Origin of the sequence: Leeuwenhoekiella polynyae (assembly GCF_004104075.1) — a bacterium.
Lineage (GTDB): Bacteria > Bacteroidota > Bacteroidia > Flavobacteriales > Flavobacteriaceae > Leeuwenhoekiella > Leeuwenhoekiella polynyae.
This window is the reverse complement of record NZ_QOVK01000018.1, coordinates 1-57,671: the sequence shown is the minus strand read 5'-3', so window position 1 is coordinate 57,671 and position 57,671 is coordinate 1. Positions and strand designations below refer to the sequence as shown.

The 57,671-nt window shown below is 39.0% G+C and carries 40 protein-coding genes (1 of these 40 running past the window's edge); 24 read left to right on the top strand and 16 right to left on the bottom strand.

What is annotated here, in order from left to right:
• Positions 1-637 carry the final stretch of a MutS-related protein gene (locus DSM02_RS15645; RefSeq protein ID WP_128766496.1) on the top strand. Its footprint begins 1,016 nt before the window's first position, so 637 of the gene's 1,653 nt are visible here — the last part of the coding sequence; its start codon lies off the left edge, out of view; its stop codon occupies positions 635-637.
• A 78-nt stretch (positions 638-715) separates the two neighbouring features.
• Here the strand turns inward: DSM02_RS15645 and DSM02_RS15640 are convergent, their stop codons facing one another.
• Positions 716-3,031 (bottom strand): TonB-dependent receptor, encoded by a 2,316-nt coding sequence (locus DSM02_RS15640; RefSeq protein ID WP_128766495.1) that lies wholly within the window; start codon positions 3,029-3,031, stop codon positions 716-718.
• 1,216 nt (positions 3,032-4,247) lie between these two features.
• Here DSM02_RS15640 and DSM02_RS15635 point away from each other — a divergent pair.
• Positions 4,248-5,714, top strand: a complete 1,467-nt coding sequence (locus tag DSM02_RS15635; RefSeq protein WP_128766494.1) for an alpha/beta hydrolase family protein — start codon at positions 4,248-4,250, stop codon at positions 5,712-5,714.
• Positions 5,715-5,923: 209 nt separating this feature from the next.
• A complete protein-coding gene (locus DSM02_RS15630) occupies positions 5,924-6,367 on the top strand; it encodes a VOC family protein (protein ID WP_128766493.1) in 444 nt (147 codons plus the stop codon).
• A 175-nt stretch (positions 6,368-6,542) separates the two neighbouring features.
• Here DSM02_RS15630 and DSM02_RS15625 read toward each other — a convergent pair whose 3' ends face one another.
• Together DSM02_RS15625 and DSM02_RS15620 are read right to left on the bottom strand one after the other, a co-directional pair.
• Positions 6,543-6,797 carry a hypothetical protein gene (locus tag DSM02_RS15625; RefSeq protein WP_128766492.1) on the bottom strand — a complete coding sequence of 85 codons (255 nt, stop codon included), beginning with the start codon at positions 6,795-6,797 and terminating at the stop codon, positions 6,543-6,545.
• A 310-nt stretch (positions 6,798-7,107) separates the two neighbouring features.
• Positions 7,108-7,392: a DUF3703 domain-containing protein gene (locus DSM02_RS15620; protein ID WP_128766526.1), complete on the bottom strand. Its 285-nt coding sequence runs from the start codon at positions 7,390-7,392 to the stop codon at positions 7,108-7,110.
• A 142-nt stretch (positions 7,393-7,534) separates the two neighbouring features.
• Here DSM02_RS15620 and DSM02_RS15615 point away from each other — a divergent pair, with 142 nt between their 5' ends.
• Both DSM02_RS15615 and DSM02_RS15610 read left to right on the top strand, forming a co-directional pair.
• Positions 7,535-8,161, top strand: coding sequence for a putative quinol monooxygenase (locus DSM02_RS15615; protein ID WP_128766491.1), 627 nt, complete (start codon positions 7,535-7,537; stop codon positions 8,159-8,161).
• A 70-nt stretch (positions 8,162-8,231) separates the two neighbouring features.
• Positions 8,232-9,095 (top strand): helix-turn-helix domain-containing protein, encoded by an 864-nt coding sequence (locus DSM02_RS15610; RefSeq protein ID WP_128766490.1) that lies wholly within the window; start codon positions 8,232-8,234, stop codon positions 9,093-9,095.
• 136 nt (positions 9,096-9,231) lie between these two features.
• Here the strand turns inward: DSM02_RS15610 and DSM02_RS15605 are convergent, their stop codons facing one another.
• Together DSM02_RS15605 and clpB are read right to left on the bottom strand one after the other, a co-directional pair.
• Positions 9,232-9,795 (bottom strand): REP-associated tyrosine transposase, encoded by a 564-nt coding sequence (locus tag DSM02_RS15605; RefSeq protein WP_128766489.1) that lies wholly within the window; start codon positions 9,793-9,795, stop codon positions 9,232-9,234.
• Between the two features lie 1,976 nt (positions 9,796-11,771).
• Positions 11,772-14,375, bottom strand: coding sequence for an ATP-dependent chaperone ClpB (clpB, locus tag DSM02_RS15600; protein WP_128766488.1), 2,604 nt, complete (start codon positions 14,373-14,375; stop codon positions 11,772-11,774).
• Positions 14,376-14,699: 324 nt separating this feature from the next.
• Here clpB and ytxJ point away from each other — a divergent pair, with 324 nt between their 5' ends.
• On the top strand, positions 14,700-15,092 hold the full coding sequence (gene ytxJ, locus DSM02_RS15595; RefSeq protein ID WP_128766487.1) for a bacillithiol system redox-active protein YtxJ: 393 nt from the start codon (positions 14,700-14,702) through the stop codon (positions 15,090-15,092).
• A 190-nt stretch (positions 15,093-15,282) separates the two neighbouring features.
• Here ytxJ and DSM02_RS15590 read toward each other — a convergent pair whose 3' ends face one another.
• Entirely contained in the window at positions 15,283-17,730 is a 2,448-nt protein-coding gene (locus DSM02_RS15590; RefSeq protein ID WP_128766486.1) for an outer membrane beta-barrel family protein, read from the bottom strand.
• 404 nt (positions 17,731-18,134) lie between these two features.
• On the opposite strand from DSM02_RS15590, the gene DSM02_RS15585 reads away from it, so the two are divergent.
• Positions 18,135-18,500 (top strand): CoA-binding protein, encoded by a 366-nt coding sequence (locus DSM02_RS15585; RefSeq protein ID WP_128766485.1) that lies wholly within the window; start codon positions 18,135-18,137, stop codon positions 18,498-18,500.
• Here DSM02_RS15585 and DSM02_RS15580 read toward each other — a convergent pair.
• Positions 18,471-19,916, bottom strand: coding sequence for a sodium:solute symporter (locus DSM02_RS15580; RefSeq protein WP_128766525.1), 1,446 nt, complete (start codon positions 19,914-19,916; stop codon positions 18,471-18,473). The genes DSM02_RS15585 and DSM02_RS15580 overlap by 30 nt on opposite strands.
• A 293-nt stretch (positions 19,917-20,209) precedes the next feature.
• Between DSM02_RS15580 and DSM02_RS15575 the strand changes: the two genes are divergently transcribed.
• The 4 genes from DSM02_RS15575 to DSM02_RS15560 are packed head-to-tail and all read left to right on the top strand — an operon-like array spanning position 20,210 to position 22,256.
• Positions 20,210-20,440 carry a hypothetical protein gene (locus DSM02_RS15575; protein WP_128760368.1) on the top strand — a complete coding sequence of 77 codons (231 nt, stop codon included), beginning with the start codon at positions 20,210-20,212 and terminating at the stop codon, positions 20,438-20,440.
• Positions 20,441-21,013 (top strand): phosphatase PAP2 family protein, encoded by a 573-nt coding sequence (locus tag DSM02_RS15570; RefSeq protein ID WP_128766484.1) that lies wholly within the window; start codon positions 20,441-20,443, stop codon positions 21,011-21,013. It begins immediately after the preceding gene.
• Position 21,014: 1 nt separating this feature from the next.
• The gene (locus DSM02_RS15565) at positions 21,015-21,959 is read left to right on the top strand and encodes an NAD-dependent epimerase/dehydratase family protein (RefSeq protein ID WP_128766483.1); all 945 of its coding nucleotides are present in this window, start codon (positions 21,015-21,017) and stop codon (positions 21,957-21,959) included.
• A 27-nt stretch (positions 21,960-21,986) separates the two neighbouring features.
• Entirely contained in the window at positions 21,987-22,256 is a 270-nt protein-coding gene (locus DSM02_RS15560) for a hypothetical protein (protein ID WP_128766482.1), read from the top strand.
• Positions 22,257-22,261: 5 nt separating this feature from the next.
• Here DSM02_RS15560 and meaB read toward each other — a convergent pair whose 3' ends face one another.
• A complete protein-coding gene (gene meaB, locus DSM02_RS15555; RefSeq protein WP_128766481.1) occupies positions 22,262-23,302 on the bottom strand; it encodes a methylmalonyl Co-A mutase-associated GTPase MeaB in 1,041 nt (346 codons plus the stop codon).
• A gap of 198 nt (positions 23,303-23,500) precedes the next feature.
• Here meaB and DSM02_RS15550 point away from each other — a divergent pair, with 198 nt between their 5' ends.
• From DSM02_RS15550 to DSM02_RS15530, 5 genes are all read left to right on the top strand, one after another.
• On the top strand, positions 23,501-23,926 hold the full coding sequence (locus DSM02_RS15550; protein WP_128766480.1) for an organic hydroperoxide resistance protein: 426 nt from the start codon (positions 23,501-23,503) through the stop codon (positions 23,924-23,926).
• An 896-nt stretch (positions 23,927-24,822) separates the two neighbouring features.
• Positions 24,823-25,314 carry an RNA polymerase sigma factor gene (locus DSM02_RS15545; protein WP_128760715.1) on the top strand — a complete coding sequence of 164 codons (492 nt, stop codon included), beginning with the start codon at positions 24,823-24,825 and terminating at the stop codon, positions 25,312-25,314.
• The gene (locus DSM02_RS15540; RefSeq protein WP_128766479.1) at positions 25,298-25,897 is read left to right on the top strand and encodes a hypothetical protein; all 600 of its coding nucleotides are present in this window, start codon (positions 25,298-25,300) and stop codon (positions 25,895-25,897) included. Before DSM02_RS15545 ends, DSM02_RS15540 begins: the two co-directional genes overlap by 17 nt.
• Before the next feature lie 2 nt (positions 25,898-25,899).
• Positions 25,900-27,621: a DUF4097 family beta strand repeat-containing protein gene (locus tag DSM02_RS15535; protein WP_128766478.1), complete on the top strand. Its 1,722-nt coding sequence runs from the start codon at positions 25,900-25,902 to the stop codon at positions 27,619-27,621.
• Between the two features lie 89 nt (positions 27,622-27,710).
• Complete coding sequence (locus tag DSM02_RS15530; RefSeq protein WP_128766477.1) at positions 27,711-28,403, top strand: peptidoglycan DD-metalloendopeptidase family protein; 693 nt, start codon at positions 27,711-27,713, stop codon at positions 28,401-28,403.
• On the opposite strand, the gene DSM02_RS15525 is transcribed toward DSM02_RS15530, so the two are convergent.
• Positions 28,400-29,245 (bottom strand): AraC family transcriptional regulator, encoded by an 846-nt coding sequence (locus tag DSM02_RS15525; protein ID WP_128766476.1) that lies wholly within the window; start codon positions 29,243-29,245, stop codon positions 28,400-28,402. The two genes, DSM02_RS15530 and DSM02_RS15525, sit on opposite strands and share 4 nt — an antisense overlap.
• A gap of 439 nt (positions 29,246-29,684) precedes the next feature.
• Here DSM02_RS15525 and DSM02_RS15520 point away from each other — a divergent pair, with 439 nt between their 5' ends.
• From DSM02_RS15520 to DSM02_RS15500, 5 genes are all read left to right on the top strand, one after another.
• Positions 29,685-32,024, top strand: coding sequence for an alpha-L-arabinofuranosidase C-terminal domain-containing protein (locus tag DSM02_RS15520; RefSeq protein WP_128766475.1), 2,340 nt, complete (start codon positions 29,685-29,687; stop codon positions 32,022-32,024).
• A 14-nt stretch (positions 32,025-32,038) separates the two neighbouring features.
• Positions 32,039-34,738 (top strand): DUF5695 domain-containing protein, encoded by a 2,700-nt coding sequence (locus DSM02_RS15515; protein ID WP_128766474.1) that lies wholly within the window; start codon positions 32,039-32,041, stop codon positions 34,736-34,738.
• A gap of 3 nt (positions 34,739-34,741) precedes the next feature.
• Complete coding sequence (locus tag DSM02_RS15510; RefSeq protein ID WP_240674076.1) at positions 34,742-36,415, top strand: M1 family metallopeptidase; 1,674 nt, start codon at positions 34,742-34,744, stop codon at positions 36,413-36,415.
• Positions 36,416-36,631: 216 nt separating this feature from the next.
• Positions 36,632-38,971 carry an ethanolamine ammonia-lyase subunit EutB gene (eutB, locus tag DSM02_RS15505; RefSeq protein WP_128766473.1) on the top strand — a complete coding sequence of 780 codons (2,340 nt, stop codon included), beginning with the start codon at positions 36,632-36,634 and terminating at the stop codon, positions 38,969-38,971.
• Positions 38,972-39,104: 133 nt separating this feature from the next.
• The gene (locus DSM02_RS15500) at positions 39,105-40,937 is read left to right on the top strand and encodes a DUF4859 domain-containing protein (protein WP_128766472.1); all 1,833 of its coding nucleotides are present in this window, start codon (positions 39,105-39,107) and stop codon (positions 40,935-40,937) included.
• Between the two features lie 232 nt (positions 40,938-41,169).
• Here DSM02_RS15500 and DSM02_RS15495 read toward each other — a convergent pair whose 3' ends face one another.
• The 7 genes from DSM02_RS15495 to DSM02_RS15465 all read right to left on the bottom strand — a co-directional run bounded on the left by DSM02_RS15495 (position 41,170) and on the right by DSM02_RS15465 (position 50,661).
• Positions 41,170-41,778: a DUF1684 domain-containing protein gene (locus DSM02_RS15495; RefSeq protein ID WP_128766471.1), complete on the bottom strand. Its 609-nt coding sequence runs from the start codon at positions 41,776-41,778 to the stop codon at positions 41,170-41,172.
• Between the two features lie 46 nt (positions 41,779-41,824).
• Positions 41,825-45,070 carry a S41 family peptidase gene (locus tag DSM02_RS15490; protein ID WP_128766470.1) on the bottom strand — a complete coding sequence of 1,082 codons (3,246 nt, stop codon included), beginning with the start codon at positions 45,068-45,070 and terminating at the stop codon, positions 41,825-41,827.
• A 260-nt stretch (positions 45,071-45,330) separates the two neighbouring features.
• Positions 45,331-45,813, bottom strand: coding sequence for a hypothetical protein (locus DSM02_RS15485; protein ID WP_128766469.1), 483 nt, complete (start codon positions 45,811-45,813; stop codon positions 45,331-45,333).
• Between the two features lie 145 nt (positions 45,814-45,958).
• The gene (locus tag DSM02_RS15480) at positions 45,959-47,263 is read right to left on the bottom strand and encodes a DEAD/DEAH box helicase (RefSeq protein WP_128766468.1); all 1,305 of its coding nucleotides are present in this window, start codon (positions 47,261-47,263) and stop codon (positions 45,959-45,961) included.
• 215 nt (positions 47,264-47,478) lie between these two features.
• Positions 47,479-48,339: a CPBP family intramembrane glutamic endopeptidase gene (locus DSM02_RS15475; protein WP_128766467.1), complete on the bottom strand. Its 861-nt coding sequence runs from the start codon at positions 48,337-48,339 to the stop codon at positions 47,479-47,481.
• 40 nt (positions 48,340-48,379) lie between these two features.
• Positions 48,380-49,576 (bottom strand): DUF418 domain-containing protein, encoded by a 1,197-nt coding sequence (locus tag DSM02_RS15470; protein WP_128766466.1) that lies wholly within the window; start codon positions 49,574-49,576, stop codon positions 48,380-48,382.
• A 41-nt stretch (positions 49,577-49,617) separates the two neighbouring features.
• Positions 49,618-50,661, bottom strand: coding sequence for a serine hydrolase domain-containing protein (locus tag DSM02_RS15465; protein WP_128766465.1), 1,044 nt, complete (start codon positions 50,659-50,661; stop codon positions 49,618-49,620).
• 735 nt (positions 50,662-51,396) lie between these two features.
• Between DSM02_RS15465 and DSM02_RS15460 the strand changes: the two genes are divergently transcribed.
• The 3 genes from DSM02_RS15460 to DSM02_RS15450 form a co-directional block, all read left to right on the top strand.
• Positions 51,397-51,963: a phage tail protein gene (locus DSM02_RS15460; protein ID WP_128766464.1), complete on the top strand. Its 567-nt coding sequence runs from the start codon at positions 51,397-51,399 to the stop codon at positions 51,961-51,963.
• Positions 51,964-52,012: 49 nt separating this feature from the next.
• Positions 52,013-53,107 (top strand): ABC transporter substrate-binding protein, encoded by a 1,095-nt coding sequence (locus DSM02_RS15455; RefSeq protein ID WP_128766463.1) that lies wholly within the window; start codon positions 52,013-52,015, stop codon positions 53,105-53,107.
• 47 nt (positions 53,108-53,154) lie between these two features.
• A partial coding sequence (locus DSM02_RS15450; RefSeq protein WP_128766462.1) for a beta strand repeat-containing protein occupies positions 53,155-57,671 on the top strand: 4,517 nt, incomplete at its 3' end.

Genomic DNA, 57,671 nt, shown 5'->3' with positions numbered 1-57,671 from the left:
TCATCCGCTTATTTCAGATTGTCAGGTAAATTCAATTGAAACCCGTGAGCGATCAGTCTTGTTGACCGGGTCTAATATGTCTGGTAAAACTACTTTTATTCGCACGATAGGCATCAATATTCTTTCTGGATTAACGCTTAATACTTGCTTTGCAAAACAGATGCAGTTTAGACCCATGCGTATTCTTTCAGCCATCCGTATTAGCGATGATTTGATGAATGATAAGAGTTATTATTTTGAAGAAGTACTTAGGATTAAAGCCCTTGTAGTGGCAGGAGAGGAAACTGTACCTAATCTTTTTTTACTTGATGAACTTTTTAAAGGAACCAATACAGCGGAGCGAATTGCGGCAGGAAAAGCGGTACTTTCTAATCTGGCTCAGCATGGAAATACGGTATTGGTGTCTACACACGATATAGAATTAACAGACTTACTTACTGAAACATATGAATTGTATCATTTTAGTGAATTTGTAGCGGAGGAGCGTATTATTTTTGATTACAAACTCAAAGCCGGAAAACTTAAGAACCGGAATGCAATTCGCATATTAGAGTTGAATAAATATCCTGTTACACTTATTGAAGAAGCTAAAAAGCTAGCTGCTGACTTTGATGATTTTAAGAATATTTCAGACTAAAGTCAAACTAGTTATACCATAAAATGCGACCACCCGCAGGTGATCGCATCTAAAGTCTAGAATAAAGAGCACTAAATTCTAAAACTTATAATTTAAACTGAGTCTGAAATTACGCCCCGGCTCACTTTGCCAGTATACATAAGAACCATAATCGGCTCCACTGTATAGGTATTCATTCAACACATTGTTGATGTTAAGCGCCACACGGAATTTGTTATTTTCCCAAGACAATGCGCTATCCATTCTAAAGTAGTCCGGAAGATCGGTTTCTCCATCAGCGCCCCAAGCCCAGGTTGAACGCTCTACGAGGTATTGATAACCCAACGAAACTCCAAATCCTTCTAAAGTACGTTCTTGAAACTTATAGTTGAACCACCCGTTTGTGATGTGTTTGGAGAAGCCTACCACTTTGTTTCCGTCTGCGTCTTCTACATTGGTATTCGCATAGTTCAGCACCACACCCAGACCGTTGATGATTTCTCCTCTCAGATCAAATTCGAAACCTTTTGAAGTCACATCGCTATCGATTTGAATGGAATAGTTAGGATCTGGTCCCGGTACTAAGATTTTATCTTTTTGAATGTTGAAATACCCTGCGGTAGCATTCCACTTTCCATCGCCAAACTCATATTTAAATCCTCCTTCAATATCTTGAGCAGTAACCGGATCAAAAGCATTTCCATCGGCATTTGCTCCCTGAGTAGGTAAAAACGACTGGTCATACATGGCATAAGCACTTAAATTATCCAGTATAGAATAAGAAGCAGCAACGCGCGGGGTAACTACTTTATCGGTTGAGGTAGAGCCATACGAGTTGGTTTTCATCTCTGTGTATCTTCCCGCCAGTGTTAGTCTTAAATCATCATTAAAAAACCCGAGCTCATCCTGAACATAATATGCCAAGTACTCGCTGCTTATAAAACCTGCGGTACGTTGTGTTAAGGGTACCGAGCGGTCAAAGACTGGTGCTATAGCAAGCGGCTGCGGATTGTAAATATTATATGGATTTTCTTCTGTATCAATATTGATCGCCTGTGACCAGTCTGCTATATATTCATTTTTACCGAAATCCAGTCCAGCTAGAACTTTGTGACTTACCGCACCGGTCTTAGCTTTACCGTTTATGAAAACCTGTCCCAATTTTTTTTCTTCTTTAGCGTCCCAGATACTTACGCTACGTATTAAATCACCATTTTCCTGAACGCCAAAAGTACTGTCAAGCCATAAACTGGAACCGCTGTGCTGGTAATTGAGATAGGCTAGTTGGGCATTTACAGTCCAGTTGAGATCTAATTGATGTTCAAAATTTATCAGTCCGTAATGTTCTTGCATAATAGCCGGACCTAACTTGGGATCAGATAGGGTGAAATCACGGTCAAGACTGGCATACTCACTGGGAGCAAAGACGTAAGCCGAACCGATTAAACGCGTTTTGTAATATTGATAGGTGTACTGAGCGGTAACCGAAGTTTTTTCATCAATTAGATATTTCACGGAAGGCGCAAGGGTGTAACGATTTTGTTCTTCAAAAGCACGATGTGCCTCCTGAGTGGTTCCTGCACCTACAAAACGGTATTGTAGTTTGTTGTTTTCAGAAAGTTTACCTTCTACATCAAGGGTGGCGCGTAAGGTGTTGTAACTTCCGGTCATCAGGCCAACTTCTCCGTGAGAAACCCCGGTTGGTTTTTTAGTCACCACATTGTAAAGTCCACCGGGTTCTCCGCTGGATAACATAAAAGCAGACGGACCTTTTACCACTTCAATACGCTCTACCAGCGCCATATCTTCGGCGAGTGGCCCCCAGGTAGAAAGTACATTTTGGCCATTTCTAAAGGGAGGAATTCTGAAACCACGCATATTGATACGGGCAAAATTCCCCCAGTGTTCGATCATCTGGGCGCCACTTACATTACGGGTAATATTTTCCATCATACTGATGGCTTGCTGATCTTCTATGACGTCAGCGCTAATAACCTGAATGTTTTGCGGCACTTTATTAAGCTCTTGCTGTAAACGCAGCGAAGATGAAGGATTGCGTTCTACATATTCGGTCTTACCGTGACCGGAAATAAGTATGTCATCTAATGCGCTCACATCTTCCTGAAGTTCTACATTAAAAGTAAGATCTCCATTTACGTTAATGTTTGCTTTTCGAAAGGTTTTAAAGCCCATTTCAGAAATGATAAGTGTATAGTTTCCCGGCTGCACATTGCTCAGTTTGTACAATCCAGAAGCATTTGTCGAAGTACCGTAATTGGTGTTTTCGAGATATACATTGGCGTTGGTGAGCGCATTGCCGTTAGCATCCAGCACCGTACCGGAGAGCGTGTGAGACTGCTGCGCAAAGAGAGCTGTTTGCAGGAGGATCAGCAGCATGAGTATGGATTTTTTCATCGTATATTGATTAGATTGATTATAAATAACGATGCGAATGTACTAAACGTTTTTATTTAGAATAAATAAAAATAAAAATATTTTATATAGGAGTTTATAACAGGCACGACCGTAGGAGGTTAATCCTAATTTTTTCGGAATGCTACAGCTGTAACACTACCGTGTATCTTTAAAATCTGACTTAATTTGAACCTTTTAAGCTTCAAATTATGGCTTCAATCCATCCACACACTTCTTTTGATGGTCATGAATAACAGGTGTTTGATTTTTAAAAATCGGTATTGGGTGAAGCATTTGCGGTGATGCGCTTTAAAGATGTGCCCGAAAATCCTGATTTACCACTTAGTTCGGAACATGCAAACCGCATGATGCCTATCACATTGCTTATTAACAGGATTATATCTTAATAGCACACGTTATTACCCTGTTAAGGTCATTAAAAATCCATTAAAACCGAAGTACAATCGCAATCAGTCTAAACCCAAAAAGAGACCGAAATTTTATTTAAAGCTCTTTTTAAAGGTGGAAGGGGATACGTGTTTGTTGATCAGGTGTTTGGGGTTCGTATTTTGAGGTGTTCCGTGATACATATGGGATGGAGGGGATGGTATTTTTTGATCCTAAATTTCAGGATAACTTATAAAAGATAGGCTTTCGGGCGATTGTTTCACACTTTAATATTAGACGTTGTTACCCAAAATCTTGGTACGACCTCTGGTCATGTGGCGGTTATCTATGAATGATCTATACGTTATCTATGCGCTATCTATGCTCTATCTATGCCTTATCCATAGGGTATGTATGGGTAAACCACGGGTGAACTACGGGTGAACTGCGGGTGAACCTCGGGTGAACGTATGTTTTTAAGGAAGTTTATAAGCACGTTGAAGGATGAAAACCTTAGTGGGCACTGAACCCGCCATACGCTGATGCGTAAGCATACGTAGTGGTTTGATTTTGAATCGTGTACGGCTAATATACTACAATTTGTGTCTTATGTCAAGAGGGAAGCATTTATCATACCGTGCTATTCATGTATTAGCAGGAGATGCAACTGTATGGCAACAAAGGAATATTTAAGTTGGCCAGAGCCTGTCTCTTTGATCATGTTGATTTTAAGCGGTAGACAACGTATTCTGACAGGGATTCTACCTCGTAATCAACTGAGGGATCATTTAATTTTATAAACTCTTTTTAATCAATTGTATACGAGTTTATGAGACTTTTTGAAATCATCCTGTTAATCACGCTTACCCTATTGCCTTTTGTCTGGAAAAGGCTTGCGCTGCGTTTTAGTCCAAAATATATACTCTTTGGTTTGCTTGCCGTGGTTGTACTTCAACTTGTGTTAGAAGGCTACCGTTGGCAACTCTTACCGGCTTATGTTTTAGCAGTACTATTAGTTATTCGTATATATACGGCAGATGCTTCTAAAGCCTTTAAAGTTTCTGTTTTAAGTGTATTACGATTTGTACTGTTTCCGGTTTTACTAATTCCTGCCTGGATCTTACCGGCTGCGCTTCCGGTTTTTGATTTGCCCGAGCCTCGGGGTGCTTATGCCGTGGGTACAGATACGGTTTATGTGAATACTAACCGTGACGAACCCATCACAGCCGATCCTAACGACACCAGAAAACTGGTTTTAAAAATTTGGTATCCCGCAGATTCGGTTGCTACAAACGCTAAACGGGATTCGTATGTGGATTCCGTAAGCCGGGTGGGTTTTGCGAACAAATACGGACTTCCTGCTTCAGCGCTCAACTATCTTGATTATGTCAAAACCTATGCGTATCCTAAAGTTGCGGTTGCCCAAGGTTCGTTTCCGGTCTTGTTATTTTCACACGGCTATGGTTCTAAAGCAACCGGTTATTATGCCTTGCTCAGTGAACTGGCCAGCCAGGGTTATGTTGTTATCAATATGAATCATACTTATGAGAGCCTGGGCACTGCCTTTCCCAATGGGGAAGCAGCCTATTTTGATTACGCCTACCAGCAGCAAATTGCAGCAGATCAGATGCAAACCATAACGCCTATTCAAGAGGCTTTTAAAGGGAAGCTTGACTTTGAGCAGCGGCATCCTATTGTGCGTGATGCGATACAAGATTATTTTGAAAACGATATTCAAAACCGCTGGGTTACAGATATGCAAAACATACTTGATTTGTTACCCGAGTGGAATACCGAAGGGTTTTTAAAAGGAAGCATGCGGCTTAATCAACTAGGCGTATTTGGACATTCGGTGGGTGGGGGTGCGGCGGGGAAGCTTGCTCTTACAGATGAGCGCATTAGGGCAGGAGTTAATTTAGACGGAATACAATGGGGCACTAAGATCGATACGGTGTTTCAAAAACCCTTTTTGTACCTATCGGCAGATTGGCCGACGGAGCACGAAGACATCAACAGTCACGTATACCGAAAAAAGAGTACCGATTATTTTTATGAGGCCAAAATATTGAATACCGGCCATCCTAATTTTATGGACATCCCGTTTATGATTCCCGTAGCATCTCTTACCGGATGCGGAAGCATTGATCCAGAACTGGGAATGGAAATCACCACTAAACTGGTCACCGCCTTTTTTGACCGGCATTTGCGACATAAAGAGGACGTTGATATTGAAGCGTTGAAAGCAGAATTTGAGTTGCTGGAATTGAAGGCTTTTAAAGGGGACAGCGTTCAGTAAGGTTTACATTAGTGTGATTCCATTACATCAGAATTTATCAGGTTAAGCGCCGTCAATTTTTTCTAGTAATTGAAAGAAGACAAATGCTTACTAACCGAAAGCGTTCTATTTATTGAGAAACTTCGATTAAACGTATCAAAATCTTAAGTATTTTAGAGTAGCAGTATTTGCTGATTTTAAGTTTAATATCAACCAATTTCTTAAACATTATGGCTTCAATCAATCCATACATTCATTTTGACGGTAATGCCGAGGAGGCATTCTATTTTTACAAATCGGTTTTTGGAGGGGAGTTTGTAATGGTGATGCGCTTTAAAGATATGCCTCCCAATCCTGATTTTCCGTTTAGCGCGGAAGATGGCGACCGCATTATGCACATCGCGCTACCCATAGGTCAAGACGATATTTTAATGGCCAGTGATATTCATCCTGCCATTGGACCTTTAAACATCAAAGAAAACCGAAGTAAAATCTCAATCAGTGCTGCCAGTAGGGAAGAAGCAGACCACCTGTATAACGGACTGTCTGAAGGCGGAGAGGTTGAAGTGCCACTTGCCGATAGTGTCTGGGATTCTTATTTTGGGATGTTTCGCGACAAATACGGTATTGAATGGATGATTGATTACGACCCGAAGTATCAGGGGAAGGGGTGATTCTTAATTAAAATACGATTAATGCCTGCGCAATTGTATCGCGCTTAGCTTATTCTATCTTTTTCGAGGTGATACCGGCGCAGCAAAAGGTGTGAAAAAATAAGCCTACACATTTCATGTAGGCTTAGCTTAAGTTCTGGTTGGCAGATAAAGAGTATCTGAGCGTTTCTTGCTACTAACTCTCTTCTTCACCAACTTCTTCGGCTTGAGTGGTTACAGATCCTGTACTGGCGTTTCCATATACCGGGGTTTCGTTTCTAAGGATATCGATAACCCGGGCGAAATTTTCTGCGGTCATATAAGGAGTTTCCTCTCTTTTTCCTTTAAATGTGGTAAAATAGAATTTACCCAAATCAATTTTAGGATCCCATAGGGCCTGATACCCTTTTAATTTTGTCCATCCTGAAGTTCCCTGTGCATAATGTGGCATAGCTTAAAAGTTTTAATGAATATTACTGTTAAGTAAACTTAATGAGGCTATGTGTTAGATAATCAGTGTAGTAAACCCTTTTTTAAAAAGGGAGTCGCTCTTATTTTTTACAGGAAATGCCCCTAAAGGTATTGGGTTTTTGGGGTAGGAGGTTGGATCTTCACACGCGATGCAATTCCCTAAATGCATTGGGACAGGTAGCGCGGCAACATGAGATTAGTTTTTTTCGTTGCTTCTGCACGATTGTAACGAGCTGAGATGATTCTAACTAGAGGTCACGCGATGCAATCGCGCACCAACGGGGGTGTTTTTAGTGTACGTTTATTCCTGCTTTTGCAAAGATGCTTTGAAGTTCGCTGTCTATGGGAAATGCTTTTAAAGGCGGGACATTAGCGCCTCCGGGATTTCCCACAGGTATTTTACCCACAAATGATTTTACACCACCAACTACTAATCGTGGGATTTGCCCAATAACTTCCTTTGTGCTTTTGATTTTAAACCCGAACTGCAGCATTTTCCAATGAACAAACGTATGTGCATATTGCAATAATAGTATTGCTTTTCTGAAAATCGTCCATGCCATAGTAATAAACATCCATTCCACAGTTCCTTATTTCCTCCCAAATTTGTATTATAACAAGAAAGAATGAAAACTATGGTTTCATTATAATTAACGCTCCTGGTTTTTTTACCGGGGTTTTCAAATCAAACATTTTAAAGCTAAAAACAAAAATATTATGAACAGTACAAAAAATGAAACAATCGGATTATTAGTAATTATGAAGGCAAAATCAGGAAAAGAGCAAGACGTCAAAAACTTTTTGCTTGATGGATTAGAACTTGTCAATCAAGAACCTCAAACAGTATCCTGGTTTGCCTTTCAGGTAGATAGTAAAACTTTTGGTATCTATGACACCTTTCAAGTTGAAGAAGGAAGGCAAGCACATTTACAAGGAGAAGTTGCCAAGGCATTATTAGCAAATGCAGGTGATTTATTGGAAGATTTTAATGCTGACACAGATATTCAAGCAATAGATGTATTGGCATCTAATCATAAGTCTGGATTACAAAACAAAGGCTTGCTTGTAATCATGAAATCTAAAGAAACAAAGACAGCAGATGTCGAAAACTTTCTTAATGCAGGAAAACAACTAGTTAGTGATGAGCCAAAAACAGTATCCTGGTATGCTCTAAAAATAGATGCAACAACTTATGCAATCTTTGATACTTTTGGAGATGATTCAGGTAGAGACGCCCACTTAACGGGTAAAGTTGCTGCAGCACTTATGGAAAATGCTCCCGTTCTTTTAGAAGGTTTTCAAGCATCGGCAATTCAGAAAATAGACATTATAGCTTCAAAGTAATTATCTTTAGAAAGGAGTGTAGTAAACACTCCTTTCTTTTTAAGGATACTAAAAAAGGAAATAGATTCTTATGGCTCAGATTATTATTGATAAGCAAAATGGTGAATTAGCCTTTAGACTAGAACGGTTTGAAAATCTTAATCAATTTGACCATTTACAGCGAAAAAATTATTATTCTATTATTTTGCTACACGGAAGCAACTATACGTTAAACGTAGATCTTTCTCATTATGAACTGCAAGGCAACCAAATGATTTTTTTGTCGCCATACCAACCCTTTATGATTTCTTCTAAAGAATCTTGTTCGGGCTGGTTATTAAATTTTCATCCTGATTTTTTTTGCACGTATCGTCATCAGAACGAAATCGAAACAGAAGGAATTTTGTTTAATAACTTTCACGGCTTACCTCATTTTAAGATTTCTGAAGAAGCCTTGTTTTTCAATCTCATAGACCAAATCTCAAAAGAGATGGATAGAGATTCTATTGCTCAACATGAAGTTCTAGTGGCTTTTTTAAAGGTGTTTTTAATAGAAGCAGTGAGACAAAAAAAGGAATTTGATAAAGATATTGTTCCCAAATTTTCTGATAGTCAATCCGAAATATTACAAAATTTGGTAGATTCTATTGAAAATAATTACTGCGAATTACATTCACCAAAAGAATACGCTGATGCTTTATGTGTTAGCACAAAAACATTAGCAAAGATTGTAAAAAAATATTTGCAGCAAACACCTAGCTTTTTGATTAGCAATAGAATAATAATAGAAGCCAAACGGGAACTTTATTTAACCTCAAAACCTTTAAAACAAATTGCAGCAAATCTAGGTTATGATGATGAATTTTATTTTAGTAGGTTTTTCAAAAAGAAAGTAGGTGTTTCTCCTGATAATTATAGAAAGACAGTTGGTTTTGCCAAATTAGAAAAACTATGATTGTATCTTATAATGAAATAGGTTGACCAGTTACCGGTTTGTTATTTTGTTTTTATTGCTGTTTTTTTAAACCATTTACTGAGCTAATTTCAGACTCACAATTGTTTTACCTAATCCAAATTCTTGTTTTAAAATTTTATCCAAAGTACTGAAATATCAGAACATCATCTAAAATCCCTTTTTCATCGTTATAATCTGCGGCACTACTGTATTTATAGTCTTCCGCGTTTTCAACAAAACCTGCTTTTACAGGATTGTTGTGAACATAATTTATTTTTTGCCAAATTACATGGTTGCTCCACAATTCAATAGGTTTGTTGTCGTGCCTCCAGAATTGATATCTGTTGACATTAGATGATTTTTCGGCTGCCTTTTTAAACTGTTGCAGTAAAAACGCTGTTCTGTTTTCTTCTGTATTTTTTTGAATGGCCTTTACCACCGCTTTGCTGGTAAAGCGTTTAAAATTTCCTAAAAGCTGTTCCGGCTTTTGTCCTGCAATACTCCTGAAAATTAAATGCACGTGATTGGTCATAATACACCAGGCAATGATTTCCATACCCTTATGGGTCTGACAATAACGAAGGCTGTCTACTAAAATATCTTTATAGTTGTCCGTGCTAAAAACATCAAGCCATTCCACCACGGCAAAGCTTACAAAGTATAAACCATCGGGATTATGAAACTTATAATTTCGGCTCATGTTACATAGGATTCTTTCAGTCAAAAAGCTGCTCTAGCATTATTGCTGTTGCTTCAGCGCGATTGTATCGCGCTGATTGATACAACTGTCTATCTAAAATACTGAAAATATAAGCGTTGCCTTAGAAATTTTCTGTCGCTTGGGTTAACGGTTTTATTTGCTTCTGTACAGTTTTATTAATTAGGAGTGAGGCTGACTGCTTACCACGCGATGCAATCGCGCGGTAACACGAGGTTAGTTTGTTTTTTAATTTGCTTTTGCGCGATTGTATCGCGCAGAGTTTATTCTAACTGTTTGCCAGGGTAATTCTAACTGCTTACCACGCGATACAATCGCGCGGCAACATGAGATTAGTTTTTTTTACGTTGCTTTTGCGCGATTGCATCGCGCATTGATTATTCAAGCTTCTTTCAAATGATATAATCGTGCGGCAGCTAAGGGCGATTGCATCGCGCGGCTTATTACATCAGTCTATCTAAAATACTGAAATTTAAGCATAGTCTTAGAAATTTTCTTGCGCTAAGATTGCCTTTTTTCTAGGCTATTGCGCGATTGCATCGCGCTTAGATGATTCTAACTGCTTACCACGCGATACAATCGCGCGGCAACCTGTGAGGCTATATAATAGAATCAGTGTAGTTAACCCTTTTTAAAAACGGAATCGCTCTTAATTTTTTACAGGAAATGCCCCTTAACGTATTGGGTTTTTAGGGTAGTTGGGTTAAGGTTAAGTTTTGGCTTGGTTAGTTTTTATCGTGCGATGCAAATGCGCGGAAACATCTTAAGGTTTCAGATTTTCTTATTAGCAGCCTTCTTGAAAAGATAAGCAATGAGAATACTAATAAAATGCATAAATAAAATAGAGCAACAAACACGTCATGTTGAAAGCATAAATCCGTTCCAGATACTTGTGAAATGCAACCCTCTGATTCGGTCTCATATTTCAGACTTACTGAAGTATTTATTCCCATCAAATAAAACAACGGAATTCCTATTAAAAACAGGATCAACAGTAAAAAGTAAATAGATTTTTTCAAGAAAATACTGTTTTGAGATTGTGCCTAATGTATGATAGCGTTGTTTCGGTTTAGATAATTGTAACTAATTACCACGCGATACAATCGCGCGGCAACTAGGGGAACTTTTTTTACTTAGTGCTCTAATTTTAATTATTTATCACAAGATACAATCGTGAGGTAATATAGGAAATCAAAGTGTCATTCTCTCCAAATTAATTTTCCATTAGAGTGTCGTTTGGGCCTGATTGTAACAAGGCAAACACAGCCTGTATTCCTTGAGCATGCTTCATAAGGAATCGTATTATTTAGTAAGGCCTATTCTTTCGTAATTAGTTTATTTGAGATTCGTTCACTTTGTTTACAATCATTTACGCCAACAATTATAAATTCAATTTCTAGTCTTGAATCTTTCATTGATTCTAAGTCAAGATTTAGTTGATTAAAGTTGTACGCTTTCTGAATCTCATTAGCTTTTTTATTTTCAACCTTTCTCCTAAATGAAAATCATTTGAGAATAAATTTTCGCATTTCGCTTGTAAAAATCTATAAGGTTGGTTGTCTGTTTGGCATTTTCATCTAGTAGAATATTGAATAAATACCATAAATAATTTTCTATACTTATGGAGCATTCTTTTTTCCAAACTTCATAATGATTGACAATGTTCTTCTCGGGCATACCAAATTCATTGAAGAAGGGCATATAATTTTTGATTAGCTAATCGAGATTTTTTTTCTTATTAGTCACGGTTTATTTATTTGAAGCCGATTTTTTTCCATTTTTAGAGTTGCTCTTAAATCGCAATACTTTACGAATCATTTAAAACTATCAATTTAACTACTCAACATTCAGGTTATCAGTGTTTTTTAATCCAAAGTTATCAACGCCACAACCCAATACTAAAAAAAGCGACCACCTATTCAGTGACCGCTTTTAAGTTATTAGACAACCAGAGCTCTTCAGTCGTTATTGACCAGATCGTTTTGATTGCGGAACACGAGTTCGTCATCAAAGGCATCCAGTAAAATGATACTGTCTGTAGTTACCTTACCACTCAGGATTTCTTTAGAAAGCTGGTTGAGCACTTCTTTCTGAATCGTACGTTTTACCGGGCGAGCCCCAAACTCCGGCTGAAAGCCTTTGTCTGCGAGATAGGTAATAGCTTCAGACGTAGCATCTAAGGTGATGCCTTGTTTGCTCAGCATTTTAGTCACGCCTTTGAGTTGTAAACCAACAACATTCTTGATGTCTTTTCGCGTAAGCGGTGTAAACATCACAATATCGTCAATACGGTTTATAAACTCTGGTCGTATGGTCTGTTTCAACATCCCCAGTACTTCTACTTTAGCACCTTCCATCGCAGTCTCGGGATCTTTGATGCTCTCAAATTTCTCCTGTATGATGTGGCTTCCCATATTAGAGGTCATAATGATGATGGTGTTTTTAAAGTCGGCTAAGCGGCCTTTGTTGTCTGTAAGTCGACCTTCATCAAGTACTTGCAATAAAATGTTAAACGTGTCGGGATGTGCTTTTTCAATTTCATCAAGTAAAATCACCGAATAAGGCTTGCGACGTACGGCTTCTGTTAATTGTCCGCCTTCATCATAACCCACATATCCCGGAGGCGCACCTACCAGACGGCTCACGCTGTGACGCTCCTGATATTCACTCATATCAATACGGGTCAGGTTGTTTTCGTCATCAAACAGGTATTCTGCCAGCGCTTTTGCAAGTTCGGTTTTACCCACACCGGTGGTCCCGAGGAATAAGAACGAACCAATAGGTCGTTTTTGATCCTGCAGGCCGGCACGGCTTCTGCGTACCGCATCACTCACTGCAACAATCGCTTCCTGTTGCCCAACCACACGTTTGTGGAGTTCGGTTTCAAGATGAAGGAGTTTCTCGCGCTCGCTTTGCAGCATTTTGGTCACCGGTATTCCGGTCCATTTTGCGACAACTTCTGCAATATCTTCACTGGTAACTTCTTCCTTGATCAAGGTATTCTCCCCCTGACCGGCCAAAGCTACCTGCAATTTCTCAAGTTCTTCCTGAGCTTGTTTGATCTTGCCGTAGCGTAATTCTGCTACCAGACCGTAGTTTCCTTCGCGCTCAGCACGCTCCGCTTCGAGCTTATAGTTTTCAATATCCTGTTTTGCATTCTGAATATTGTCAACCACATCTTTTTCACTTTTCCACTTGGCGTTGATCTCGTTGCGCTCTTCTTTTAAGTTCGCCAAATCTGCGTGAAGGGACTTGAGTTTGCTCTCGTCCTTTTCACGTTTAATCGCCTCGATCTCGATCTCTAGCTGCATAATCTTTCGGTCTAAAACATCGAGCTCTTCCGGCTTAGAGTTGATTTCCATACGCATTTTTGAAGCCGCCTCGTCCATTAGGTCAATCGCCTTATCGGGTAAAAACCGGTTGGTGATATAGCGCTGTGAAAGCTCCACAGCTGCAATGATCGCATTGTCTTTAATGCGAACTTTATGATGGGTCTCGTATTTCTCTTTAATTCCACGTAAAATGGAAATCGCAGATTCATTATCCGGTTCCATTACATTTACTTTCTGAAAACGTCTTTCTAAAGCTTTGTCTTTTTCAAAGTATTTTTGGTACTCATCAAGAGTGGTGGCACCTATCGCACGCAATTCGCCACGAGCGAGAGCAGGTTTTAAGATATTTGCCGCATCCATTGCACCCTGACCGCCACCGGCACCAACTAGCGTATGAATCTCGTCAATAAACAAGACGATATCTCCTGCACTTTCAGTCACTTCTTTGATCACGGCTTTTAAGCGCTCTTCAAATTCGCCTTTATACTTGGCTCCGGCAATCAACGCACCCATATCTAACGCCCAGATCTGTTTTTCCTGAAGGTTTTCGGGAACATCCCCGTCAACAATACGGTGGGCAAGACCTTCTGCAATTGCAGTTTTACCGGTACCGGGTTCTCCTACAAGAATCGGGTTGTTTTTGGTTCTACGCGAAAGGATCTGCAAAATTCTGCGAATCTCTTCATCGCGACCAATTACCGGATCCAGCTTTCCATCACGCGCTAACTGATTGAGGTTTTTAGCGTATTTGCTTAACGAATTATAGGTTTCTTCAGCGCTTTGCGAAGTCACGCGGTCGCCTTTACGCAATTCTTCAATCGCTGCTTTGAGGTGTTTTTCGGTAACGCCCTGATCTTTTAAGATCTGCCCTATTTTAGAACTCGATTTAAAAATCGCGAGAATAAGATGCTCCAGCGAAACATACTCATCATTCATTTTCTTGGCGATGTTACCCGCTTCGGTCACCGTTTTACCGGCTTCGCGAGACAGCATAATATCGCCACCGCTTACTTTAGGAAAGCTGGTAAGTGTGCTTTCTAATATCTGTTTGAGCAAATTGATATTCACGTCCAGTTTCTGCAATAGAAACGGAGTTACATTCTCATCAACTTCAAGAATAGCCTTAAAAATATGCTCATTCTCAATCTGCTGATGGCCATACCCCTGGGCAAGCGCCTGAGCCTGCTGTATGGCTTCTTGTGATTTGATTGTAAAATTATTAAAGTTCATCGTGTCTATATGTTTGTGCCTCTTGAGAGGATTACTGTATTGATTTCTGCTAAGCAATGGCAACTACTATACCATAGAAATTAACCGACTTTTCGTCAGTTTTTGCCTGATTTTAACCGACTTTTTGTCGGTTGGAGTGTTTGGATTTTCTTAGTAGAAAAGCCCGGTTTCTTTCTTTAAATTTGCCCGTTAATAGGGATTAAAATACTTGGAGTCTTTAATCGAAGTTACAGGCTTAACGCTTTGTTTTTTGAGATTGACCTTAAGTAAAGTTACCCACGCTTTATGATAATGAGCGTTAATGAAATTAAAAAGAATAGTGTTATGGGATTTTTTGACAAGTTTAAAAGTGCGAGAGATATCGCAAAAGAAGAACTAAAAGAAATGAACTGGATTCAGCTAGAACGTGAGCAACAGTTGGAAGAGATTGTTGAGGTTTCTAATGCTGTACCGGTTTTAATTTTTAAACACAGCACCACCTGCGGAATCAGTAAAATGGCGTTGCGTAGTTTTGAGCGTGCGTATGATTATGATAAGAAGGAAATAGAACCTTATTTCTTAGACTTAAAAGCACATCGTGATATCAGCAGTGCAATAGCAGAAAAATTTAATGTACAGCATGAGAGTCCGCAAATTTTACTTATCAAAAACGGAACAGCGGTGTATCATACTTCTCACGGAGCTATTGATGCAGAAAGCCTGCGTTCTAAACTCTAGAAATACACAGTGTATATACATGCAAAAACCCGAAGCAAGCGCTTCGGGTTTTTTATACCTATTAAATGGTTATTTATACGAAGACGGCTAAATCTAATAAACAATAACCGTAGTTTTTAACAGGTTGGTTGGTAATATTATCAAATATGGTAAAAAAAAATGATAATATAACAATTTATTTAAAATTTTGTTAAAACATTCCGTTGTCGTCTTTTACATTGTCTTCCCGGCTTTTACGTTTTTTAGCACGGAACTTACTATCGCCAAAACGGTAGTTAAACCCTACATAAACCGTATTGCTTTCCCAGTTAAATTGTCCCTGTAGTGCGTAAGGATTGGTAGCTGTAAAGCGTGCTTTCATCGTATTGAAGATGTCGTTGTAATTTAAACTTACTGTTCCTTTACCTTCAAAAATGGAGTAGCGAGCCCCTATGTTTGTCATAAACATCGACTTGTTAGAGAACTGAATACCTTTTTGTGGCCCTCTAAACATCGCAAAAGCAGTAAATGTCAATTGCTTGGTTGCGGTAAAATTGTTGATCATACGTACATTATAAACCGTATTTTCAATCTCTTTAGTGTTCTGTGTGATATCTGCAGTTGTTGGGTTTTCAATATTAGGATCTAAAGATTCTGTGATGCCCATTTGTGTTTGATTAAACAAATCAAAACTAGCATTAATACTCCACCATTCTAACGGCTTGTAATTGCTGCTTACCTCAAAACCATAGGCAGTCGTAGCATCAAAATTGTCATTGGTCAACACCATCCGATCCAGATTAAAACGGTCTACATATACTGCTTGATTGATCAGGTCGTCTATCATTCGGTAGAAAACGCCGGCTGTAATGCTACCTTTCTCTAAAGAACGGGTATAGTTTGCTTCAATGGAGTTGGTAAACTGCGGTCTTAGGTTTACGTTACCATATTCGGTAACCAAAGGCGAACTCCATTCTCTAATCGGGTTTACTTGTCCAACTCCAGGGCGGTCTATACGCCTGCTGTAACTTACCTGATATTGGTTTTTTTCCGAAGGATTAAAGGTCACATAAGCCGAAGGATACAACTCAAAATAATCATTAGTAAATGCTCTTACGCTATTGGTATCTGCGGCAACATTTACCTGCTCTGCACGCACGCCTGCCTGATAAGACCATTTTTCATAACTTTTACCATAGGTCACATAAGCCGAATAAATATCTCTGCTGTAATCAAACTGTGTATTAGGAGTAGGGATGAGGTTTCCGCTTGCGTTAAATGATTGACCCGTACTGCTGTAGCCAATATCTGTATTGAACAAGATCGCCTGAAGTCCCAATTCTAACTTTTCACTATCAGATAACGGATTTACATAATCCAGATTTAGAGTCGTTCGGTCTCTTTTAGTATCTACAAAATCTTCGTAGTCAGAAAGCTGAGTGGCTCCTGTAAAATCAAAATAAGTATCTTCATCAGCATCAAAAGTGTTGTAGTCTGCCTCAAACTCAATATTGTGACCTTCTTTTTCAAAATCCAATTTGTAGTCAAAGTTATACTGTTGAGAATAATTGTCCATATCCGCTCCAAAATCCTGAAGCAAATTACGCGTAGCATCATCAGCATACACAATGTTGATGGTTCCGCCCGGCTCGCCTTTAAAGCTGTTTTGAGAAGTAAATAACGAAATTGTGTTTTTGTCATTTAAATATACATCCAGTCCCACTTTTAATAGGTGTGAGTTTTGATCATTTAGCATATCAAAAAACTGAGTAGAATTATCACCTTCACGAAAAATAGTACCATAATTAGCGCGCTTTGCGATGGTATTACTGTAATTAGAATACAGGTTGAATTTACCGTTGCGGTAGTTTAGATTTAAACCGCTGTTGAATTGTGGATTTTTCTCGTAAGCTAATCCGGCACTCACGTCTCCGTTAAAACCTATGTTCACATTTTTGTGCAATACAATATTGATGATCCCGCTCATTCCATCAGGATTGTATTTGGCTGAAGGATTGGTGATCAATTCTATTTTTTTGATCGAATTAGAAGGCAATTGCTTCAATAATTGGTCTGGTGGAATGTTAGATAATTTACCGTCAACCATAACCTGTACATTACTGTTTCCGCGCAGCGTAAGTGCTCCGGATTGCTGATCAAGATTTACTGAGGGAATGTTATTCATAATATCTGCAGCAGAAGCTCCTGCAGTCGTGAGATCTTTTCCCACATTAATAACCTTGCGGTCAATTTTTTGCTCAATGGTAGTGCGTTCTGCAACAATATTTACCGCGTCTAGTTCTGCTGCAACCGGACTCAAATTGAGTTTGCCCATATCGTGCTCTCGGTGCTGACGGTCAATTTTTAAGTCACGTTCAAAAGCTTCATAGCCTATAAACTGAACTTTTAGCGTGTAGATCCCTTCCGGTATTTTTTTGATTTCAAATACGCCATCATCGTTGGTGATTCCACCAGTAAGCGTTTCGCCATTTGATTTACTAATGACGATAGTAGCATAAGGAATGGGCTGATTGAGGTCTGCGTCTATGACAACTCCCGTTACAGAACCGGTTACCACATCTGTGGGTTTGGGCTGTGCAAAAAGCAACGTTGTACATAAAATAAAAAGTAGGCTGAATAGCCCTTGGTTAGATTTCATAACTGTTCGATTTTGATAGATGATTTAACATAATACTTTGTAATGCATATTAGCAGAAACAAAGTATCCCGTGATTAGCGGTTTATTAAAAGACGAACATGTTCTAAATCTGTTACAGTAAAATTTAAATTTATTTGAGAATCTAAATTTTATATATGCTAATATCTTGAATTTAAAGAATTTGTGAAGGGTGTGGAATTTAAAGTTGCGTATAAAAGTACTTGGTTATAAAATAAAGAAAACCCGGGACCGCTAAATCCCGGGTTTTCAAGCCTGAACGTTAGAAATTAACACTAACCATCAAAACTAATTTTAAACGATTCAAACTTGGAAGTCGACTTCTATTACATAGACCATTTAAAAAAGATATTGTTACACCTGCTATAATCATTTAACTTTGATTTATGAAAGCAAAAAAAACGCTGGTTCTGGGTGCTTCCTTAAAACCCATTCGTTATTCTTATATGGCGATCAATCGTTTGGTACAAAAGGAACAGCCTGTAGTTGCAATAGGCTTGCGAGAAGGTACCGTTGCGGGGATAACCATTCAAACCGGAAAACCTGATCTGAAAGGTATAGATACGGTGATATTGTACCTCAATGCGCAGCGTCAAGAAGAATATTACGAGTATCTGTTAGAGCTTAAGCCCAAACGGGTGATTTTTAATCCCGGTACTGAAAACCCGGAATTTTATAAAATTTTGGAAACTGCAGGGATTGAAGCCGAGTCTGCCTGTACTTTAGTGCTTTTGAGTACGAATAGCTACTAGACCCAAAAAGGTTAGTAATCCGTTGAGGATTAAAATAAAGAAACCAAATTCAAAATTGAGATACTGCATACTCAGATCGCTGATTATGTAGCCTAGTATAGGACTGGCTATTGCGGCGAGTGGAACCCATTTGTCTTTGACATTCCATTTTGTAAAAAGACCGAAAGCGTACAACCCTAATAATGGTCCATACGTATAACCGGCAAAAACAAAGAGTTTTGCGATCACGCTTTCATCTGCAATTAAATATTTAAATCCAATAATTACCAGCACCAGAATTACTGAAGCAGCGATATGAATCTTTTTTCTGATGGCTACCTGTCTGGCCTGATCGTATTTCTTTTCGATACCTAAAATATCTATACTGAAAGATGTGGTAAGCGAGGTGAGCGCACTATCTGCACTAGAATATGCGGCAGCAATAAGCCCCAGAATGAAACAAATAGCAATCCCGAACCCAAGTCCGCTTTTTGTTGCTATAAAAGGGAAAAGATCATCTTTAGAAGCTTCAATGCCGTTTTTCTGTGCGTAAACGGTAAGCAGCACACCCAGAGCAAGAAATATAAAATTTACTACGGTGAGTACCAGTGTAAACCAGAACATGTTTTTCTGAGCATCTTTAAGGCTTCGGCAGGTGAGGTTTTTTTGCATCATATCCTGATCAAGACCGGTCATTACAATTGCAATAAAAGCTCCACTAATAAACTGTTTAAAAAAGAAATCCTGACTCTTCCAGTCGTCAAAAAAGAACATTTGACTCCTATTGCTTTCGGCAATAAAATCGAATATAGATCCGGCATTCAGCCCTAAATCAGCAGAGACAAAATAGATTGCAACTCCCAGTGCAGTAAGCATAAAAAGGGTTTGCAGCGTATCTGTCCATACAATGGTTTTAATTCCGCTTTTAAAGGTGTACAACCAGATGAGTAAAATCGTGATGGTAACCGTAACCCAAAACGGGACGCCCATACTGTCAAAAACCAACAATTGCAACACATTAGCCACGAGATATAGCCTAAAACTTGCACCAACTACCCGACTTAATAAAAAGAAGGAAGCGCCGGTTTTATAGGATGCAGTACCAAAGCGACCTTCTAAATACGTATAGATAGAGGTTAAGTTGAGTCTGTAATACAGCGGCAGCAATACTAAACTGATCACGGCATAACCCACTGTATATCCCAGGACCACCTGAAAATAGCTAAATTGTGAGGCTTCTACCCAACCCGGAACTGAAATAAACGTAACACCTGAAAGCGAAGCGCCAATCATTCCGAAAGCGACTAAATACCACGGCGATTGTTTACTTGCTTTAAAAAAGTCTTCGTTAGATCCGCCTTTACCGGTAAAATAAGAAACCAGCATTAAGGTGATAAAGTAGCCTGCAATGAGTAGTAAAATGGTTGTGGGCTGCATAAAACGTAAAAAAATAGGATTTGTAAAACTGTGGACGAAGATAAGATATAAAAACTTCATCTTATTTATTTCTGATCAAGTGAGGCAACGCTGTAAGATTTTCCTAGAATTCTAGCTTGAGATGTGGACTGATCAGTTCGTATTAAAATCTTGATTATTGGGTGAATTCTGTAAACTAAACTTACCTTTGCAGTCCCATTTCTGATTCGTGTTTTTTTATCAGGAATGGAAACGGCAACAGCAATTGAATACTTCGCTGGTCTGGCGGATTGTTTAAAAATAACAACTTAACTATGGAACTTCCTAAGTTTATACTGGGCGATAATACAGATTATCCCGAATCTATTTTTGTTTTGCACACCGATTTTCCACGATTTATAATCGATTTGAAAACCGATGATGTAGAGTGGTTTGAAGATTTTGATAAAAATGATGAGGACGAACTCGCAACAGAAGCAGAAGGATTAATTCAGGCAGCAACAGATTTTTACGACAGGGAGGTTGCACGCTACGAAGAAGAGTAGATGAACGCGTTGAAGCAACTGGACTACGAACTGTTTCTTTACCTCAATAATCTGGGGACAGAGACTTGGGATCCGTTTTGGCTTTTTCTTACCGATAAATGGTCGAGTATCCCGCTTTATGCAGTTTTATTGTTCTTGATTTTTAAACGCTTTGGCGTTAAAGGAACACTTCTTACTTTAGTAACAGTCGCTTTATTGATAACAGCTACAGATCAACTTGCTAATGTTTTTAAGCATGGTTTTGAGCGTTTGCGTCCCTGCGGTCAAGAAGGCATTATGGAGCAAGCGCGCTTTATAGCTGTTCGTTGTGGAAGTTTTGGGTATTTTTCGGCACACGCTGCAAGCTCAATGGCTTTAGCTGTTTTTGTAGGCTTGTTGCTTAAGGCAAAATACAAATGGATATTTCCCCTTTTGTTGTTTTGGGCAATTTTAGTAGGATACAGTCGTATATATGTGGGTGTGCATTATCCCGGAGATGTGTTGACGGGGATGTTGATCGGTGCGCTCATTGGCTGGTTAATGCAACTGTTGCATCGTTTTAGCTACGCTAAATTTTTAAAAGAAACGTATTAGTATGAAAGCATTAGTAACCGGTGCAGCCGGTTTTATAGGTTCGCATTGTGCCGAACGTTTAAAAAAAATGGATTTTGAAGTAGTTGGAATAGACAACTTCTCACCGTATTACAGTCCGGATTTAAAGGATCGAAATGCCAAAGATCTTAAGGAAGCAGGAATCCCAATTGTGATGGTAGATCTGCGAGAGCCTAAAGATTATAAAAAGCTGGATACTGATTTTGATTACATCTTTCACTTTGCAGCACAACCCGGTATAGCAGCGACTTCTAGTTTTGAAGATTATCTGATGAATAACCTGGTAGCGACCAAGAATTTGATAGATTTTGCATTAAAATGTGAGGGGTTAAAGCTGTTTACTAATATATCTACTTCTTCTATATACGGTTTACGTGCAACCTTAACTGAAGATGCAGCACCAGAGCCGGCTTCTTTTTATGGTGTTACCAAACTTGCTGCTGAGCAAATCGTATTGTCTAAAACGCGGGAGCAAAAGATGAAAGCCTGTTCGCTGCGTTTATTTTCAGTTTACGGTCCACGAGAACGGCCTGAGAAATTGTATACCAAGTTGATAGGCTGTGGTTTTTTTCATCAGGAATTTCCTCTATTTGAAGGAAGTGAAGCGCACGTACGTAGTTTTACTTTTGTAGATGATATTATAGACGGCGTGGTAAGTGTGATTGGTAAAGAAGATGCCATTGATGGCGAAGTGATCAATCTGGGGACAGAGCAGGAGCACACTACTGCAGAAGGTTTTACAATTGTTGAAGAATTATTAGATACCAAGATCCGTAAAGATATTGTACCTAAACGTGGTGGAGACCAGATGTTTACCAAAGCCAATATTGAGAAAGCCCGCCGTTTGCTGAATTACAATCCGTCTACCACATTGAAGGAAGGTTTAGAAAAGCAGATTGCCTGGTACCGTAAAGAATTTGTAGACTAGTTTTAAAACTAAAGAGGTTTAGTGCGTATGAGATTGAATGAAAAAGACCGAAAGTTCGTAAAAGATTGGCAAGTAAAACGCGCGTCTAAAGTATCCTTTTTCTTAGGTGTAATTCTCCAGATCGTACTGCTGACCGTGACTTATAAATTAGTTCTCACTTTTATCTTTAAGGAAATTTTTGATCTGTATATATTTTTAGAATATGCGATCTTTGGATTGGTTTTAGGACTGGTAATGGCATTTTTAAAATATCGTATGAATGAAAAACGGTATAAAAGATTGAAGTCCGGCAAATAATAATTTCATTTAGCTTTTTTCAACAATTCCTGCGCAGCCTGAAAAGCGGTAATTTTACCTGAATTCAAATCACCTAGAAGTTTTGGTAATTGATTTTGAACTTCAGCGTTTCCATAAAAATCATCTTTCAACGCATTCTCAATACTGGTTTGCAACCAGTATTTATTTTGGTTTTTTCGATTTTCAGCAAAGAACTCATTGCTTTTTACCAGGTTGAGGTATTCTTCAATAAGTTCCCAGATGCTTGTTATGCCTTGATTTTCGAGAGCGCTGCACAACGCAACGCGGGGTTGCCATTTGCTAGCTTTTGCCGGAAATAAATGCAAAGCTTTTGCAAATGCCGTTTTAGCCTTTTTAGCTGCAGCTAGGTTTTCTCCATCTGCTTTGTTAATGATAAGCGCATCTGCCATTTCTATAATACCTCGTTTGATGCCTTGCAATTCATCACCCGCTCCGGCTAATTTCAGCAGTAAAAAGAAATCGGTCATATTATGCACCGCTGTTTCACTCTGACCTACACCTACGGTTTCTATAAAAATCACCTCATAACCGGCCGCTTCACAAAGTATGATTGCTTCCCGGGTTTTGCGGGCTACACCGCCCAGAGAGTCTCCCGCAGCAGAAGGTCTGATAAAAGCTTTGGGGTTAGTAGCGAGTTGTTCCATACGGGTTTTATCGCCAAGGATACTTCCGTGCGAGATTGAGCTGCTGGGGTCTATAGCTAAGACTGCTAGTTTTTTTCCTTTATTAATACAATGTGTGCCGAGCGCTTCAATAAAGGTGCTTTTACCCACGCCGGGAACACCTGTAATTCCTATGCGTACTGAATTACCGGAATAAGGAAGACACCCTTTTAAAATGACTTGTCCTACTTGCTGATGCTTAACAGCAGTACTTTCAATAAGGGTGATTGCCTGGCTCAAAGCTGTGGTGTTTCCGTTGCTTATTTTTGAAATAAGATCTTCAGCCTGTAGTATTTTTTTACGTTTCGCTATTATCTTTTCTGCAGACGCGGAATGGATATGTTTAGTTTTTTTAGGTTTCAAGCTTGATCTGTTTTAAGCAGTATAAAGGTAGGAGAAATTTGAAAATACAAAGGTCAGAATACGATAGATAGAATGTGAATTAAAATAATCCCCTAAAAAAGAGTAAAACTTATTTTTGGGAAATCTTTAAGAATATCGCGTTGATTCCTCAAAGCAGTATTGGTATATTCAACTATTAATCCATGAAAAATTCTAAATATGAAAGCTTTATATAAAGCGAAGGCTACCGCAACCGGTGGTCGCGACAGCAGTGTTTCATCAGACGACGGAACTTTAGACTTTAATTTATCTGTGCCTAAGGGACTTGGTGGTGCAGGAGGAGAAGGAACCAATCCTGAGCAGCTTTTTGCAGCCGGCTATTCGGCTTGTTTTGGTAGTGCACTAGCACACGTAGCTCGTGAGAAAAAAGTAGATCTTGGTGATTATACTGTCACTGCAACTGTAAAAATTGGTAAAAACGAAGAAGAGATGTTTCAATTGGCCGTTGTGTTAGATTGTTACCTGCCTACCGTAAATGTAGAAGAAGGCGAAGAACTTGTAAATGAGGCTCACGAAGTTTGCCCGTATTCTCGTGCTACGATGGATAATATTGATGTGACATTAAACCTGCTTTTAGACGAGTAGTTTAAGCTTATTTTCAGAATTAAGAACCCGCTTAAAGAGCGGGTTTTTTTTATGGGTGATAATTTTTAGGAATTGGCGGTGGCGGGGGTATACTATTGGTTTTGTCAATTTCCAAGTAATAAGGAATTTGTAACCGATAGGCATCTTGATCCTCAGTCATTGTATTTGTGTAACGTGTTTTTAAAATTTTCTATTGAAGTGTTTTTGCCTGTCATTAGAATAGTGAATACTCACCAAAACACTTCTTAATTCTTCTTTACTGAAATATCTAGATTTAATTTGAGTATTTAATGTCTCTTGAACTTTTAAAATAAATAATTCAGGAGAAATATTGTTTTTGAAGGTTTCTCTTAAGGAGTCATTTTGAAAATCAAAGAAATCTACATGACTGTAGCACGCCATTATACTTCGCTATGAGCATGATTTATGAATAGCGATTTTTAACTGATAATTGTTGTCTGTAAAACTTAGAATGTTGGTTTTTCCGTTACAGGAATTTTTATCCATTACTGCGGCTAGATCTTTATAGGTTTTAAAATTATCCAGATCCAGAACTATTTTTTCTTGATATAATGAATTAAAAAGTTCTTCATTAGGGAAATATAAAATTTTAGGATCTTGAGCAGCTTCGGTAATCTCTAAGGGTTAGGAGCGCATGAATTCAGTCCTAAAAGCAGTATTAAAATCACAAAATAAAGTCCTTTCATTCTATTCTATTTTCGATTTCAGAATCAAATAACCAGCCACTCATAGTTTATCTAAATTATTTAATTACAATTTTGCAACGCAGACGAAATCAGTTCGTCCTTATAAAAGGAATTAGCAACTAACCAAATACCATTTTGCAAATTACCGAAATACTTGAACGATGTAAGCAAAACGACCGGCGGGCGCAGATGCAGCTGTATAACAAATACAGCGAAGGCATGTACTACGTGGCGTTTCGGTTTTTGAAGAACTCGTTTGAAGCTGAAGAAGCGATGCAAGAAGGCTTTGTAAAGGCTTTTACAAAGATGCATCAGTACAATGGTGAAGTAACCTTTGGAGCCTGGTTAAAACGTATCGTGATCAATAAAAGTATCGATATGCTGAAGGCCAAAAAGCTAGAGCTTGTTGCTATCAACGAACAAGTATTAGGTACTGTAGATGAGTATAATGACTGGTCTGTAGATGATGGGATTACGCTAGATCAGATCAAAGAAGCTATTGAAGAATTGCCAGAACGGTATCGCTATGCTGTGATGCTTTTCTTAATAGAAGGCTATGACCATCAGGAAATATCAGAAATATTAGAAATAACCGAGGTGGCTTCACGTACGCTGGTTCACCGCGGAAAGAAAAAATTGCAGGAAAAATTAAAAACAAAATATCATGGCACAGGATATTAGAGAACTGTTTAAAAATGATTTAAGCATCCCTTCTGAAGGGCTTAAGAGAGGTCATGAAGCGCGGTTTAATGCGCGGCTTGATGCTAACTTTGGCGCACAACAAAAAGCAAAGGCAGAAGGTTATCTCTGGATGAAAATCGCAGCAGTACTTGTTGTACTCATTGCAGTAACAGGCTTATTGCTTAACAACCCGTTGTCTGGTACTACCCAAGAACCAGAACAAGTAGAAGCCAATTCTGTAGCAACTACAGAAACCACTAAAGTTCAACTGAGTGATTTTTCACCAGAATACAAGCAGATTGAAGATCGCTATTTAGCGAGTATTCATATGGAACTGGCCCAACTCAACGTAACGGAAGACAACAAAGCAATTGTAGATGCCTTTATGGGGCAGCTAGAAGAATTGAACCAAGAATACGATCGTCTCAACGCAGATTTAGTAGAGACCGGAGTAAACGACCAGAACATACAGGCTTTAATAGATAACCTGCAGTTCCGCTTGGATCTTTTGACCAAATTGAAAGAAAAATTGAATGAATTACAAGAGTCTCAATCTAGTGAGATTCAAACCAACACCCTATAATAATGAGAATCATTGTTAATTTTTATGTAACCCTTTTAGCTGCTGTTTGTGTTATTCCGCAAGGGATTGCACAGACCAAGACCACGAAGCTTGATGAGCGTTTTTCTACGAGTTCTGATGCTGCTATTATTGCAGATACACAATATGCAGATGTGGTTTTTGATGACTGGAACAAAAATGAAGTAGCAGTAGAAGCGGTTATAGAATCTGAAGATCTTTCTAAAGAAGAAATCGAACAGCTTTTAGAAAGCTGGCAAATAAGCGTTCAGGGCAATAGCTCTGGAGTACGCATCATTAGCAGGGGAGCACCTGCAGCGGTTACTGTTGCCTTAGGCAATACGCAAATGCGTGGAGTAAACGATCTCATTTCCTCTTCTATGCAAATGATGAAACCGGTGATGCAAAATATGATCAGCCCGATGCTTGAGCAGTTTTCTTCAATGCAATTACCCGCTGAATACTATAAAGGAATGAATGCGATTTCTTTTGATTACCAGGCGTACAAACGTGATGGCACCAAATATCTGGAGCAATACAAGCGTAAAGTAGAACAGACTTTTGGTGAAGACTTTGACGTGGTAATGAAGAAGTGGGAGCAAAACAACAAGAAAAAAGTAGCTGCTGGTCAAGGTATTGCAGGCAGTAGCCTTTTAGGTATGCCAAGATCTCCTTTCGGAAAAGAGATGAGTTTTGACAGCGCGCAATATAACAAGAATAAAAAAGCCTATGTAGCCGCTATGAATAAGAAATACGGTACTAACGTAAATCTTAATCAGGTAGAAAAATGGCGTAAGGATATAGAGGACTGGGGAGATGATTTTGGTGATGATATGAAAGCCTGGGGAGAACGCTTTGGTAAGCAGTTTGGTGGTTCTGCGGAAGCATTAGGAGCTAATTTCGGCCGTGCATTAGAAAGTGATATGGCCGCTATGGGTCAAAATGTAGGTAAAGCAATGCAAGGATGGAGCAATGATTTTGCTCAAAAACTGCAACAAATGGCAGAAGAGCAAGGCGGGAGTTTAAAGAAAACGGTTACCCGTGATGCTAATGGGAATGTGAGCACTCAAATGACCTATAGTTTTAGTGGTGATTCTCCGGCTGTGACAGCATCAAAACCAAAAGGTTCATACAAGCGCAAGATAATTGTGCATATGCCTAAAGAAGCACGCTTAGATCTCAATGTGCGTCACGGTAATATTCAGATTGAGTCGGCTACTAATGCACGTGTGAATCTTGCTCACGGTGATTTTATCGCAGAGACTATTTCTGGAGATAAGACTTTGATCAATGTGGCATATAGCCCGGTGGATGTAGCATCTTGGGATTACGGCACTTTACGAGCCAGTTACCTTAAAAATTGTGTGATTGAAAAAGCAAAGAGTATCAATATAGATTCTCGTGCAAGCAGTATTGTTATTAAAGAATTAGAAGATACCGCTGTGATCACAGGAAGTTTTGGAGAGTTATCTATCCCTAAATTAGGCAAGAATTTTAAGACCTTAAATATTAGTGTAGAGAATAGCGATGTGGTACTTAATCTCCCGGAAACACCGTTCCATTTTAATTTTAACGGTGTCCGCAGCCGCTTAAACTACCCTAAAAGTTTAGATGCAAAAGTGATGGAAGGCTATAACAGCAGTATGGTTAACGGTTTTTATAAATCCCGTAATACAGACAGTATAATTGCAATATCATCTAAGTACAGTGATATTGCTCTTAATTGAGTTTTAGTTTTAATTGTTTCAAAGTCCGTTCCTGCCAGAACGGACTTTTTTATGCCTTATAGTTGTGTGATAATTGTATTTTTGGCGCGATGGAACACGCAGTTTTTTTAGAACGTTTAGCTAAGTTGACTACTACATTTACTCCTGTGGTGGATGCAGCTTATAAGGCACATACCTATCGTTTTTTAGATCTTTCAGTGACCAATACAGTTTTAGCAGAAGTTGATACCACTTCTGCGGAAGCGATACAGGTTTACATCAAAACTTTTTTAGCTAAGACCGGTGGTCAGGTAGCTTACGGCGGATATTTAGAAAAAAGAAACATCTACGACCGAAGCATTTATTTTAATAATGATAATCCAGATTTGAAACGCAACATTCATCTGGGGCTTGATGTATGGTGTGGTGCCGGTACAGCAATTTTAGCAGCTTTGGAAGGCATTATACATAGTTTTAAAGATAACCGTAACTATGGTGATTATGGCCCGTGTATTGTGCTAAAACACCAATTTGAAGATTTGGTCTTTTATACCCTTTACGGACATCTATCGCGAGAATCTATAAACAACTTATCCGTTGGTCAAAAAGTAAAAGCAGGAGCTTTAATCGCTCACCTTGGGGAACCAAGTGAAAACGGTGATTACAGTCCGCATTTGCATTTTCAGATCATAAAAGATATCGAGCATTATAGGGGAGATTATCCGGGAGTTACTACTCACAACAATCTGCCTTTCTACCGGGAGAATTGTCCTGATCCTCAACTATTATTAAAGATCAATTAAGCTACATTGATACGGTAACGCGTGGGCGTAGTGTGCTTCAGCTCTTTAAATTTTCGATTAAAATTAGCTATGTTCTGAAACCCACAAAGCTCAGAAACTGCAGAAACAGAAAGCTCCCGCTCTTTGTAAAGCAACTTACAGGCATGTTCAATTCGCAATTCGATTAAAAACTGTAAAAAGGTCTTATTGGTTCGCTTTTTAAAATAACGGCAAAACGCATTCTTTGTCATATTAGCGACTTCTGCAATCGTGTCTAATGTGATGTTTTCCTGAAAATGATTTAGGGTATACTCATAGACATCATTCATTCGTTTTCCTTCGATTTCTGTATATTTTTTGTGGTATACAAAAGAAGATAGAGGCACTTTATCAGACTGTTGAATGCGGTCAAGTATCTGTAAAAAAGTGGCCAGGCGCTCAATGCGGTTTTGATTCTTTAAACGGGAGAATTTTCTTATCAGTTCATCAGAATTAGAAGAGATTTTCATACCGTATTCTGCCTCGTTGAAAAAGTTATCAATTCCGGTAAGATCAGTTAGTTTAAAGAATTCTTTACCAAAAGAATTTTTAGTAAAAAAGAGGGTATACATAATAGATTTATCGGTGGCATTGTCATCACTTTTAAAAACGTGTGGAATGTGTTCACCAATAACAAGTATGTCATTTTCGTGATATTCATTGATGGTATCACCCAGGATCAAACTTCCAGATCCTTTTGCGATATAGCTTATTTGTATTTCTTCATGTTCATGAAGTTTGTCATAAAAACGGTCTTCGTGATCTTCTTGATAGACCAGAGCTTCTTTTCCGGGCTTAGGGATTTTAAATGGGAGAACTTTCATGATATGTAACAATTATGCTATAAAGTTTGCACTAAAAATAGATACAGGTCAAGTTTAGGGGTAATATCGTATCAATATTGGTTACTTATAGACCATTAAAAGGTCACTTTAACATTTGATAAAACTTCATTTTGATTAAAACATTTTATTATAACGCTTTTTGTTTGATTTGATACATTATTAACTACAACGGAATAGTTATCGGTATTTTTTAGGTAATATATAATAACCTACAGCTAATATCAGCAAATTTTATTGTTGTAAAAATCTGTTATTTTATCAATTAGATATAATTATGATTAGAAGCAGTCAATAGATTCTCAATAAGCAATACTTAAGAAATTAATTTTTATGCAGAGGTTATTTAGAAAGATTGTTTTAGAAACAACATGTTATAAGGAATATTTAAACCCAGTAGGTACTTATTAAACTCATATTTATGCGTAAGGCTTTATTTTTTTTGCTATTCTGTTTAACATTGAGTTGTTCTAAGACAGTTGTAACAGATACTGTACAAATTCTCTCCCCAGCCACTACTCAAAACTTTAAGGAAGCCAATTGGGAAACCGAATACTGGAGTAATCAGGAGAATTACAGTGATACGAGTTTAGCCGATTCAGAGACCCGTGTTTTGATAATTACACAGGATACGCTTCAGGCAGGACGTGTATTTAAGAAGATTAACATTAAACCGTATGCACATTATAAGGTTACTGGATTTATAAAAACCGAAAATGTATTCGCAGAAAAAACGGATGCAGGAGCAGGTTTTGATTTGGGGAATTTTGAAATTGAGAACGATACGGTTTTTACGGGTACAACAGATTGGACACCTGTAACAATAGAATTTGATTCTGAAGGTGATGATAGTTTTATTATTGCCTGTATATTGGGTAAGAATGGCCCGGCAAAAGGTAAAGCCTATTTTAAGGAAATTCAGGTTGAAGAAATCTCTGCTCAAGTTTTGCAACCGGCAATTTTGATAGATTTATCAAAAGAAAAAGAGCCCATGTCTCCCTATATCTACGGACAGTTTATAGAGCATATGGGTAAATCTATCTATGGTGGTTTATGGGCTGAAATGCTATCTGATCGAAAATTTTATCATAAGCCCGGAACCAGCGATTCTCCATGGGAAACAACAGTAGATACAACCAAGATTGCTTTAGATGCTAAAAACGGGTTTTCAGAAATGGCATTACCGGTTTTTGATATCAGAGATGATTCAGTTCTTATTTATCAGGACTCCATTTCCTTATACGCTGATAAATCTTATACTGGTCGCATTGTTTATAAAGCTGAAGGCGCCATTACAGGTGTCTCTATTGATTTAGAAGCTTCTAATTCATCAACCTCATTAGACTTGATTAACTCAGAAAGTAAAAATTTTATAACTAAAGAATTTGAACTGAAACCGACTACAAATTTTGGGGATCTTGCAAAGCTGAATATTTCTTTTCAAGGTGTTGGTAAAGTCACGATTGCTGCAGTTTCATTAATGCCTAATGATAATATAGACGGCTTCCGCTCTGATGTGATCGCTTTATTAAAAGAACTGGATGCGCCTATTTATCGCTGGCCGGGTGGGAATTTTGTTTCCGGGTATGATTGGAAAGACGGTTTAGGTAATCCTGATGCAAGACCCACACGTTATGAACGTGCCTGGGATGGTTTAGAATATAACGATGTTGGGATTCACGAGTTTATGAAGCTTTGTGAAATTCTGAATGCAGAAGCTAATATAGCGGTAAATACCGGTCTGGGAGATGCAGAATTGGCCGCTAATGAAGTCGCTTATTTTAATGGCGATGCCTCGACAAAAATGGGGAACTGGCGTGCAGAAAATGGTCATGCAGAACCTTACGATGTAAAGCTTTGGGCAGTAGGAAATGAGATGTTTGGCGATTGGCAACTGGGGCATATGCCTGTTGAAGACTATGTAAAAAAGCATAATAAGGTTGCCGAAGCAATGTGGGCTGTAGATCCCCATATAGACTTGATCGCTGTAGGTTTTCCGGGGGAATGGAATGATATGATGTACTCCAATACTTCAGAAAATATGACCTATATCAGTGAGCATTTTTATCGTCAGGATTGGCACGCCGGTGGTCTATTGACGCACGTAAAACAAATACCTGATGCGATTCGAGAAATTGCAGAAGAGCACAAACGTGCCAGAAGGGAAATCTCAGAGATAGCAGATCGTGATATTAAAATAGCATTAGACGAATGGAATTATTGGTACGGTCCTCATGAGTTTGGTTTGCTGGGAACTAGATATTTTCTAAAAGATGCTCTGGGTATCGCCGCAGGATTTAATGAATTTTCACGCCAGTCAGATATGTACTATATGGCAAATTATGCGCAGACCGTAAATGTGATCGGAGCGATAAAAACTACAGATACAGATAGCTGGTTAGAAGGAACCGGGTTGGTTTTAAAAACGTATCGAAAGGAATTCGGTACAAGACCGTTAGCTATTAGTGGAGCTCCGCAACCTTTAGAAATTGCCGCAACCCTAACGGAAGATGGAAATTATTTGACACTTTCGGTAGTTAACGCAACACATCAGGAATATAGATTGAAACTGGACTTTTTAGAACAACAGATTGATGATGAAGGACACGCATTTATCATTACCGGAGAAAATGATATGGTGTATAATGATGTGGATGGTAAGGAGCGTATTTATCTTTTAGAAGAAGCATTTAAAGTCAACAATAACAGTATTTTAATCAGAAAGGAATCAGCAGGGATTTATAAGTTCAAATTAAATTAGAAATCAACATACGCATGAATAATTATAAGAACACTATAAAGGGGTTTCTCTTTGTATTTTTATGTGCTGCAAGCACAGTCAATGCTCAGGGATATTGGGATAAAATTACGGCTAAAGATTCTACTCTAGGTCTGGAGCAGGGCTTTAACACCTATGAGACCAGTCAGTTTATTTTAAAATTAGTTAGAGCGTCTCAAACAGTCGCAGCTTTATCCCCAAAAGGAAATCCGGATTTTGATTTTACACCGGGAGATCGCCTGGCTATCAGATCACGAGATAGCTTATATCAGTTAGGAGATGTGAATTTTAGAATTCGTAATTCAGATTCAGAAGCGTGGAGTTCTTATTCTACCGCATACCAGCGCAAGCCGGTTAAAGCTATAACAAAGGCAGGAACACTTGCAGCTGCAGACTTAGCGGCAACTTTGCCAGAAGATCTTCCGTTAGAAATTATTAGATATTATAAAGTAGAAGATGGAGATCTGATCTTAGCTTTTGATTTTAAAAATACAACGGACCACAAAATTGAGTTGGGAGCGCTGGGAATCCCAATGATTTTTAATAACATTTTAGAAGGAAATTCTCTGGAGCAAGCTCACGCTAAAAATGTATTTTTCGATCCGTATATCGGAGAGGATGCAGGTTATCTTGAAGTTAAAAAGTTAGACGGAAAGGGTAAAGTGCTTTTAGTACTTCCTGAAGAGAATATGCCATTTGAAGCCTACCGCCCGTTGTTAGATGATCCTACACCACGTAGTATTGTTTTTGAAGGTTACCACGAGTGGATGTCTTTGAGTAAAGCTTATGCTACTAACGAATGGGAAGGCGTAAACCAGTGGAACATTCCTACAAGTATAGTTTTAAAACCTGGAGAGACCCGTACGTCCTCCATACGATTAACCTTATCTCCAGCTATTCAGGAGGTGTCTGAGACCTTGACAGAGCAAGAGATTCCGGTTGCTGTTAGTGCTCCTGGTTATGTACTTCCGCAGGATGTAAAAGCAAAGCTGTTTTTAAAATACAACGCAGCTGTCGCTTCGGTATCAATTGAACCTACAGGATCACTTTCGGTAGAACAATTAGAGGATACCAAAACAGGTTATACAGTTTACGAAGTTACCGGAAACCAATGGGGGAGAGCCCGTTTAAGGCTAACATATACAGATGGAAAAACGCAAACCATTAATTATAAAGTAATCAAAGCAGAAGAAGAACTCGTTGCTGATTTTGGTGAGTTCTTATATGAAAAGCAATGGTTTGATGACGATACCGATGTGTTTAACAGGGCACCATCAATAATCTCTTATGATTATGAAAACAAGAGACAAGTAACTCAGGATTCTCGTGCCTGGATTGCTGGTTTGAGTGACGAAGGTGGAGCCGGAAGTTGGTTAGGAGGAGCAATGAAAGAACTCATTCAACCTGATCAGGAACAAGTAGCAAAATTAGAAGATTTTGTAAATCAAACCGTTTGGGGAGTTTTGCAAAATAATGAGGGCGAGCATAAGTACGGTGTGCGTAAAAGTGTTTTCTATTACGAGCCAGAAGAGATGCCGGCAGGTACGTATAATGATACAATTAACTGGAAAACTTGGGCTGCCTGGAATAAAGAAGGTGCAGCAGACCCTGGTAGATCTTATAACTATCCACACGTTGTAGCTGCTTACTGGACGCTGTATCGCTTATCACGATATCATCAAAATCTGGTAACGCAAAAAGACTGGAAGTGGTATCTGGAGCAAGCTTATGAAACGACTTTAGCAATGGTTAATCATGCGCCGTATTATGCGCAGTTTGGGCAGATGGAAGGCTCCGTTTTTTTATATGTTTTAGAAGATCTAAAACGAGAAAATCTTGAAGAGGAAGCGACAGTTCTAGAAGCTGAAATGAAAAAGCGTACTGATCACTGGGAGAGTTTGGCGTATCCTTTTGGTAGTGAAATGCCATGGGATTCTACCGGTCAGGAAGAGGTTTATATGTGGTCAGATTATTTTGGTTATGATGCAAAAGCAGCAGTGACTTTAAATGCCATTTTAGCCTATATGCCAACAATGCCGCACTGGGCATATAACGGTAACGCCCGTCGTTACTGGGATTTCTTGTATGGAGGTAAACTTTCTCGCGTAGAGCGACAAATACATCATTACGGTTCTGGCTTGAATGCAATTCCTGTTTTAGATGCTTATCGCGAGAATCCAGAAGATCTACATTTATTAAAAGTAGGTTATGGTGGTTTACTGGGTTCGGTTGCTAATATTACTAAAGATGGTTTTGGAGCGGCAGCTTTCCACAGTTGGCCATCTACGTTAGATATTGATTACCTTTCAGGGGATTACGGTTCTAATTTTTATGGGTATGCCGTTAATTCTTCTGCCTATTTGGTTAAGGATGAAGATTTAGGTTATTTACCCTTCGGCGGAAATCTTTCTGAATCTAAAAATGAAGTGAGCATGCACTTAACAACGGCTGCTAAAAACGCAGTATTCATTCAGCCTTTAAAATTATGGATAACCCTTGATGCCGGAAAGGTTGAAACGGTGATTTATAACACCAAAACAAAAGAGGTTAAACTGAAGCTAGCTGCAAAAGATGCTTATACTTCAGATGCGTATTTAAACCTTCCGGAAGGCTATGAGCTCAAATACAAAAAAGTAAGAGGAGCTTTTAAAATTCCATTAAAAAACAAAACGATCAGTATTACTCTAAAACCCTAAATTTTGAGAATCAGGAAATTAATAGTCATTGCAAGTCTGGGGCTCTCTTCCTTTGCAGGTTTTGCTCAGCAATTTACAAAGGCAGATACTTTACGCGGCAGCATAACACCACAACGCGCTTGGTGGGATGTAATGCGTTATGATATCGCTGTGCAACCGGTTTATAAGACCAAATATACCAGCGGGTATAATGAGATAACGTATAAAGTGGTTCAGGAAGAGCATCCGGATGTGATGCAACTAGATTTGCAAGAACCGCTTGTTATAGATCGTATTCTTTTTGACGATTCAACAGAGCTTACATTTAGGCGAGAAGGAAATGTGTATTGGGTAATTACCGAGCCACAGCAATTGAATTCTGAGCATACAGTGAAAGTTTTTTTTAGTGGGAATCCGCATGTTGCGGTTCGTCCACCGTGGGATGGTGGTTGGTCTTTTTCCGAAGATAAAGAGGGGAGACCTTTAATGACCGTTACGTGTCAAGGGCTTGGTGCATCTATCTGGTATCCTAATAAAGATCATCAGAGTGATGAACCAGACCGTGGAGCATCATTAACCATGCGTGTTCCCGGTGAGCTTACCGCAATCGCAAATGGAAGATTATTGAATAAAACCGAGCATAAAGACGGTACAACCAGTTATAAATGGGGCGTAGAGAACCCAATTAGTAATTATACACTCATACCCTATATTGGCCATTATGAGAATTTTAAAGAGGTTTACCCGGGAGTTAAGGGTGATCTGGATCTCAATTATTGGGTACTGGATTACAATCTGGAAAAAGCTAAAGACTATATGCCCAATGAAGTGCACAATATGCTCAATGCTTTTGAGTATTGGTTTGGACCGTATCCGTTTTACGAAGACGGTTATAAGCTGATAGAAGTTAATAATACCGGGATGGAGCATCAATCTGCAGTTTCTTACGGAAATTATTACGCAGGTGGTTATCGTGGTCGTGATGGGTCTGGTACTGGTCTGGGCTTGACTTGGGATTTTATAATCATACACGAGAGTGGTCACGAATGGTTTGGTAACAACATTACGACAAACGATCTGGCCGATATGTATGTACACGAAAGTTTTACCAATTACAGCGAGACACTTTTTGTGGATTACAATTACGGCCCGGAGGCTGCAAATGATTACAACTACGGTATCCGTCAGGGAATAGGTAACAAAACACCAATTATTCCAGCATATGGTGTGAATGCGCAAGGTAGTGGAGATATGTATCCAAAAGGCGGGAATATGCTGCATAGCATTCGCCACAGCATTAATAATGATCAGTTATTCCGTAATATTCTGGCAGGTTTGAATCAGACGTTTCATAACCAAACGGTTGATGGCAAACAGATACAGGACTATATTTCTAGAAAAGCCGGGTTTGATTATTCACATGTTTTTCAGCAGTATTTGACTGAAATTGAGATACCCACTTTACAACTCTATGTTGATGCAAAGAATCACGAAATGAAATACAGGTATGTAAATTCTTTGCCCGAATTTAATCTTCCGTTGAGTTTGGTTGGTACTTCAGAAGAGCTTAAAATCTATCCGGTTGCAAACAAATGGAAAAGTATAGCGATCACCAATAAAAATCAATATTTGTTTACACCGGCACGTATTGAGTATAGGTACTATTTAAACGTTGAACTGGTAACTAAGCTTGATTAGGTTTAAAAACTAACTTTAATTTGGTGGTTTATAATTTAAAGAGTCCTAAAACTGTAATAGGTTTAGGGCTTTTTTTGTTTAAACGAGGTTTTAAATTTCGTTTGTGATAATAAAAACAATCTATTTTATAAAATCTACAAAATGAGCTTGATTTAACGCATTAGAAACAGAGTCCGATTACTTTTTAGCTAACTTTAAGTAGATGAACAATTTACTATGGAAGCAATTTCTAGAAAGAATTTTTTAATTCAAATGGGACTTATGAGCACGGCAACACTACTTTTTAATGGATGTAATTTTGCAGGAGAACAAGGTGAGTCTTTAAATTCTGTAAGGCTTGATACAGCAAAAAAGGGTGAAGATATTTTCAGTTACATTCAGCGAAATCAAGGTAAATTAGATTTTGATTGGTATCGAAAAATAATTGGTGCAGCAAACGAATTTAAAGAAGGCGATCTCACTTTAGGTCTTGCAGCGGCGGATGAGGCATCCAGAAAAACGGCTCGTGGACTTTTGGGTAATACTAAAGTTAAGGCCATAGATGCACACTTAATCTACGAGGATGACTTGTATAACCTAGTGCAACAAACTACACAGATTCCTTCTTCAGCACTTCAAGAGTTCACTTTAGGAGAATTAAAAACTTTTATTTTAGAACAACCGGAAGCTGAGATCAAACGTATTATGCCGGCACTTTCTAGCGACGTAATAGGTTGTGTGGTTAAATTGATGTCTAATGAAGAATTGATTCTGGTTGGTCAAAAAGTGTTCAATCCTCTGGCCGGGAGTAAGATTGGTAGTAAAGGTTATATGAGCGCGCGTGTACAACCTAATTCACCAACAGATCACCCGGATGACATTGCGTGGCAGGTTTTTGATGCCTGGTCTTATGCGGTGGGTGATTTGGTTCTGGGTACTAATCCGGTATCAAGTGATCCGGTTTCCGTAGCAAAAATTCAAGCTACTCTTTATGATATTTTGCAAACGTTCCGTTTAGAAGAAACGCTTTCTAACTGCGTACTTTCTCATATAGATGTGCAGGCCAAAGTAGAACAAAGTCAACCCGGGACCACAGGTATTTGGTTTCAAAGTCTTGCCGGTACAGTAGCAGCCAATAAAACTTTTGATGTGACTATAAAAAAGATGCAGGAGTATACGAAGCTGCGTAACGCGCAATATGGCTTGTATGCAGAAACCGGACAGGGAGCTGATTTTACAAACGGGCATGGAGCCGGTTTTGATATGGTTTTACACGAGTCCAGAAAATATGGCTTTGTTCGGGCTTTACAAGAACAACTCAAGCAACAAAACCCACAAGGACCACAGCCCTGGGTTCACGTAAATGATGTTGCAGGCTTTATAGGTCCTGAAGTTTTTAAGACTAAAGAACAATTAGTACGTTGCTGTCTTGAAGATACGGTAATGGGCAAACTGCACGGCCTCACTATAGGTCTTGATATTTGCTCAACCTTGCATATGGATGTTTCGCTAGATGATTTGAGTTGGTGTATTGAGCAGGTAATGCCCGCTAACCCTGCATATCTGATGGCATTGCCTACAAAGAATGACCCTATGTTGAGTTATTTGACGACCTCCTTTGCAGACCACGTGCGCATCCGCGAAAAATTTGGTTATAAAGTAAATGATGCGATGTGGGAATTCTTTAAAGATCTCGAAATTATAAATGCTGAAGGAAAGCCCACTGAACATTTTGGAGACCCAAAGTGGGTGTATTATAAGTTTAGACAAGCAAAAGGTGATTCCAGAAGCAAAGCTGAAATTGATCAGGAAGCGTCACTGCAACTCCAGAAAATACGAAATCGTGGTGTAGCAATTGCAGAAGGATATGGGGACCAAATTTGGGATTTAGATCCACAACTCGAAGCTGAGGTTAAAAAGCTTTATGAGGATGCTAAAGAAAGCTTATGGACGCCAATGGCTGAACAATTTGCAACTAGTATTGAAAATGCATTATTGATAAACACACGCTCTGAAGATCGCAAAGACTATGTATATCATCCTGAGAGTGGTGAAGAACTATCCTTTAATGCCACAAGCAAGCTTAAAAAATTACGCCAAAGTTGGGCTGCAGTCCCAGATGTACAAATCATCATTTCTGATGGCTTAAATGCTCGCGCCTTAATGGACGATGGTCATTTAGCCCCTTTTTTGATTGCACTAAAAGAAGAATTAAAAAATGCTGGTCTAAGCATCAGTTCTAAAAATCTAGTCGTAACCCATGGACGCGTACGTGCCGGTTATGCCTGTGGAGAGCATTTGTTTGGAACTACTAGAGGCCAACAGAATAAAGCCATTGTACACATCATAGGTGAGCGTCCTGGCAGTGGACATCATAATTTCTCAGCCTATCTCACAGGGGCACCTCCAAAAAGTTGGTCACAAAAGCGTTGGGTAGATCACGATATTACCCGTGTGGTATCTGGTATTTCTGATACAGCACTTGATCCTAAAATAGCAGCACAACAAACAGCATCTATTTTAAAAGATTTGCTGAAAAAGGATTTTAGAGAGCTGGAAGCGATGAAGAGTGCGTAGAACTATATCCCCAGAGTGGACCCTAGGTTTCGTTAAAAAGGTTAACTTATGTTTAATACCGGTTTAGATTCTATGAATTTTTGATGTGGAAGCCTGTTAATTTTGAGCTAATTCAATCAATAATAGCTGATATATGAAAAAAATTAACGGAATACTTACACTATTTCTTTTAGCCTTTAGTCTTTGGTCTTGCACAGTAGAATCTTTTGAAGAAGAGGAAAATCCACAGGAGCCACCTGTTGAATCAGATCTTGAGATATACAAACCTCAAGAGTTTGGTGATATGGATTATGAAGATGATTCCAGTACATGGAGTTTTGATCGCAGCCGCGAGTCTGAACATTTCATCATCTTTTGGGACGCAAAATATAATGATGTAGACCCTGGCTCAACTACAATCCCTGAGCAATATCGTGTTAATATTGATAATCTTCTGGAAAAGGCCGAAGCGTTTTATACCTTAAATGTAGAGCAGCTCAAATTTGCAGATTTGAATCTGGAAAACACCAAGCTCAACACCTACAAGATGATGATTTTCTTGTATTATCAGGATGAGTGGCTGGCAACAGGAGCTGGTTATGATGATGTTATTGGTGCATTATGGATCAGTCCCGGTACTACACAACCCGCAGGACATACATTGGCCCACGAGATAGGTCACTGTTTTCAATATCAAGTGTTTGCCGATTTAGGTAATGGTCACGGTTTTCGTTATGGTTTTGGAGGAAATGGTGGTAATGGCTTTTGGGAACAAACGGCCCAGTGGCAGGCATTTAAAGCTTTTCCGTCACAGGTTTTTACAGCCTATGATTTTAGCGTTTACATAGAAAATTACAATAAGCACCTTCATCATGAAAATTACCGGTATGCCAGTTATTTCATCCATTATTACTGGACCCAATTGCATGGGCAGGATTTTATAGGCCGTCTATGGCGTGAAGCCGAACAGCCCGAAGATCCGATTCAGGCTTATATGCGCTTAACCAGCATAGATACCGAAGCCTTAAATGATGAGATTTATGATGCGGCATCTAAAATGGTTACATGGGATCTTGATGAATTACGCGATTTAGGAGAAGATTATATAGGAGCTCAAAAATTTGGTTATACCACGCGTGAAGATGGTACGCATATGGTGGCTAAAACCTATGCTCCACAAACAACCGGATATAATGTGATACCACTTAAAGTACCGGAAGCGAATACAGAAGTGAAGGTAAATTTTAAAGGCTTGGCCAATGCAGCAGGATTCAATACGGTAGATGCTTCGATCGCAGGATGGCGTTATGGTTTTGTTGCACTTAAAAATGGAGGAGAACGCGTTTACGGAACTATGCAAAGTTCAGCCGAAGGTGAATACGGTTTTACAGTGCCCGAAAATTGTTCGAAATTATGGCTTGCGATTACCGGAGCGCCTACTGAATATAGTACACACGCATGGGATGATGATAACAGCAATGATGCAGAATGGCCGTATGCGGTTAAGTTTACCAATACCAATATATTAGGTTATGTTGATTCATCGGGAGAAGAAACGCCGGAGTCTAAAGATTTTAAGTATAATCTTACTTTTCCTGCAGATGCCGAGGCTTATTCCGGTAAGACAGTAAGTGTAGATGCAGATCAATTAGCTACTGCTTTTCAGCTTTCTTCCAATGAAATCACGGCCAATATTGGAGGTGCTATTGAATTTTATGCTATAAACAGTAATGGGGATTTGATTTCAGAAACAACAGCAAATGGTTATGGGCACTGGTTTAGTTCGGCTGGCGATGTAGTAAGTTGGGGTGATACCGCATATTTATTTTCAGAATTTGATGAGGCCGGATTAAAATTCAGTATTGGGCAGTTTCCCGGTCGCTTAACAACGGGAGACAGCTATACGATCAAGCAGGCTTTGATTTATGAATATGAAAGCGGAAAGTCAGTACAGGCTACGTTCACTTTCGAAATACAGATTGAATAATCGAATAGCAACCGGATTATAAAAGTTTCCGGAGAATTAGCTTTGCTATTTTTTAAACGCACCTTTAATACCTTAGGTGCGTTTTGATTTATAGAATTCTTGATAGTTAAAAAACTTCAAATTATTCTCAATTCCCTAATTACTCCGCGAATCTTCAGACTAATATTTTTGCTTGAACTTTGATATGAATGTACAGATACTGTATAGTGGTGTCTTTTTGACTTTCATTATATTACTTATGTTCTTGAGGACCTCGTATACCCGCCTTAATTTCTGTTTTTAGATCATTAGCTTCCGGTGGAATAGGGCAAGAATAGTTAGGACTATACGCGCAAAACGGATTGTATGCTTTATTAAAATCAATGACAATCGTTTCCCCTTCAGGAATTCTTAGATCAATATAGCGCCCGGCTCCATACGTTTCTACACCACTGGTATAATCTGTAAATGGGAGGAAAAGATAATCCCAGTATTCTTCAGTTTCCCTTAATTCTGGACTTTGATAAATAGTAAGTTGATAGGGTTTTCCATTTAATTCAAACGAAGCAATTGCATAGGTTTCTTCTTGCTTTATCTTACCTGAAGAAGTCGGAAAATCAATTGTTACCGGATTTTCAATACGGTCAAATTGAGCCATAACCCGGTATGTAGAATCGATAGGATAGAATTGATGTCCTTTAAAAACTTTTTGTTCTTCTGGGGTTAGCGGGGATTCTTCGGGATTTTTATATTCGGCATTCAAGTCTTTTTGAAATTGAAGAATTTCGGTTTGATAAGCGGTTTGGGCAAAAGCAGAAAAACCGTTTAAAATTAAGGCAAAGATTAATAACTGTTTTTTCATATAAAAGAGCCTCCCCAGTCTAACGGGAAGGCTTTGAATTTTTAAATTAATTTTTCGTTTTATCTGGATATTCAGGAGTAGTCAACGTCTTTGGTGGATTTTCCTTCAGCTGTTGTAAAATGATCTCAATTGCTTTTTCCAGTTGAGGGTCTTTCCCGGCAATTACTTCTTTTGGCGTTTGTTCTACCTCCACATCGGGTGGAGTCCCTACATTTTCAATTCCAAAACCTTCTTCATTATAAAAAGCTACGTTTGGTGCGGTTACCATTCCGCCATCTATAAACTCTGGATACCCCAAAACGCCTACGAGTCCGCCCCAGGTACGTTTACCCACAAGGGTTCCCAGTTTATTTCTTCGGAATAAATACGGTAAATAATCTCCACCAGAACCAGCAGTTTCATCAATAAGCATCACTTTAGGTCCTTGTATAGAAGCACTGGGTGCTTTCATATCCTTACCATATCTAAAATTCCAATAACTCTGCATTGGCTTGTTAAGTAAATCTATTACATAATCAGCCAGTTGACCGCCCCCGTTAAAACGCTCATCAACAATGATCGCTTTTTTATCGGCCTGCGGATAGAAATAGCGCTTAAAGTATTCGTGACCACCGGTTGCGGTATTGGGTACATAGACATAAGCAACCTGACCATTTGTGGCTTCATTTACTTTTTTAATATTACCTTCTACCCAGTCCCGGTTTCTTAAATCGCGATCAGAAGCAATAGTTGTGACTTCTTCATCGTGCGCATTAGCGCCGTTCGCATTTGCAGCTAAAGTAAGCGTTACCAGTTTGCCGGCTTTATTCTCAAAGAAACGATACAGGTTATCTGAAGCAGTCACTTCTTTACCATCTACTTTGATGATATAATCACCTACACTCGCACTTACTCCGGGTTCGGTAAGTGGAGAACGCAGATCTGGATTCCAGTTGAGACCGCCGTATATTTTTGAAATCTGATAGCGGTTATTGTTCACAACATAATCAGCACCCAGTAAACCACCGCTTATGCTTTCTTTCTCCACTCTGTTATCCCCACGATAATCAAAGCGGTGATGCCCTACAGATAGTTCAGCAAACATCCAACTCATCAAGCGATACAAGTCACTTTTTGCAGCAGCATCAGGTACAAATATTTCGTATTTTTCTTTCATTGCATCCCAGTCAACACCATGCATTGCCGGATCGTAAAAATAATCACGGTTTACACGCCAGGCTTCATTAAAGATGTTTCTCCATTCTTTCTTAGGATCAATTTTAACTTGAATACCTTCTAAATTTAAAGGAGCTTTATCAGCTTTTTTACCAACTTCTGAAACGAACCAACTACCAGAATCGGCATATAGCATTTTTTCGCCGTTGGCGGAAATTTCGAAGGAGTAGGCTTCTAGCAATTCTTCATCTTTTTGTTCAGCAAGATTATAGAGGTACATAGTAGTTTCTCCATCGTGAGAAGGGTAAGATAAATAATACAACATCCCTTCTTTTGGTACAGCTAACGAACCAAATTGTCCTGTTCCTACAGGTATTGAAACCATACGATTCATAATGCCATCCCAGTCTATTTTTAAAGTAGGGATTTCTTCCTTTTTATCCTCTTTTTCTTCAGCCTCTTCTTCTTTTTCAGCAATAACTTCTACATCATTTTCTTTGGCAAAAGGAGATTTCACATCTTTTTGTAAGGTGATTAAATACAATGCATTTGAAGATTCCATATCCTGATTAGATTGATCAAACCAGTTCACAACCGGTCCTGCATCTGTAGAGCCGGTTAGATAAAGGTATTTTCCACTAGGGTCAAATGTAGGTTCAGTAACATTTGAAAGTCCGTCTGAAATAGGATAGGATTTGTTTTCGCTAAGCGAAAAAATATAGGCTTGTTCAAAATTAGTTTCGGTAATCAAGGTATAAGCTAGCCAATTAGAATCTGCAGACCAGCTTCCGAAAAGATCTCGATAATCTGCCGGTTGATATAAGATATCTTGTGCTACCTTTTCAGTTTTACCGGTAGCAACTGTTGTGATATATAGATTTCTTCCATTATCTACATAAGCCACTTTTTTACTATCTGGAGACCAGTGTAAATGGGCATAAAAACCAGTGCCATCTAATTGGATGGCTTTTGCCTCATCTAGACTGTTCTGATTTTTTATATGCAATTCATACTCACCACTTGCATCAGAGAAATAAGCGATAGACTTGCTGTCTGGCGACCATTTAGGGAAGGTCTCGTGAACACCCGGAGTTTCTGTTAAATTAGCAACATCTCCTTTTTCTGCCGGTACGGTAACAATTTCACCTCTAAAATCTACAACAACACGTGCACCTGTAGGAGAGATACCGGCGCTTCGCACATAGTCGCTCCCACTCACAAAGCGCGGACGCAACTCTAACAAATCTGTAGCAATACCAATAGTCAGCTTTTTTAAAGTTTTTGTAGCCGGATTAAAAGTGTGTAAATAACCAGCCTGTTCCATGATGATATTCCCGGTTTCAGATACCGAAACATCTTGTAAGCCATAGTCTTTAAAATCAGTTAATTGCTCAACTTTTTTGGTGTTGATATCATAACTGTACAAATTGAATTCACCATCTCGATCGCTTCTAAAATAAACCAGATCTCCTAAGAATTCTGGTTGGGTGTCATTACTTCCTGAAGCTGGTTTTGGGATTTCAACAATTTCCTGAGTTGCAGTATCAAAAATAAATATACGCGTCTGTGTACCACCCCGGTAATGTTTCCATTGGTTAAAACGATCAGGAATTGGAGTATAGGCGATGTATTTTCCATCACTAGAATAACTAGCCCAGAAAGCATTAGGTATTTCTAATTCTGCAGCATGACCACCCTCTACAGGAACTGTAAAAAGTTCGGTGTACCTATTGGTGAAAATTGCCCGTTGTGATGCAAAAAGTACGTGCTTGCCGTCTGGAGTAAAACCCCGAACATAATCAGGATACGGGTGCCAGGTTAACCGGGAAGGAACACCTCCTGTGGTGGGAACCGTAAACACATCCATATTTCCATCATATTCTGCACTAAATGCGATGGTTTTACCATCAGGAGAAAATACCGGGTTATATTCAACACCTTCATCTATCGTAAGCCTACGCGGTTGTGAACCATCTTTATTGGCGACCCAAAGGTCTTCTGCATAAATAAAAGCTATATGATCTTTGCTTATAGCCGGCTCGTCTAGCAACCGGGTATCTACTTGATCGATCTGGCAGTAACCACTCAGAGAGAGGAGTACAGCTGTTATACTTAAGATTTGATTTTTGATTTCCATATTTTGATTGATTTTCCTCGATAATCGAGATTTAAATGTTCCAAGACTTATCTCGTTTTAAAATATATTGTTTAGTTTAATGCTTCGCGGGGATGCCCCGAAGTAGTTTACGATTTTCAAGTTACTAAAAACCGCTTTGAATTTAATCTAAACTGCACTTTTCAAATGAAAAAAGTCCGTTGAATTTATTTTCAACGGACTTCTCAATTTTACTGATTCTGTTTAGAGAACGATAAAAAAAACAATAGGGTAATTGTTTATTATTTATCTGAAGTTTGTTTTAAAGCCTCTTGCTCGGCTTCAATAGTTTTCAATTCGGTTTTGATTTGATTGAGACGCGCTGCAATCTCCTCATTATTCGCTTCCATATCTGTAAGCTGTTGTTCCATTTGCGTTACAGTAATACTATCTGACATAAAATATGCTTTTAGCTCGCTGTGACTTTCTATGGTGCTTTTGAGTTTGCTCAACGTTTCGGCTTGTTGTTTGAGCAACATTTGATGCTTTTGCAGATCAGCCATTGCAATAGAGTCGGTTTCTTCAACTTCCTTCAATTTATCGCTTAAGGTTCTGGTATCTGTTTTAAGTTGCTCGTGAGAAACCGTCATCGCCTCGTGAACGACCTCAAGACTATCAGTATGCATTACAAATTCTAAATAATTTTCGTGTAATGCTTTACGGGTATCGTCGCAGCTCACAAAAAGTATTGCAGCAAAAGCTGCTAATACGATTAATTTTTTCATAGTGTCGGTGTCCTTAATTAACAGATTAAATATAAAAAAGAAAGTAGTGTGTGGGTTGTTAAATAATAGTTAGATTTTAAAAATGATCCTAAAAAAATCCGCTACAGATGAACTACAGCGGATTTTTATAGGATAATCATAAATTTTACTCAGACTTCGGCTTTGAGTTGAAACGCTTATTAGGCTTTCCCGCTGTCTGCTTTTTTGGTCTGTGACTTTTATTTTCTGAATTACCGCGTGATCTATTAGATCTGTTGCGGTTATTATTACGAGGTGGTCTGGCAGCCGGAGCTTCAGACGGGTCCTCAGGCCCATCTACTAAAAATGGATGTTCTGCAATCACATGTACTTTTTGTTTGATCAGTTTCTCGATATCTTTTAAATAGGGACGCTCATCTTGTGCACAGAAACTTAGCGCTATACCGCTGGCTTTTGCTCGACCGGTACGCCCAATACGGTGTACATACGTTTCAGGAACGTTAGGAAGGTCATACTGAATTACCAATTCTAACTCTGAAACATCAATACCACGCGCAGCGATATCAGTTGCTACTAAAACCTGGGTTTTTCCATCTTTAAAAGCACTCAATGCTTTTTGACGGGCAGCCTGTGATTTGTTACCGTGAATGGCAGCAGCATTGATACCGGCTTTATCTAAGATTTTTACAATCTTATTCGCTCCGTGCTTGGTACGTGAAAATACCAAAGCCGTTTCTGGTTTTTCCGTTTCAATGAGGTGCTTTAATAATTTAGCTTTACTCTTTTTACTCACAAAATAAACCGACTGATCGACCCGCTCAGCTGTAGGCTTCTCGGGAGCGATACTCACTTTTTCAAAGTCGCCCAGAATGAGTTTAGAAAGATCTATAATTGCTTTAGGCATCGTAGCCGAAAAGAATAGCGACTGACGCTTGTGCGGTACGAGTTTTAAAACCTTTTTAATGTCGTGTATAAAGCCCATATCAAGCATCTGGTCTGCTTCATCAAGCACCAAATATTCAATATCTTTTAAGCTGATAAAACCTTGCTTGACCAAATCGAGTAAACGGCCCGGTGTAGCTGTTAATACATCTACGCCTTTACGCATCGCATTTACCTGAGAAGCTTGTTTTACTCCCCCAAAAATCACGGTATTCTTTATACCAGTGTATTTGCTGTATTCTGCGACGTTATCGTCAATTTGTATAGCGAGTTCACGAGTTGGCGTAATGATTAAAGCTTTAAGCTTTCGTCCGCCTTTACCCGAACCAATATTGTTATAAATCTGTTGCAAGATAGGAATGGTAAAAGCTGCCGTTTTTCCGGTACCCGTCTGTGCCGAACCTAATAAGTCTTTTCCTTTAAGAAGTACCGGTATGGCTTGTTGCTGAATTGGGGTAGGGTGGGTGTATCCTTTATCGGCAAGTGCCTTAAGGATAGGGTCAATAAGACCTAATTCTTTAAATGTCATAAATTCTAATAAGCGGCAAAGATACGGTTATTTTAAACGCATAAACCTAATTTAACTTAAAATACTGATATTTAATATATTAAGTGTCTTTAAATAGGGTTTCCTAAAAGATAAACCAAGATTTCAGTGCATCCCAATTGGAAAAAATGAGATAGCCAATGATGAAGGCAAAACCTAGTAAAAGCAAATTTTTAGAATCAGGAGTCTCATTGTTCTTATGGGATTATGACATAGTCTTTAGATTTATTCTGATAGTAATAAAAAATAGCGGCTATTGCAACAGCTTGAGCGATGATGGACAGATACGAACCTTCAAAACCAAAGGCACCACCGTTGAGTTTATTTGCTTCTTCGATTTTAAAGTTGATCAAGTTGTAAAAGTTTTGGCCGCTTACATTAAAACCATAAAGGCCTTGAAATAAATTCCAACTCCAGTGCAAAGCAATTGGAAACCAAAGGTTTTTAGTATACGTGTATGAAATTCCCAGCAAAATTCCCGCAAGGAAAATATTTAAAAGTCCAAGAGCACTTACATTAGGGTTCAATCCGTGAGCTAATGAAAAAATAACTGCTGAAATAAGCAGCGCCACACACTTATTAAACGAAAGCATTAAATTACGTTGTAGGTAGCCTCTAAAGACACTTTCTTCTACTACGGCAATGATGAGAAAAAAGAACACAGAAAGGAGCAACTCTATAAAATCAATATTGAAATTTAGAAAAATAAGTTCGTTTACAGTATATAAAAATCCATAGCCTAAACTCATAATAAGCAGTCCTAAAAGCAAACCCATTGCAAACTCGTGTAGTCGGTTTTTGGTTTGAAAGCCCAGTTGTATAAAGGGTTTTTTATCTACAAAGCGCATAAAAAGCCAAAGTATAAGTAGCGTACCCAGCAAATCAAAAAAATGAATGATCAGACTTTGAGTCGTGGTTCTAGCTTGTGAGGAATCTGTAAAATCTACTTGAGCGACGAGCATTCCTAAAAGTTGAAATGCTATAACACAAAATAGATAAGGTGCAATAAACAGCAGGATGCGTTGCCAACCCTTAAATCGTGAGGTTTGTTCGGTCATTTTATTTTAAGTGTTTTTATATGAGGAATACGTATATGGATCAATTAGAAATAGGAATTAGTCTCTTGTAAGTAAGACAGCGCCAGATCCATTCTAAGGGGCCGTATTTGAAGTGCTTCAGCCAAATTTTGCTCAATATTACCTGTATACAAAATAGTATAAGCGCAATGATAAGCGTTTCAACAGGTTTTAACGTTTCATATAATTTGAAACCTATTGAAGAGAAGAGTATAAGACCTAGGAAACTTTGTAAAATGTAATTCGTTAAGGCCATACGGCCAACATATTTTAAAGGATTTAATACTTTTTGCCAGGGTGTGTAATACCAGATCCACCCAATGAGCCATAGATAAAACAACCCCATTGCTACGTCACATATAACCATCAATTTGATGAATAGCGTGCGTATAAGTTCAGTCTTGTAACTATTCAAACCGGTTAAAACTTCTAAAAAAAGCACCCGATATAAATTGGTTATCAGTGCGACTACAAGAATTGGTGTTTTGATCTTGAAAATAAAAAGCTCAAGTTTATTTACGATTTTATTTTTACCTAAAAACAATCCCAAAAGAAACATCGATAAAGCTACAGGTGTAAGAAAGCCGAGGAGCATAGGAAGATTGGTTACATATTCTAAAAAGCGCAAGTGTAGCCCTTCTAGATAGGTTCCGGTTATGATTATGTCATTAATTTTGGCGCCATTATAATCACTTAAATACACATAAGGCTCAAAATGAATAGTATTAAAAAAGCTTTCTAAAAAGAAATCATAAAAGGGAAAGCATAATGAAATCAGCGCAAGCGTAATTATAATTTTATTGGAAAGCTTGATAAAAATAAATGTAAAAAAGCCTAGTAGTGCATAAAGATGCAATACATCACCTGACCAGATGAATACGATGTGAAGCACACCAAACAAGAAAAGAAAGAACATTCTGCGTGATAAAAATCCTTTTATGGGCTTGTGTTCATTTTTTCGTTTTAAAACTTGCATCGCAATCCCCAGCCCAAAGAGCAGGGAAAATATTGGAAAGAATTTAGTATAAAAGAAAAGCTGCAAGACTTTTTGAGTGATTAGATCTGCAGGAGCTGTAAATTGAGCAAGATATGCGTCCTGATTGATAAAGGTAGCATGCATAATCACAATATTAACCACAAAAATTCCCAGCACTGCAAAACCACGATATATATCTAGTACTTCAATGCGTGTGTTAGGTTTTGTAGGAAGCGTACTCAAAGTTTCTCGGTTGAATTTTCAATGCTTTAAAACTACTCGATTTAATTGGAAGACTCTTTGTTTAAAATTTTTACGACCCTGTTGTACATTATTTCTGAAAGATTCCAGTTGTAACCTTCAAAATCTACAGTGTTTGTAAATTGAATCACTACTGCATCCAACTCTTTGTGATATTTAGCGATGGTCTGATAACCGGGAATAAGTCCGGTGTGATTCAATTTATAAATAGAATTATAAATAGCACGTTCCTCAGCATCCCTAAATACTGAACCATCATTAAGAGCACGAATAAAAGTGGCCAGATCCTGAGCTGTAGCAAGCATTAGGTCGTTATCATCTGTTTTTAAGTCGTTGGGATAGCCCACATAATACCCGCTCATTACCCGATCTGGATCAACATTGTGAATAGAACCATAGGTATTCTCAAGGTTAAGAGGCGCGAGAATATTCTCTTTTACATAAGCGAAAGAAATTTTCCCGGTCACTTTTGTTATGAGTTCGTGAAGCAGTAGGTAATTGGTATTACAATAGGCATAATCGATATCCGGTTTAAAGTCCGCCGGTTGATCTAGAATCAATGCCAGCCGCTCTTGGTTATTGTCTTTTGGCTTTGCCCAATACATATAGGTGTCTGTAAAATTAGGAATTCCGCTGCGGTGCTGTACCAGCATACGCAAGGTGATCTCCTCAGCATATTCTATACGATCTGCCAACTCTGGAAAATAATGTGCTAAAGTCTGATCTAAATCAAGCTGTCTATCGCGCACCAACTTGGTAATGGCTACAGCTGTGTAGAGTTTACTTACACTTGCTATTTTAAATAGAGCATCTGCTCGTGCCGGTTCTTGTGTTTCTCTGTTGTGAGTCCCGGCAGTGAACCATTGCGGCTTCTTACCAGTCTGATCGATATAGACAATGATTCCGTCAAAGCCGTAGTCTTGGGCTTTATTAACCTGTTCTTGAATGCTATCTGGTAAAGGTTTGATCCAAGCGGTTACAATGGGCCACGGAACAAAATATAAAGAGATAAGTGTTCCTACTAAAAGCAGGACTCTAATTAGGGTTGTAGTACGTTTAGAAGCCATTGGGTTATGCTAGTTTGACGTATAGGTTAACAAAATGGATGATTTGTTACAAATAAAAAGGAAGTTGCTTTACGGTATTTAACAAGCTTAAATGATAATTTTTAAATCTATACATCGCAAAAAAAATGTGCGAGAGTAAGATAGTCGGGAAGAAGATGGAATTTCATGGTTTGGCGGAGTAAAATTTTACAGTTTAATAGAAAACTAGATAATTGGTCATTAGAGTTGTGTTAATATTAGCTCAGTTTATGTGGAAGAATTTCGGTTCTACTCCCAGTATGGTTCGTATTTCGTTCGGTAAACGACGCAATTTTTAAAAACTGTACAGAATTCACCCAAAAGCCCTTCCGAAGCATACCCGAACCAATACCGAAGGAAACCCGAACGAGACCCGAATGAAACCCCCTTTGGTTTAAGATGCAATATTGATCGTTTTTAGATATTTTAAGATGTTTTTTATGACTTTAAATACAATTTTTTGTGTGGCAAGATAGCCTGTTGTGGTTTTTTGTCTAGTTATCTTTATTTTGTTTGTGTATATTTTCTTACTAATATTTATCTAAAATAGTAGTCTGTTTTTAACAAGTATAATTCTTTATGTTTTTCATTTATTTGGAGATAAGGTGTTTGTGATTATTTTATTTTAACAAAAAAGGGGGATAACCCCCTTTTTGATTTATTTTAGAACACTACTTTTATACTAGATAAAATACTAACCAAAAAATCAAGAGAATTATGGAACCTTTTATTGGTCAAATTCAACCTTTCGGATTTAATTTCGCACCTAGAGGCTGGGCTAAATGCGACGGGCAACTTTTACCTATTGCTACGTATTCAGCTTTGTTTTCCCTTCTGGGAACTACATTTGGTGGAGATGGCAGAACTACTTTTGCGCTACCCGATTTACGCGGTAGAAGTATCGTCCATATCGGGCACGGCCCCGGATTGTCAGCAATTAGCTGGGGGGAAAGAGGCGGAGCAGAACAACTTTATATCACGCAGGCTAATATGCCTTCTCACTCTCATGCATTAGTAAATGGTGTAGCAAATGTAACGGTAGCAACTACAAATAATGAGAGTGTAACTTCAGAAACTGATGGAGGAGCGAATGTATTGGGTACATCAGGCAGTATGCCAGAAATTTACAGAGAAGATGGGACAACTGGAGATAAATTGGGAGGTGTTGGTATATCAGGTACCACTACAGCTAGTGGAGGAAACATTCCTTTACAAAGCAGAAATCCTTTTCTAGGTATAAATGTTTGTATAGCTGAAGTAGGTATATTCCCATCTAGATCCTAATTTATAGAAAGGTTCATTTCTTCTAATGAACCTTTAATATTTTTTTATCATGGATTTTAATATAGGAGTCGTGCTTCCTCAATCTAAAGAGTTTCCAAAACTGGGAAAGGAATTTATAAATGGCATTCGCTTAGTATTTGATGAAGAAGAATTACAACTTAAGGTAGAGGGTATTGGTTTTGGAAATAATTCCGAGCGCGTTATTGATGCGATTGAAAAATTATCAAATCAAAACGAACTCTCTTGCATTACCGGTATTTTAGGTCACAAAGATCTCTCAATAATTTTAGATCACATCGAGCGAATAGGTGAGCAGCTAATTTATACAGATTTTGGAGCAACTTGCCCATTAGATTTATCTGGCAGGTCAGGAGTATTTTGTAATTCTTTAGATCTTTATGGAGCAACCGAATTATTAGGGCGCTATTTCTTAGATAACAAATTATTTAAAGTAGCGACTTCAACATGTTACTACGAGTCGGGTTATGGTTTTATTGAAGCTATTCAAAATACACTTTATAAAGAAAATCAAGGAAGTTTTGCAGGGCATTTTATTACTCCTTTACATCCTAGGTCAAATGAAGCAGTACTACTCAAAGAGTTTGTAGAGGCAACAACTCCCGATGTGCTCTTTGCATTTCATAACGGCACTTTTGCCAAAGAACACGCCGAATTTTTAGCAGCAAGTAAAGTACTTGAGAACACACCACTATACACGCTCCCTTTTACCGTTACTTCTCAGATTTTAGATTTATTTCCGGCTCTTTTTGATAAAACCCGAACCGTAAGTTCGTGGTTGCCGGAGGATACTCAATCACGAGCTAATATTGATTTTATGCAAAAGTATTTCCAAAAATATAAAAAGCAACCTAGTGTGTTTGCAATTCTTGGTTATGAAAATGGCTTGTTGATGAAGCAAAAATTAGAAGGGGATAATTATGAAGAATTACACGGTCCAAGAGGCCTTTTAAAAATAAACTCAGAAACAAATAGAGTTGTTGTAAGTCATCGTTTATGGGAAATTAATTGGAATAATGAATCTTATGAATACGATTTGATAGATTCGTTAACATATTCCAATTCTCATAATTTTCAGGTAAGCGATCCCAATTCGGGGTGGCATAATGCTTATTTATGTGTTTAACGAACTCAACATTACTTAATGATCTTTACCTCTAAAAAATAAAATCTATGCAAAAATTATTACTTACGCTATTACTTATTACTTCTTGCTTTGGCTATAACTTAAATAGTCAAAGTCTCGCTGCAGGAGATATTGCTTTTGTAGGATATAATACAGATAATCCGGATGGATTTGCTTTTATTACTTTGACAGACATACCTGCTGGGACTATAATCTATTTTACAGATCAGGGATGGAGTTCTTTTAATAATACTTGGTATTCCAACGGTGAAGATCATATAATTTGGACTGCTCCATCAGGAGGATTGTCTATGGGTACGATTGTTTCTGTTGTAGAGAGCACTTCGGACTCTTTTACAAGTTCTTACGGGACTGCAAATTTAGCTTCGGGGTATTCCGGTTTTTCATTATCTGCTGGAGATAGTATGATCGCTTATACCTCAGGGACTGGAGCAGCACCGCCTAATCCTAACTTTTTAGCAGCAATATATGGGGATGATAACTATGCAGGTGTACCAGGCTGTGACGATTCGGTAACTAAATGGTTTGATTGTCAAAATTGTACTCAGATAAATGTAGATTGTAATACAACCAGTGTTTCAACTTCAGATCTTCCTACAGGACTCACTAATGGGGTTAATGCTGTTGCCCTTTTTCCAGATTCATTTTTAGAACAGGATAATGCACAGTACACCGGAACACTTACCGGGACAGTTGAACAGGTTCGAATTGCAATTAATAATCGAAACAATTGGAGTTTTAATGATGGCATCGGCACTAACAACACAACAAGTCCATATAATTTTGCTGCAGGAACTTTTAGCTCTCCAAATATAACTCCTGAAGTTACCAACACAGCTCCAAGTGTTGGAGGCACAACTGCAGGGCAGACTGTTAATGACAATGCTACAATTAATCTATTTTCAGGAATAACTATTACAGACGCAGACGGTGACAATGTTACCGCGACCATTTCTTTAGATAATAATGCCAAAGGAGTTATTACAGGAGCATCATCAGGAACAGGTCCGTATACCATTACCAGCAGAGGAGCTGCGGCCATGCAAACGGCTTTAAGATCCCTGAGTTTTAACTCAACAGATAATAGAACGGCTACTTCAGAAACAACCATCTTTACGGTTACTATTAATGATGGGACAGAAAATACTATTGATAATACCACTACAGTAATCTCAAGTGCAGTTGCACCTACAGTAAGTAGTGTAAGTGTGCCTAGCAATGACACGTATATCATTAGTCAGAACTTGGATTTTACTGTGAATTTTAATGAGGCTGTTACTGTAAACACAGGAGGAGGAACACCTGAGCTGTCTTTAACAATAGGGGGTACAGCGCGTCAGGCAACTCTTTTGGGAGGAAGTGGGACAACGAATTTGCAATTCAGATATACCGTTCAATCTGGAGATTTGGATACAGATGGTATAGCTATAGGAACATTGGCAACTGGAGGAGGTACTCTAAGAGATTCCGGAGGTAAGGATGCAAATCTGACCTTGAACGCTATAGGTGCGACGACAAATGTTTTGGTAGATGCCGTAGCACCTAGAGTATCGAGTATTGTTCGTCAAAACCCAACGACCAGTCCAACCAATGCAGATGCATTAGTCTGGGACGTAACTTTTAGTGAAGCTGTTAGTAATACCTCCATAGACGACTTTACAGTAACTGGAACCACTGCGACAATAGCATCTGTAACAAATCCAAGTGGAACTGTTTATAGGGTAACCGTGTCTGGTGGTGATTTAGCAGGTTTAAACGGGACAGTTACCTTAGGGTTTTCTGGAAGTCAGGACATATCCGACGTTGCTGGTAATGCATTAACTAATACTACACCTACAGGAACTAATACTAATACGTTTGTAGTTGAAAATAAAATACCACTCACCATCACCGGTCTTACCGGAGAGGACAAGGAATATGATGGCACCACTGCAGCTACTGCATCTGGAACTGCTTCACTAAGTGGAGTGGTAGGAGCCGATGACGTAAGCTTATCAGGTACGCCAGTTTTTACCTTTGCCAGTGCCGATGCAGGTACAGGCATTGCGATCACTACAACCGGTTATACGATTTCCGGAGCTGATGCTGGTAACTATACCTTGACTCAGCCAACTTTGTCTGCTGATATTACAACCAAAGCCCTAACCATTACGGGAATCACGGGAGATGACAAGGAATATGATGGTACCACTGCAGCTACTGCATCAGGAACAGCCTCACTAAGTGGTATAGAATCAACAGACGTTGTAAGCTTGGGCGGTACATCAGTCTTTACTTTCGCCAGTGCCGATGTAGGAACAGGTATTGCTATCACTACCACAGGTTATACAATTTCAGGAGCTGATGCTGGTAACTATACCTTGACTCAGCCAACTTTGTCTGCTGACATCACCACAAAAGCGGTAACCATTGCGGGGCTTACCGGAGACGATAAGGAATATGATGGCACCACTGCAGCTACTGCCTCAGGAACTGCTTCACTAAGTGGCGTAGAAACAACAGATGTTGTAAGCTTGGGCGGTACACCGGTCTTCACTTTTGCCAGTGCCGATGTAGGTACCGGCATTGGGATCACTACAACCGGTTATACGATTTCCGGCGCTGATGCTGGTAACTATACGTTGACCCAACCTGGTCTATCTGCTGATATCACCACAAAAGCCTTGACTATTACGGGAATCACCGGAGATGACAAAGAATATGATGGCACCACTACAGCTACTGCAACAGGAACAGCTTCACTAAGCGGTGTAGAAACAACAGATGTTGTAAGCTTAGGAGGCACACCGGTCTTTACCTTTGCCAGTGCCGATGTAGGAACAGGGATTGCGATCACTACCACAGGTTATACGATTTCCGGTGCTGATGCCGGTAACTATACCTTGACTCAGCCAACTTTGTCTGCTGATATTACTACTAAAGCCCTAACCATTACAGGGATCACGGGAGATGATAAGGAATATGATGGCACCACTGCAGCTACTGCATCTGGAACTGCTTCACTAAGTGGAGTGGTAGGAGCCGATGTTGTAAGCTTGGGCGGTACACCAGTCTTTACTTTTGGAAGTGCTGATGTAGGAACCGGTATCACGATCACTACCACAGGTTATACGATTTCCGGCGCTGATGCTGGTAACTATACGTTGACCCAACCTGGTCTATCTGCTGATATCACCACAAAAGCCTTAACTATTACAGGAATCACGGGAGATGACAAGGAATATGATGGTACCACTGCAGCTACTGCATCAGGAACAGCCTCACTAAGTGGTATAGAATCAACAGACGTTGTAAGCTTGGGCGGTACACCAGTCTTTACCTTTGCCAGTGCTGATGTAAGTACAGGCATAGCGATCACTACAACCGGTTATACGATTTCCGGGACAGATGCTGGGAATTATACCTTGACCCAGCCAACTTTATCTGCTGACATCACTACTAAAGCCTTAACCATTACGGGAATCACCGGAGATGACAAGGAATATGATGGCACTACAGCTGCCACTGCATCGGGAACAGCTTCATTAAGTGGCGTAGAAACAACAGATGTTGTAAGCTTAGGAGGCACACCAGTCTTTACCTTTGCCAGTGCCGATGTAGGTACAGGTATTGTAATCAATACAACCGGTTATACGCTATCCGGAGCTGATGCCGGTAACTATACCTTGAACCAGCCTGGTTTGTCTGCTGATATTACTACTAAAGCCCTAACCATTACAGGGATCACCGGAGATAACAAGGAATATGACGGAACCACTGCAGCTACTGCATCTGGAACAGCTTCACTAAGTGGTGTAGAATCAACAGATGCTGTAAGCTTATCAGGTACACCGGTCTTTACCTTTACCAGTGCCGATGTAGGTACCGGCATTGCGATCACTACCACAGGTTATACGATTTCTGGAGCTGATGCTGGTAACTATACCTTGACTCAGCCAGATTTGTCTGCTGACATCACCACAAAAGCGGTAACCATTACAGGAATCACCGGAGATGATAAGGAATATGATGGCACCACTGTAGCCACAGCTTCAGGAACAGCTTCACTAAGCGGATTAGAAACAACAGATGTTGTAAGCTTGGGCGGTACACCGGTCTTCACTTTTGCCAGTGCCGATGTAGGTACCGGCATTGCGATCACTACCACAGGTTATACAATTTCAGGAGCTGATGCCGGTAACTATACCTTGACCCAGCCTGGTTTGTCTGCTGATATTACTTCAAAAGCGGTAACCATTACAGGAATCACGGGAGATAACAAGGAATATGACGGTACCACTGCAGCCACTGCATCTGGAACTGCTTCATTAAGGGGATTAGAATCAACAGATGTTGTAAGCTTAGGCGGAACACCAGTCTTTACTTTTGGCAGTGCTGATGTAGGAACCGGTATCACGATCACTACCACAGGTTATACAATTTCCGGCGCTGATGCTGGTAACTATACGTTGACCCAACCTGGTCTATCTGCTGATATCACCACAAAAGCCTTGACTATTACGGGAATCACCGGAGATGACAAAGAATATGATGGCACCACTAC

Excerpts from the sequence above, each read along its gene's own strand:
- DSM02_RS15495 (WP_128766471.1), bottom strand. The coding sequence starts at position 41,778 with ATGAAAAAACAGTTATTAATCTTTGCCTTAATTTTAAACGGTTTTTCT.
- DSM02_RS15480 (WP_128766468.1), bottom strand. The coding sequence starts at position 47,263 with ATGACATTTAAAGAATTAGGTCTTATTGACCCTATCCTTAAGGCACTT.
- DSM02_RS15585 (WP_128766485.1), top strand. The coding sequence starts at position 18,135 with ATGAAAGCAAAAAAAACGCTGGTTCTGGGTGCTTCCTTAAAACCCATT.
- DSM02_RS15605 (WP_128766489.1), bottom strand. The coding sequence starts at position 9,795 with ATGAGCCGAAATTATAAGTTTCATAATCCCGATGGTTTATACTTTGTA.
- DSM02_RS15640 (WP_128766495.1), bottom strand. The coding sequence starts at position 3,031 with ATGAAAAAATCCATACTCATGCTGCTGATCCTCCTGCAAACAGCTCTC.
- eutB (WP_128766473.1), top strand. The coding sequence starts at position 36,632 with ATGGAAGCAATTTCTAGAAAGAATTTTTTAATTCAAATGGGACTTATG.
- DSM02_RS15590 (WP_128766486.1), bottom strand. The coding sequence starts at position 17,730 with ATGAAATCTAACCAAGGGCTATTCAGCCTACTTTTTATTTTATGTACA.
- DSM02_RS15490 (WP_128766470.1), bottom strand. The coding sequence starts at position 45,070 with ATGGAAATCAAAAATCAAATCTTAAGTATAACAGCTGTACTCCTCTCT.
- DSM02_RS15535 (WP_128766478.1), top strand. The coding sequence starts at position 25,900 with ATGAGAATCATTGTTAATTTTTATGTAACCCTTTTAGCTGCTGTTTGT.
- DSM02_RS15465 (WP_128766465.1), bottom strand. The coding sequence starts at position 50,661 with ATGGCTTCTAAACGTACTACAACCCTAATTAGAGTCCTGCTTTTAGTA.
- DSM02_RS15570 (WP_128766484.1), top strand. The coding sequence starts at position 20,441 with ATGAACGCGTTGAAGCAACTGGACTACGAACTGTTTCTTTACCTCAAT.
- DSM02_RS15580 (WP_128766525.1), bottom strand. The coding sequence starts at position 19,916 with ATGCAGCCCACAACCATTTTACTACTCATTGCAGGCTACTTTATCACC.
- DSM02_RS15485 (WP_128766469.1), bottom strand. The coding sequence starts at position 45,813 with ATGAAAAAATTAATCGTATTAGCAGCTTTTGCTGCAATACTTTTTGTG.
- ytxJ (WP_128766487.1), top strand. The coding sequence starts at position 14,700 with ATGGGATTTTTTGACAAGTTTAAAAGTGCGAGAGATATCGCAAAAGAA.
- DSM02_RS15575 (WP_128760368.1), top strand. The coding sequence starts at position 20,210 with ATGGAACTTCCTAAGTTTATACTGGGCGATAATACAGATTATCCCGAA.
- DSM02_RS15615 (WP_128766491.1), top strand. The coding sequence starts at position 7,535 with ATGAACAGTACAAAAAATGAAACAATCGGATTATTAGTAATTATGAAG.
- DSM02_RS15630 (WP_128766493.1), top strand. The coding sequence starts at position 5,924 with ATGGCTTCAATCAATCCATACATTCATTTTGACGGTAATGCCGAGGAG.
- DSM02_RS15620 (WP_128766526.1), bottom strand. The coding sequence starts at position 7,392 with ATGTTTATTACTATGGCATGGACGATTTTCAGAAAAGCAATACTATTA.
- DSM02_RS15500 (WP_128766472.1), top strand. The coding sequence starts at position 39,105 with ATGAAAAAAATTAACGGAATACTTACACTATTTCTTTTAGCCTTTAGT.
- DSM02_RS15625 (WP_128766492.1), bottom strand. The coding sequence starts at position 6,797 with ATGCCACATTATGCACAGGGAACTTCAGGATGGACAAAATTAAAAGGG.
- DSM02_RS15530 (WP_128766477.1), top strand. The coding sequence starts at position 27,711 with ATGGAACACGCAGTTTTTTTAGAACGTTTAGCTAAGTTGACTACTACA.
- DSM02_RS15610 (WP_128766490.1), top strand. The coding sequence starts at position 8,232 with ATGGCTCAGATTATTATTGATAAGCAAAATGGTGAATTAGCCTTTAGA.
- DSM02_RS15635 (WP_128766494.1), top strand. The coding sequence starts at position 4,248 with ATGAGACTTTTTGAAATCATCCTGTTAATCACGCTTACCCTATTGCCT.
- DSM02_RS15455 (WP_128766463.1), top strand. The coding sequence starts at position 52,013 with ATGGATTTTAATATAGGAGTCGTGCTTCCTCAATCTAAAGAGTTTCCA.
- DSM02_RS15515 (WP_128766474.1), top strand. The coding sequence starts at position 32,039 with ATGAATAATTATAAGAACACTATAAAGGGGTTTCTCTTTGTATTTTTA.
- DSM02_RS15540 (WP_128766479.1), top strand. The coding sequence starts at position 25,298 with ATGGCACAGGATATTAGAGAACTGTTTAAAAATGATTTAAGCATCCCT.
- DSM02_RS15460 (WP_128766464.1), top strand. The coding sequence starts at position 51,397 with ATGGAACCTTTTATTGGTCAAATTCAACCTTTCGGATTTAATTTCGCA.
- DSM02_RS15475 (WP_128766467.1), bottom strand. The coding sequence starts at position 48,339 with ATGACCGAACAAACCTCACGATTTAAGGGTTGGCAACGCATCCTGCTG.
- clpB (WP_128766488.1), bottom strand. The coding sequence starts at position 14,375 with ATGAACTTTAATAATTTTACAATCAAATCACAAGAAGCCATACAGCAG.
- DSM02_RS15565 (WP_128766483.1), top strand. The coding sequence starts at position 21,015 with ATGAAAGCATTAGTAACCGGTGCAGCCGGTTTTATAGGTTCGCATTGT.
- DSM02_RS15545 (WP_128760715.1), top strand. The coding sequence starts at position 24,823 with ATGCAGCTGTATAACAAATACAGCGAAGGCATGTACTACGTGGCGTTT.
- DSM02_RS15560 (WP_128766482.1), top strand. The coding sequence starts at position 21,987 with ATGAGATTGAATGAAAAAGACCGAAAGTTCGTAAAAGATTGGCAAGTA.
- DSM02_RS15520 (WP_128766475.1), top strand. The coding sequence starts at position 29,685 with ATGCGTAAGGCTTTATTTTTTTTGCTATTCTGTTTAACATTGAGTTGT.
- DSM02_RS15525 (WP_128766476.1), bottom strand. The coding sequence starts at position 29,245 with ATGAAAGTTCTCCCATTTAAAATCCCTAAGCCCGGAAAAGAAGCTCTG.
- DSM02_RS15550 (WP_128766480.1), top strand. The coding sequence starts at position 23,501 with ATGAAAGCTTTATATAAAGCGAAGGCTACCGCAACCGGTGGTCGCGAC.